The sequence below is a fragment of the Nitratireductor sp. StC3 genome, assembly GCF_003015025.1.
GTDB classification, from domain to species: Bacteria; Pseudomonadota; Alphaproteobacteria; order Rhizobiales; family Rhizobiaceae; genus Mangrovimarina; species Mangrovimarina alexandrii.
Genome location: NZ_PYBP01000001.1, coordinates 559028 through 616513, shown reverse-complemented (window position 1 = coordinate 616513; position 57486 = coordinate 559028). Strand labels below are relative to the sequence as shown.

Below are 57486 nucleotides of genomic sequence, written 5' to 3'. Positions count from 1 at the left end.
CGGCGAAAGGCCGAATGGCTCTCAGTCTGGGCGCGGATTTCTAGAGCGTTTCCAGGCGAACTGGAAGCCGGTTCGCCGTTCAAAAACGCATCAAAACAATAAGTTGGAGCCGGTCTGCGATTCTACGAAAAGCAGAACGGCTCTAGTCGACGATTTGGGCTTTCGAGGCCGCGTCGCGGGTGGGGACCAGATCCTCGGCCGCGATCACCTCGACGTCCTGGTTGCGGCCGGCTACCACCGTGAAGTCGCGCTGGTAGATGCGCTCGCGGTTCTTGGCGATGACGGTATAGTCGCCTTCCGCCAGCACCATCGAGGCGAAGGCGCCGACATTTTCGCGCACCGGATCGCCGGACCCCGTCAGCACCGACCACGACGTGTCGGCGATCGCCTCGCCGCCGGCATCGCGCACCAGCTTCATCGTCAGTTGCGCCGCCCGGTGCTCGACGGTCGCCTCGGTCAGCTTGCCGGCCTCGACCCTTATATCGGAGCGGATGACGGCGTTGACCGCGCCATAGGTCGACACGACGTGATAGGTGCCGGCATTGAGCCGCACCACCGTGTTGGGGCTGACATTGGGAATGATCAGCGCGCGGTCGCCATCGGGATCCTCGGCCGCCTCGTAGATCGAGAACCGCAGCTTCGCCGGCGGGATGCGTACGCCGCCCGAAAGGATCGCGTCGAGCTTCAGCCCGCCCGCGTCCAGCACGAAGGTCTCGCGGCTGGGCGTGGCGCCGACCGTGATGCGTTTGGTGGCGCCGGCGCGCCCGAAGGCGGCATGCACCAGATAGCTGCCCGGCTCGAGCGAAAACGCGCTGGTGCCGCCTTGGCCCTGCGCGACCAGCGGCAATTTGCCGTCGGCGGCCGGTTCCGGCTTGAACACCCGCCACACCAGTCCGCGCGAGAGTTCCGGCGCGTCCTCGGTCAGTTTCGCCTCCAGGGTGACTTCGCCGCTTGCCCCCGTGGCCAGCGGGGTCTCGCCCTGTGTCGGCGCGTAGCCGCTCAGCCCCGGCAAAGAGAGCTTCAGTTCGGGAGCGGGCGCGTCCTGCGCGACGGCCGGCGCCGTGGCGCTCGTCAGCGCGGCCAAAAGGCACAGCCGGGTGAACAGTGCGGAAATCCCCTGTCTCATGGCTTGCCATCAAACCCAGGCGGATGGCAATTTCAAGGCCCGTTTTCCCAAGCCGGCCGCGATCGCGCGCCGCATCCGTTTCCGACAACAGGAACAATATCTTGGCATCTTCGATCATCGACTTTCTTCTGACCCGCAAATCGCCGCCGATTTCCGAACTCGCCGAGCCGGGGCCGAGCGAATCGGAAATCGAGCAGATGATCCGCGCAGCCAGCCGCGTTCCCGACCATGGCCGGCTGGAGCCGTGGCGCTTCATTCTTTACCGCGGCGAGGCGCGCCAACGGGTCGGCGAGGGGCTGGCCGCGCTCGCCGAGGCGCGCGAGGGACCGCTCAACGAGGCGCGCCGCGCGCAGGAATTGACGCGGTTTTCGCGCGCGCCGCTTGTCGTGGGGGTGGTGTCCGTGCCCAGGTCCAATCCGAAAATCCCGCAATGGGAGATGTTTGTGTCCGGCGGCATGGCGGCGATGAACCTGATCCACGCGGCCAGCGCGCTCGGCTACGGCGCCAATGTGATCACCAACTGGTATTCCGACACGCCGCAGGGGCGGGCGCTGCTCGGGCTCGCCCCCGACGAGCGGGTGGTCGGTTTCGTTCATATCGGCAGCCATCCCGGCGGCGCGCCCGACAGGCGGCGCCCGGAGCCTTCGGCGATCATGTCCGACTATGCCGGCCCGTGGGAGAACGGATGATGTTTTACGAACCCGCCAACGGCCATGGCCTGCCGCACGACCCCTTCAAGGCGATCGTCGCGCCGCGCCCGATCGGCTGGATATCGAGCCTCGGCGCCGACGGCGCGCTCAATCTGGCCCCCTATTCCTTCTTCAACGCCTTCTCCACCCATCCGCATCTGGTCTGGTTTTCCTCCGAAGGCCGCAAGGACAGCGCCACTTTCGCCGGCGAAACCGGCGAATTCGTCGCCAATCTCGTCACGCTGGACCTGGCCGAAAAGATGAACGCCAGCGCCGTCGACGCCCCGCGCGGCACCAGCGAGTTCGGCTATGCCGGGCTGACCGCGGCGCCGAGCCGACTCGTTTCGGTACCTCGCGTCGCCGAGGCGCATGCCGCGCTCGAATGCAAGGTGACCGACATTCTCGAACCGAAAGGTCTTTCGGGCGAGCCGGCCGGCGTGCATGTGGTGGTCGGCGAGGTGGTCGGGGTCCATATCGACGAGGCGTTCCTGACCGACGGCCTGTTCGACATCGCGCGCGCCAAAACCGTCTCCCGGCTGGGGTACATGGACTATGCCGCCGTCACCCAGACCTTCGCCATGCGCCGCCCGCGCTGGCAGCGGGATTGAACGCCTCTAACCGGCCGCGGTTTTTTTCCTGCCGCCGGCCTTGGCCTTTGCGGTCCCGGTTCGGGCGTTTTTTTTCGCCGGCGCGCGTTGTTTTTTTGTGTCGCCGCTGGCGGCCGAGCGGGCCTGGACGGTTCTGGTCTTGCCGGCGCGGGCGGCCGGTTTTTTGGTCGCCGGCGGCGCTTGTTGCGGACGCGGACGGTTGTAGATCGCCTGCCGGCTGACGCCGACCCAGAACGCCTCGCTCTCACCCGCCGCTTGCGGTGTGGTTGCGCCGAGTTTTTGCGCCAGTTCCGGCAGGAAACAGTCGAAGGCGGCCTTGACCAGGCTGCCCCAGGCGACGCTGCGCTCGATCGCCAGTTCGTAGGCCAGCCAGGCCGCAGCGGCGGCCGCGATCGCGTAAAGGAGAAACCCGGCCTGCGACCCGGCCAGCATGAACGCCAGATCCGCGGCCATGAAGTCCGCCCATGGCATGCTGACGACGTAACGCGCCAGGGCGAGGGCGCAAAAAACCGTCGCCAGTACGACGATGTTGAGCAGGCTGTTCACATGGGTGCGCGCATCGTTGACGTTTTCCAGGAAGTCCTTGGGAATGACGGTGGTCAGGTGGATCCACAGCGGAATGCTGTCGGCGCCGTAAAGCGCGCGCGAATAATCCTCGAAGGCGCGGATCGTATTGCCGAACCGTGTCGGCAGCACCAGGTCGCGGTCGGACGGGTAGTGCGCGACGAAATCCCGAAGGCTTTCGTCGTGCCGGTCCTGCAGCACCTTCGGATAGGCTTTGCCGGCCTTCTTCCAGGCTGCGGCGAGCGTATCGATTTCGCGTTTGGCCGCGTCGTGCCGCGCCAGGGCGCGCCGCTTGAGAAAGCCGAGCCAGGAGATTGGCGGCCGATACCCTTCCACGACCTGGTAAAGCACGGTGTTGAGCAGCGACAAGACGATCGCGAACAGCCACACGCTGATCGCCGCCTTGGCCAGCACCTCCAGCCCGTCGGCTTCACCGCCGAGCCCGAGCGGCCCCACGAGGTCCGGCCAGTCGGAAAACAGGCTCGCGAACGCTGCCAGAAAAAGCGCGGCCGGCACCAGATAGCCGATCAGAAAGGCGCGGTCGGCAAGCTTCGGCAGGCTTGAAAGCATTGATTGCTCCTTGACGCGCGGCGCCGGCTATTCCCCGCCGGGACCGCCCGAGCCCGTGCCCGGCTTGCCGGGCAGTCCGACCACGGCCAAGAGGTCGGTTTCGCGCATGATCAAGAATTCCTCGCCGCCCAGCGTGACCTCCGTGCCCGACCATTTGCCGAACAGCACCCGGTCGCCGGTCCGCACGTCGAGCGGCAGCACCTCGCCGCTTTCGCTCACGCTGCCGCTGCCGACGGCGACCACTTCGCCCTGTTGCGGTTGCTCCTTGGCGGTGTCGGGAATGATGATCCCGCCGATGCTGGTGTCGTCGGCCTCGATGCGGCGCACGACGACGCGGTCGTGCAGCGGACGGAAGATGGGTTTTTTCATCGAAATCCCCCAAAATTGTTTGCGGCGATAATAACGGCCGAAGAGCCAATGTAAATCGGCCCCGCGGGACAGTATTCGCGTCGAACGTCGGCGGGCTTGGTCCAGTTGCGGTCGGGCTGGGGCTCGTCGCGGCGGTTTGGGTGCGGCCGTCAGGCGGCGGCGTGCCGGGCCGCGCGTGCGCGGGCAAGCAGCCTTTCGGCGCGCCGCAGATGCGGCCGATCGAACATTTTTCCGTCGATGCCGACCACGCCGACATCGCCGGCCCCGGCGAAGGCGGCGACGATCGCCTCTGCTTCCGCGACCGCCTCGGCCGACGGGGTAAAGGCGGCGTTGATGACCGGCACCTGGGCCGGATGGATCGCCAGCTTGCCGGTAAAGCCGTCGCGTTCGGCCTCCTCGCATTCGGTCTTGAGCGCGTCGAGGGCGCGAAAATCGACGAAGACGGTGTCGATCGCCGGCATTTCGGCGGCCGCGGCGGCAAGCAGGGTCATCGAGCGGGCGAGGCGGAACACGTCGGTGAAGCGGCCGTTTTCGTCGCGCGCGCTGCGCGCGCCGATATCGGCGGACAGGTCTTCCGCGCCCCAGGTCAGGCCGCAAAGCCGCGGCAGGTCGGGCGTGTAGCTGCCGGCGGCGAGCAGGCCGGCGCCGGTCTCGGTGATCAGCGGCAAGATCCGGATCGTGCCGTCCTGCAGGCCGGCCTCGGCCTCGTGCACGCGCAATTTGGTGGAAAGCCGCGCGACGTCGCCGCCGCCGGTCGATTTGGGCAGCATGATGCCGTCGGGCCGGCCGGCGACCACGGCCGCAAGATCGTCGTCGGTCAGGCCGGTCGAAAAGTCGTTGACGCGCACATAGATCAGCGGCGCGTCGTTCGCGCGCTCCTCGGCCAGGAACGCGGCCGCCGTGTCGCGCGCGGCTTTCTTGTTGGCCGGCGCAACCGAATCCTCCAGGTCGACGATCAACACGTCGGCGCCCGAGCCCAGGCCTTTTTTGAGTTTTTTGTCCGAATCGCCGGGAACGAAAAGCAGGGAGCGCATGTCAGGTCGCCTTTTTCTTGAGCATCATCGCCTGGCGCACGCAGCGCGCCACCAGCACGTCGTCCTGGTTGAAGGCGCGGTGTTCGAATTCCACGATGCCGCGGTCCGGCTTCGATTTCGAGTCGCGTACCGACAGGATTTCGGTTTCCACGCGCACCGTGTCGCCATGAAACAGCGGGTGCGGAAAGCTGGTCTCGCTCATGCCCAGATTGCCGATCGTGGTGCCGAGCGTGGTGTCGTGCACCGAGATGCCGATCATCAGGCCGAGCGTGAACAGCGAGTTGACCAGCGGCTTGCCCCATTCGCTGCGGGCGGCGAAGTCGAAATCGATGTGCAGCGGTTGCGGATTGAGCGTCATCACCGAAAACAGCATGTTGTCGCTTTCGGTGACCGTCTTGCGCAGCGTGTGTCTTATCACCGCGCCGACCTCGAATTCCTCCAGATGAAGCCCGGCCATGTCGTCCCTCCCGCGTTCTGTGCGCCGTTGATAGGGCGGCGGCGCTGCGCCTGCAAGCGGCTGCCTCCGGTTAAGAAAGATGGTGAACCGTTCGTAAACCAATTCCTTCTACGGTCGGCCCAACGGTGGGGCCAGACGGGCGACATGATTGTTCAGCATTTCTTGAAATGGATCGAGACGGCGCGGGTGGCCGAACGGGCCGCCGCCGCCAACGCGCTGGCGCGCGCCTATATCGTGTCGGACCTCGATTTCGAGGACCGCTGCGCGGCTGAAGCGGCGTTGACCCTGTTGCTCGACGATCCGTCGCCGAAAGTGCGCCAGGCCATGGCCGAGGCGCTCAAGCTCAGCCCGCGCGCGCCTCAGCAGATCGTGGCCGCGCTCGCCGCCGACCAGCCCGAGGTCGCCGCGCCGCTGCTGGCGCTTTCCCCTGTATTGGGCGACAACGATCTGATCGACCTCGTGGCCGCCTCCGGCGCGGCCGCGCAGGGCCTGATCGCGGCCCGCGCGCGCGTGTCGATGGCGCTGGCGGCGGCGGTTGCCGAGGTCGGCGAGCCGGACGCCTGCGTGGCGCTGTTGCGCAATCCGGGCGCCGAAATCGCCTCGGTGAGCTTTCGCCGCATCGCCGAGCGGCTGGGCGGGCTGGCGCCGGTGCGCGAGGCGCTGATCGCCCATCCCGCGCTCCCCTCCGAGACCCGCCATGCGCTCGTGATCTCGCTCGGCGAGGTGCTGACCAGATCGCCGCTCGTCACGGCCTTGATGGGCAAGGCGCGCGCCGAGCGGCTGATGCGCGAGGCCTGCACGCGCGCCTCGCTGACGCTGATCGACGGCACGCGCCCGGCCGAATTCGCCGCGCTGGTGGAGCATCTGCGCATGCGCGGCGACCTGACGACCGGTTTTCTCGTCCGCGTGATCGCACACGGCAAGATCGACTTTTTCGGCGCCGCGCTGGTGGCGTTGTCGGGCCAGCCCGAAAGCCGGGTGCGGGCGCTTTTGTCGGGCGGGCGCGATACGGCCCTTGCGGCCTTGTTTCGCGCCGCCAGGCTGCCGGCCGGAACCCATGCGGCGATGCTGCGCGCGCTCGCCGTCTGGCGCGAGGTCGCCAGGGGCAAGCGCGTCGCCGGCGCGCAGGAGGTCTCCTACATGATGCTGCGCTGTCTGCAGGACGGGCGCGGCGAGGCGGTCGACCCGGTCGATTGCGGCGGGCTTGCCAACCTGGTTAAGTCGATCCACCTTGAGGCGCTGCGCGAAAACGCGCGTGGCCACGCCTTGGCGATCGCCGCGGCGTGAGCCGAAGCCCTACCGGCCGCCAGAAAACACCACGAACGGCGCCCACACCGCCGGATCGGCATGGTCCGGTCTTGCCGGATCGTCGATCATCGCCAGCAAGGCGTGCTGCAGCGCCCGGGCCGGGCTGGCCTGTGGGTTTTTCCGTCGCCAGTTGATCGCCTCCACCGTAATCAGCGGCGCGGCGTCGTCGCGCACCGGCCAGTGCGAGACCAGGATCGCCCGAGCGCCGGCGAACAGGAAGGCGCGCGCCAGGCCGGAATAACCTTGCGAATCGGGATTGCCGTCGGACGCGGCCGTGTTGCAGGCCGACAACAGCAGCCAGTCGGCGTCGAGGGTCAGCGTCGCCGCTTCCGAGGCCGACAGAAACCCGTCGTCGCCGGCTGCGGTCGGGGCCGGCGCGGAAAACGCCAGGCCCGGCTCGCTGTCGCGGCCGAGTTCGCCGGCGACGAGCCCGTGCGTGGCGAAGGCGATCACCTGCTGGCCGGTCAGCGCGGCGCGCCGCACCGCCGTTTCGCTCGCCGCCCGGCCGAGATAGATCGCCCGTTCGGCGGGCTCGAAGATCGCGCCGATCGCCTCGACCTCGCGCCGGGTGCCCGGCAGCGGGGCGAGGTTGGCCAACAGGCCGGGCGTGCGCGCGCTCCCGCCCGGCGAAAAGACCGGGTCGCCGAAACCGACGAAACCGGCGGCGCGGCGCTCGGTTTGCGCGAGTGCGCGCAGCCGCAGCATGGCCAGCGAAGGCAGCACGGAGATCGCGTTGCGCCGGATCAGCCATGGCGTGCGGCCGTCGCCTTGTTCGGGCGGCGCGGTCACCAGCACCGAAAGCGGCAGGGCCGCCAGCGGCCCGTTGACGACCACCAGCAATTCCTTGTCGGCAAGCACGGGTTCGAGGTCCGAAAACAGCGTCAGGTAGAGCGCGTGGGCGGCGGCCCGGTCGAACCCGGTCGTGTCCGTCTTGAGCGCCAGCGGCTGCGCGCTTCTGGCCCCGCCGGTCGGGTCGAGCCCGGCGCGCAGCGCACGCACCTTTTTCGACAGCGCGGCGGCGCCGAGATCGACCCGCCGCCAGTGGAGCCGCTCTCTGTCGACGACGAAAATATCGGTCGCGTCTGCCGAGCTGTGAATCAGAACGGCCGCCTCGCGGGTCGACAGCAGATCGCGCATGTCGTGCCAGCTCACTGGATCGGAGCGGTAACGCGCCTTGAAATCGGGAAAATCGCGGCCGATTTGGGCATGCACGGCGTCGAGTTCGGTCAGATCGGCGTCTATGTCGCCGTCGCGGCCGCCTTTCAGCAGGCTGAGGCGGGCGCGCAGGATCCGCTCCGACAACAGGTCGCGCCGGCGTAACAACGCGCCGAGCCGCGTGTCGCCGGCCGAAAGCCGCTGGGCGACCTGGGTGGCGGTCTTCTCGGCCGCGCCCTCGACCAGCTGCTGGGCGAATTCGAACGCCGTTGCCGCGCCCTGCATGGCCGCGGCCAGCGCGGCGGTGTCGGCGTCGCCCGGCACCTGCCTGCGCGCCTCGGCGCCGGCGGCGCGCGCGGCCTGCCAAAGGCGGGCGCTCAGCGGGCCGTAGAGCCGGTCGCGCAACGGACCGTAGCGGAACAGGTCGCCGGACAGGGTCGGCAAATGCTGCGAGGCCAGCAGCGTCGGAATGCGATAGGGCACGTTGTAGGGCAGGGCGAAATTCAGCGCCATCTCGAACCGGCAGGCTTGCGTTCCTTGCGCCAGCACGCAGGCGTCGAGATAGGCGCGCTGGGCGAAATATTCGAGGCCGGGCAGGGACGGCGGACCCGCCTTCTGCGAGGCCTCCAGCAGGCGGGCGACGGTGGCCTTGTCCGAGGCTGCCGTGGCCGCCAGAAGGTCGCCAAGCGCCCGCAACGAGGCCAGGACGCTTTCCGCGCGCGGCGTGCCGACGGCGAGTTTTTGCGCACCGGCGATCTCGGCCGCGTGGCGGTCGTAAGAGGTCTCGAAGGCCTGCCGCATCGTCTGCGCCTCGGCGAGCCGGCCGGCGTCGATCAGCAGATAGATGCGCCGGAAATCGATCCGGGCGCGCAGGAACCAGTCGCGCGGCCGCTGGGTGCGCGCCAGTTCGGCGGCCTCGTCGAGGCGCGCCAGGCTGTTGTCGTCGTGCCCGGACAGGAAATCGTGCAGCGCCCAGGCGATCAGATGCTCGACCTGGTTGTCGAGATCGCGGAACCCGGTCCGGGCCGCCTCGCTGGCATAATAGGGCGCGGCGCGGCCGAGAAAGCCGAGCTGGGTATTGGCGGCGGCGAGTCGCGCCGCGGCGATCGCCGTGTCGAGCCTGTCCGAACCGGCCTCGGCGCCGTCGCGGGCGAAGTCGACCAGCCTGGCCTGCGCGATCACCGGTGCGCCGGCGGCAAGCGCCAGCCGCGCCAGCATGCTGTTGAGATAGCGTCCCTGTTCGGAGGCAACGGTCTCGGCGCAGTCTTCGACGAATAGCGGTCCCGCCAGCGCGTTTTCGGCCGCGTCGAATTCCGCCGCCGCGATCAGCAGGCCGGCAAGATCGCGGCGCAAGAATTCTTCCTGCGCGCAGCTCAGCCCCACGGGCGTCGTGCCGGCCGCGGTCGTCAGCTTTCGCTCGCTCAGCGCCTGCATCAACAGATGGTTGGCGATTTCGGTGAAGGCCAGCATGCCGTCATAGAGCCCGAGGTGGCGATAGGCTCGCGCCAGCGCGATATTGGCCGAGAGTTCGCGCCGCTTGTCGATTTCCGGATTGTTTTGCAGCGAGGCGGAAAGCCGCTGCAGGCCGGCGACGATCCGCTCTTCGGTGCGCAGTGCGAGCGCCAGCAACAGCCGCGAAGAGGCTGCGTCGACGGCCGTGCCGGTGCGCGTGGTCCCGCTTTCCTCGCGGAGCGCGAAGGCGCGTTCGTATTGGGCGTCGGCCTCGTCCAGGCGCTCCAGCCGCACGAGGTCGGAGGCACGCGCCTCGAGCGTGGCGGCATGGCGGTCGTCCTCGCCTGGCACCTGCTCGATCGCCTCGGCCGCGGTCGCAAACAGCACCTGTGAGCGCTCGAAATCCCCGGCAAGCCGCGCCACCGAGGCGGCCGCGGCCGCCAGCACGTAGCGGTCGGCATGGGCGGACGGCGCAAGCGCGTCCAGCCCGTCCTCCAGCATCCGCCGCGCCGCCGCCAAGTCTGCCGCATCGCCCTTGGTCAGGCGGCTCGCCGCCTCGACGGCTTCGGTCGTCGCCGGCGCCAGCACCTGCGCGGCGGCCGGCAGGGCCGAAAGCAGAAAGAGGACGAACAGGGCGGCTGGAATCAGGGATCGAATGCGCATTGCCTGCACTCTAGCAAGGGATCGCCATTCGCAAAGCCTCGCGAAAGACCATAGGTAGGGCCCGGACCGTGCCCGCTGGCCTTCCTGGACGAACATTGCGGCGCCCGAGGGGCGGGTCAACGTCTCACGCGCGCCAAAACAAGGCCGCCGGCCAAGATCAGCGCCGCGCCGGCATAGGAGGCCGGGCCCGGCACCTCGCCGAAAAAGACAAGTCCCAAAATGCCGGCAAACACCAGCCAGCTATAGTCGACCGGCCCGAGCAGCGCGACATCGGCCAGCCGGTAGCCGCGGATGATGCAGAACTGGGCCGTGATCGCGATCGGACCGAGCATCACAAACGGCCACAACCCGGTAAGGCCGAGCGGTCGCCAGGCCAGCCAGGCCGGGGCGGCCAGGATCGCGATGCCGAACGCGTTGACGTATAAAAGCACGGTCAGGGCCGGCTCGCGCACGCTCAAGGTTTTGATCATGATCGTTTCGCCCGCCACCAGCAGGGCGCCGGCGGCCGCGATCGCGGCCGGCAGCACATAGGCGGCATCGAGGTCTCGAAACGCACCCTTGGAGGCGACGATGGTCGCCGCTCCGGCCGTGCACAGCACGATGCCGCTCCATTGCCGCGACCCGATCCGCTCCCCCAGCAGCCACACGCCCAGGCCGATGGCGAAAACCACCTGCAAAAGCCCGATCGCCGTTGCGTCGACGATCGGCATGCCGGCCGCCGCCTGGATCGCGGCCATGCCGCCGCTGGCGCCGAGCGTGGCGCGCAGCAGATGGGATCGCGGCCGCCGGCTGACTAGGCGTTGCGGCGGCTGTCGGGTGGCCGCCACCACCGCGCCGAGCGTCGCCAGCCCGCCGACATAACGCAACCACAGGATTTGCGGTGCGCTGGCGCTGTCGCCGGCAAACTTGCCCGACGCGAATACCAGGGTGAACAGGGCGGTGCCGGCCGCCGTCCACAGGACGGCCTCGAAATTTCTGGTGCACACGCGGCTTCTCCGGCGGGCTGAGGATGGATTTGCCTTATTTTCTTTCACCCTTCATGCTTCGGATAAAACGAGAAGATTTTTCTCTGAAAGAGATTTTTTGATGCAGGAAACGCCGAAACTCTCTCTCAACGCTGTGCGCGTGTTCGAATGCGCCGCGCGTCTGGGCGGCATGCTGGCGGCAGCCGAGGAACTGGGGGTGACGCCCGGGGCCGTCAGCCATCAGATTCGCGCATTGGAGGAGCGGATCGGCGTAAGCCTTTTCCGTCGGCGCAACAATTCGATCGCGCTCACCGATGCCGGCCGCCAGTTCCAGCGCGACGTCACGCCGGCGCTGGCGATGATCGAGCGGGCCGCGGGCGCGCTCTACCGCGACCGTGACGCGGTCGTCATCCGCGCCTCGGTATCGCTTGCCGTGCGCTGGCTGATACCGGCGCTCGAACGGTTCAAGGCGGGCGCGGCCGAGGCCCGTATCCGGCTGGAGACGACCCATTACGCCCGGGTCGAACTCGGCGGCCGGGCGGATATCGCCATCAGCTATCTGCGCCGTGGCGAGGACGGCCCCGGCGCGCTTCTGTTCAAGGATGTCTGCCGGCCGATGCTGGCGCCGGCCTTGCTGGAGCGCAGCCGCTACGTGCGGCGCGGCGATATCGGCCGTGTGCCGGCCCTGTCGGCCACCGCCGGCGACTGGGACTGGCGGCTGTGGGCCGAACAGGCCGGCCTCGGCTTCGACGCCCTCAAATTCAGCCATGTCTTCGACACCGACGATGCCGCCATCCACGCCGCAACTGCCGGGCTCGGCATGGTGCTGGCGACATCGTTCATGACCGCCAAGGAGATCGCGGCCGGCTCGCTCGTCCATCTGCCCGACGCGCCGGCGGTGGCGACCGGTGAATTGCGCCTGCTCAGCGCCGGGCGAGCGTCGCGGCTGGCGCGCCAGCTTGCCGACTGGCTGCGCGAGGAAGCCCGCCGCGCGGCGTGACGAAGCCCCGGGGTCGGCGCGGCTTATGCTCCGGCGCCTGTTTTATCTGTCGAAACAAGGGGATCGCATGCGACCTTGATTCAAGACGGCAGCATCGCGCGGCGCGGCGGCGGCCTGGTCTCAGATGTCGAGGTCGTGCGCGAATTCCGCCCGGTCCTGGATGAAGCGGAAGCGGCTTTCCGGCTTGGTGCCCATCAGCGCCTTGATCGTGTCGGTGGTCGCCGTGGCGTCGTCCAGCACCTCCACGCGCAACAGCGTGCGCTTGCCGGGCTGCATGGTGGTTTCCTTGAGCTGCGCCGCCATCATCTCGCCAAGGCCCTTGAAGCGGCTGATCTCCACCTTGCCGCGCCCGGTGAACTCGTTGGCCAGCAATTCGTCCTTGTGCGCGTCGTCGCGCGCATAGGCGACCTTGCCGCCCTGGCTGATGCGGTAGAGCGGCGGCACGGCCATGTAGAGATGGCCGCCGCGGATCAGCTCCGGCATCTCCTGGTAGAAGAAGGTGATCAAAAGCGAGGCGATATGCGCGCCGTCGACATCGGCGTCGGTCATGATGATGACCCGGTCGTAGCGCAGATCCTCCTCGCGATATTTCGAGCGGGTGCCGCAGCCGAGCGCCTGGATCAGGTCCGATATCTGCTGGTTGGCGCTCAGCTTCTCGTGGCCGGCGCTGGCCACGTTGAGGATCTTGCCGCGCAGCGGCAGCACCGCCTGCAATTTGCGGTCGCGGGCCTGCTTGGCCGAGCCGCCGGCCGAATCGCCCTCCACGATGAAGATTTCCGCGCCCGCCGCCGCGTTCTGGGTGCAGTCGGCAAGCTTGCCCGGCAGGCGCAGCTTGCGCACCGCCGATTTGCGGCTGACTTCTTTTTCCTGGCGCCGGCGCACGCGTTCGTCGGCGCGCGCGATCACCCAGTCGAGCAGCTTCGTGGCTTCCTGGGGGTTGTCGGCGAGCCAGTGGTCGAAGGCGTCGCGCACCGCCGCGTCAACGATCTTCTGCGCCTCCAGCGTCGCCAGCCGGTCCTTGGTCTGGCCGACGAATTCCGGCTCGCGGATGAACACCGACAACATGCCGGCCGCCGACACCATCACGTCCTCGGCGGTGACGATCGAGGCGCGCTTGTTGCCCACCAGTTCGGCATGGGCGCGCAGGCCGCGCATCAGCGCGCCGCGAAAACCGGCCTCGTGCGTGCCGCCCTCGGCCGTGGGGATGGTGTTGCAGTAGGAATTGACGAAACCGTCGCCGCCATACCAGGTCACCGCCCATTCGACCGAGCCGTGGCCGCCCTGGCGTTCGCTCTTGCCGGCGAAGACTTCGCGCGTGACCTGGAATTCGTCGCCCAGCGAGGCGGTCAGATAGTCGCGCAAGCCGCCGGGAAAGTGGAACACCGCCTTTTCTGGCGTCTCGTCCTTGCCGGTGATCAATTCGGGCGCGCACGACCAGCGGATTTCCACGCCGCCGAACAGATAGGCCTTCGAGCGCGCCATCCGGCACAACCGTGCCGGCTCGAAATGCACGCTCTTGCCGAAAATCTCGGCGTCGGGGTGGAACCGTACGCGCGTGCCGCGCCGGTTGTGAACCTCGCCGAGCTTTTCCAGCGGTCCCAGCGCCAGCCCGCGCGAGAAGCGCTGCCGGTAGAGCTGGCGCCCGCGCGCCACCTCCACCTCGAGCGAATCCGACAGCGCGTTGACCACCGAGATGCCGACGCCGTGCAGGCCGCCCGAAGTCTCGTAGACCTTGGAATCGAATTTGCCGCCGGCATGCAGCGTCGTCATGATCACTTCCAATGCCGATTTCGACTTGAATTTCGGGTGCGGATCGACGGGGATGCCGCGTCCGTTGTCGGTGATGGTCAAAAACCCGTCCGCGTCGAGCTCGACCTCGATGAAGGTCGCGTGGCCGGCGACCGCCTCGTCCATGGAGTTGTCGATCACCTCGGCGAACAGGTGATGCAGCGCCTTTTCGTCGGTGCCGCCAATATACATGCCCGGCCGCCGGCGTACCGGCTCCAGCCCTTCCAGCACCTCGATGTCGGCGGCGCTGTAGGCCTCGCTGCCGTCTTTGGCCGCCGGTGCCGGCTTGGCCGCGCGCGCCGGCGCCGAGGGCGCGCGCTCGGCGGGCGGCGATGCGGGCGTGTCGAGCGCGGCGAAAAGGTCGTTATTATCGTCCATGGGCGATCTGGGTCCAGTCTGCGAATCACTGCCGAGTGTGCCACGGAACGCGGTCGCGGTGATAATGCGGGGCAGGCGCGCTCCGCCGCATATCCGATCGTGATGCGGCGCTCAAGCCGATGAAGCGTGAACCGGGTGCGCGCGCGGCGCGGCGATTTGAAGGCGGGACGCGAAAAAACGGAGTCCGCTCGCCGGCCGATCCCGCGCGCCTGGCGCGCGGGATCTGTTTTGGCGGGTGGGCGTCAGCTTGCCAGCGCCTCGACGGGCGGGCAGGCGCACACCAGATTGCGGTCGCCGCCGACATTGTCGACCCGCGACACCGGCGACCAGTATTTTAAACCGCCGTCGCGCTCGCCGGCCGGGAACGCCGCCTCGCGCCGCGAATAGGGGTGCGCCCAGTCGTCGCCCATTGCCTCGGCCGCTGTGTGCGGGGCGTTGACCAGCGGATTGTCGTCCTTCGGCCATTGGCCCGTGGCGACCTTGTCCGCTTCCCGGGCAATGCCGATCATCGCCTCGCAGAACCGGTCGACCTCCGACAGCGGTTCGGACTCGGTCGGCTCCACCATCAGCGTCCCGGCCACCGGCCAGGACATGGTCGGCGCGTGGAAACCGTAGTCGATCAGCCGCTTGGCGACGTCCTCGACCGTCACGCCGGCCGTATCCTTGAGCACCCGCGTATCGAGGATGCACTCGTGCGCGACCCGTCCGTTGCGGCCGGCGTAAAGCACCGGATAATGCGCCTTCAGCCGTTCAGCGATATAGTTGGCGGCCAGGATGGCGGCCTCGGTCGCGTGCCGGAGCCCCGGCGCGCCCATCATGCGGATATACATCCACGTGATCGGCAGGATCGACGCGCTGCCCAGCGGCGCGGCGGCCACCGCGTGGTCGCTGCCGAGCGCGACATGGCCCGGCAGGAACGCCTTGAGATGCGCCTTGACGCCGATCGGCCCCACGCCCGGCCCGCCGCCGCCATGCGGAATGCAAAAGGTCTTGTGCAGGTTCATGTGGCACACGTCGCCGCCAATGTCGCCGAGCCGGGCGAGCCCGACCATGGCGTTGAGATTGGCGCCGTCGAGATAGACCTGGCCGCCATGCGCGTGCACGGTCTCGCAGATGCCGCGAATGCCCTCCTCGAACACGCCGTGCGTGGAGGGATAGGTGATCATCACCGCCGCCAGCCGCTCGGCGTGCTGTTCGGCCTTGGCGGTCAGATCGTCGACGTCGACATCGCCGGCCTCGGTGCACTTGACCATCACCACCCGCATGCCCGCCATCACCGCGCTGGCCGGATTGGTGCCGTGCGCCGACGTCGGGATCAGGCACACGTCGCGCTGGTCGTCGCTATTGTCCAGGTGATAGCGGCGAATGGCCAAAAGGCCGGCATATTCGCCCTGGCTGCCGGCATTGGGCTGCAGCGACACCGCGTCGAAACCGGTGATCTCGGCCAGCCACGCCTCCAGGTCGTCGGCCATCGCCCGATAGCCCGCGGCGTGTTCTGCCGGCGCGAACGGGTGCAGCCCGCCGACGCTCGCCCAGCTGACCGGCGCCATCTCGGCCGCCGCGTTGAGCTTCATCGTGCACGAGCCGAGCGGGATCATCGCCCGGTCGAGCGCCAGGTCCTTGTCGGCGAGGCGGCGCAGAAAGCGCATCATTTCGGTTTCGGACCGGTTTTCGTGAAACACCGGCTGGGTCAGGAACCCGTCCTGGGCGCGCTCGCCGGGCAGGGCGGGCGCAGCCTTGCGCGGCGCTTCGGCCCCGAACAGGGCGCAAAGCACGCCAAGGTCGTCTTCGCTCGTCGTCTCGTCGAAGCTAACGCCGACATGGTCGTCGTCGATCGCCCGCAACAGCCGGCCGTCGGCGCGCGCCGTGTCGACGATCGCCCGCGCCTTGCCCGGCGCGCTGACCGTCACCGTATCGAAGAATACCGGCCCGGCGATCTTGTATCCGGCCTTTTCGACGCCGGCGGCAAACCGCGTCGCCAGGCCGTGCACCTGGCCGGCGATGGCGCGCAGGCCGTCCGGCCCGTGCCAGATCGCATAGGCCGCCGCCATATTGGCCAGCAGCGCCTGCGCGGTGCAGATATTGGAGGTCGCCTTGTCGCGGCGGATATGCTGCTCGCGCGTCTGCAGGGCGAGCCGGTAGCCCGGCCTGCCGTGCCGGTCGCTGGACTGGCCGACCAGCCGGCCCGGCATCAGCCGGGTCAGCGCGTCGGAGACGGCGAGATAGGCCGCGTGCGGCCCGCCATAGCCCATCGGCACGCCGAAGCGCTGCATGGAGCCGGCGGCGATGTCGGCGCCCAGCTCCGCGGGCGCCTGGGTCAGCGCCAGCGCCAGCGGGTCGGCGACCGCGATCACCAGCGCACCGGCCGCCTTCGCGGCGGCGATCGCCTCGCTGTGGTCGCGATAGACGCCGAACGTATCGGGCCACGGCACGATCAGCGCAGCGGTCTGGTCGTCGACCGCGCCATCGGCAATCTCGACGCCGAGCGGCGCCATGCGCGTCTCCAGCACGTCGCGCACCTGGGGATGCGGCGTGCCGGCCAGTACCACGCGATGGCGCTTGTCGCGATGATGCCTGAGCGCGATACCGGCCGCCTCGGCGACCGCCGTTGCCTCGTCGAGCAGCGAGGCCGAGGCCACCGGCAGCCCGGTCAGTTCCGTCACCAGGGTCTGGAAATGGAACAGCATTTCCAGCCGCCCCTGGCTGATCTCGGATTGGTAGGGCGTGTAGGCGGTGTACCAGGCCGGGTTCTCGAACAGGTTGCGCTGGATCACCGCCGGCACCACAGTGCCGTGATAGCCTTGGCCGATGAAGGACTTGGCGACGACGTTCTTGTCCATCTTCGCCTTCAGCTCGGCCAGCGCGGCGGCCTCGTCGGCTGCCGGCGGCAGATCGAGTTCGCGCTCGAGCCGGATCGATTTCGGGATCGCCTGGGCAATCAGTGTCTCGCGCGAGGTCAGCCCGAGCGCCTTCAGCATGGTGCGCTCGTCGGCGGCACCGAGGCCGATATGGCGCCGCGCGAAGGTGGCGGTTGTGGCGGTGGAAGGCATGGAGAATCCTTATCCGATCATCGCGTTATAGGCGGTTTCGTCCATCAGGCCGTCGAGTTGGCCGGCATCGGCGAGTTTCATCTTCCACAGCCAGCCGTCGCCGCTGGCGGCGGTGTTGATCAGGCCGGGTTCGGTCGAAAGCGTGTCGTTGACGCCGGTCACCTCGCCGTCGGCGGGCGCGTAGACGTCCGATGCCGCCTTGACCGATTCGACCACCACGGCGGTGTCGCCCTTGGCCAGCGTCGCGCCGACGTCCGGCAGGTCGACGAACACCAGGTCGCCCAACTGCTCCTGGGCGTAGTCGGTAATGCCGACCGTGGCGATGTCGCCCTCGACCCGGATCCATTCGTGATCGTCGGTGAAATAGGTTTTGGTCATTTGATTATCCTTTGAGATAGCGATGTGGCGTGAAGGGAAGGGCGTGCACGGCAACGGGTATGCGCGTGCCGCGCACTTCCACGGTGAGCTGGGTTCCGGCTCGCGCGAGGTCGGCCGTGACGTAGCCCATGGCGACGGGATGGCCGGCGGAAGGTCCGAATCCGCCCGAGGTGACGCGTCCGGCGACGCTGCCGTCCTCGGCCAGGAGCGTCGCGCCGGCGCGCACCGGCTGGCGGCCTTCCGGCTTCAGCCCGACGCGCTTTTGCGTTGGCCCCGCCGCGATCGCCGCGCGCAGCGCCTGCGCCCCGACGAAATCGCCGGTCTCGCGCACCGGTTTGGGGATCGCCCACAACAGCGCCGCCTCGACCGGGGTCGTTTCGGTGGAAATGTCCTGGCCGTGCAGGCACAGCCCCGCCTCCAGCCGCAGGCTGTCGCGCGCGGCAAGCCCGATCCACTCCACGTCGTCGTCGGCGGCAAGCCGCGCGACCAGCGCGCGCGCGTTCGCTTCCGGCAGCGCGATCTCGAATCCGTCCTCGCCGGTATAACCCGAACGCGACAGGAACCAGTCCGGCTTGGGCTCGCGCCCGTGCATGAAATAAAGCCCGTCCGTGGCCACGCCGGCGCGGTTGAGCGCGGCCTCGGCCTGCGGTCCCTGCAGCGCCAGGAAGATCCGCTCCAGAGGCTCGATTTCGGCATCGAAATCCGCCGCCAGCGCGCGCAGATGCGCCTCGTCGGCGGCCGCGTTGCCGGCGTTCGCCACGATCGTGAAGCGCGTGTCGCCGAGCCGGGTGACGATCAAATCGTCGCGAATGCCGGCCTTGTCGTTCAGGAAAAAGCTCAGCCGTGCCTGGGAGAGCGCCAGCCCGCCCGGCTCGAACGGACAGGCGCGCGCGATCAACTCGGCCGCCTGCGGTCCCGACACGACGAACAGTTTCATGTGCGAAATGTCGAACAGTCCGGCCTTCTCGCGGACGTGAAGATGCTCCTTCATCACCCCGAGCGGATAGGTGATCGGCATCGACCAGCCGGCGAACGGGCCGAACCGGGCGCCGGCCTGTTCATGGATGTCGTGCAGGGGGAGCTTTTGTGCCGTTTCGGTCGTCGTCATTGCTTCTCCAAAGAAACGCGTTGCCGTCCGTCTTGTGACGGACGAATCGCGCCCCTCTGTCGGAAGCCTGAGAGACTCGCACTGCCGGAACCCTGTCGGCGGCGCTTACACCTTCGGCGCGGGGATCACCCCCCGACTTTCCAGAGCGTCTTGACCTGCTGCGGTTCTTTTGCCTGAGAGATTTCGGGCGATTTCCCCTTCGGCGGCCGTAAACGGCTCTCTCCCGCAAGCAGGCCGGGCTTTCGGCCCGAGACGAGGCGGACCATATCCTAGTGCCTACGCCTTGTCACGAGGCCAAAAACGGCTTGAACAGGAAAGCAGGGGAGGCGGGCGCCGTCGTCATCTCGCCATGCCGCCACCGGCAAAGGCCGGCCGTCTCGACCGCGCCGACGCTAAGACGGCGGGGACGACACGGCACCCAAAGCTTGGTATCGGTGTGGCGTCTTCAGCTTGGAAATCCGGCCCGGCGGGCTGAACGTGACGGGGAATGGACAGACGTTGATACACCGCTTTGTCGACATCGTGCGGGGGGTCGTTTTGGGTGCCCGCGAAACCATGTCGGTCGTTGGCGTCCTCCTGGGAACGCTGTTTTTCGCCGCGTCGTTGACGCCGACCCTGTTGCCGCGCACGGCGTTCATGCAAGGCGCGCTGTCGGGCGTGTCGTTCGCCGCCGGCTACGGCATCGGCGTGTTTTGCGCCTGGTTGTGGTCCTATCTGGGGATCCGCACGCTCGAGGGACGTCCGGCCCGATATGTGCTGCGCGCTGCCGCGCTTGTCTGTCTCGCGGTGGTGGCGGTGTTTTTGTGGCGCGCTGCCGGCTGGCAGAATTCGATCCGGCTGCTGATGGAGTTGGAGCCGCTCGATACCGCCCAGCCGTTGCGCATCGGCATGATCGCCTTCGCCACGGCGGCCGTGACCATCCTGCTCGGCAAGCTGTTCCGGCTGGCGCTCCTGGCCGTTGCCGGCCGGTTGAAGCCCGTCGTGCCGCGGCGCGTTGCCAATGTGGCGGGGGCCGTCGCCGCGCTGGTCCTGTTTTGGGCGGCCACCGAGGGGCTGGTGCTGCGTTACGGGTTGCGCGCCGTCGACGCGTCGTTTCGCGAGCTCGACCGCACGTTCGAAAGCGGCGTCGAAAAACCTCCCGAGGCTTGGCGCACCGGCAGCGCGGCGTCGCTGGTGCGCTGGTCCGATCTCGGTCGCGCCGGACGTGGTTTCGTCGACACCGCGCCGTCCCGCGCCGACATCGCCGCATTGGCCGGCGGCGCGGCGATCGACCCGCTCAGGGTCTATGTCGGGTTGAACTCGGCCGCCACGATCGAAGAGCGCGCCGCCCTTGCGCTCGCCGAACTCAGGCGCGTGGGGGCTTTCGAGCGCTCGGCGCTGGTGGTCGTCACCCCGACCGGCACGGGCTGGATCGATCCAGCCGCCATGGACACGCTCGAAATCCTGCATCGCGGCGACGTCGCGTCCGTGGCCTTGCAATATTCCTACCTGACGAGCTGGCTGTCGCTGCTGGTCGAGCCGGGCTACGGCAAGGAGGCGGCGCGGGCGCTGTTTCGCAAGGTCTACGACTATTGGCGGCAAATGCCGCGCGATGCGCGTCCCGCGCTTTATCTCTACGGCCTCAGCCTCGGCGCGCTGAACTCGGACCTGTCCTTCGACATGTTCGACATTGTCGGCGATCCGTTCCAGGGCATCTTGTGGAGCGGCCCGCCCTTTCAAAGCCGCACCTGGCGCGCGGCGACGGCCGAGCGCGAGCCCGGTTCGCCGGCCTGGCTGCCGCGGTTCCGCGACGGGTCGGTCATTCGCTTCACCAGCCAGAAGGACGCGCTCGACATCCCCGGAGCCGCCTGGGGTCCGATCCGCATCGTCTATTTGCAATATGCCAGCGACCCGGTGACGTTCTTCGACTTTTCGGCGCTTTTCCGCAGGCCGCCATGGATGGTGGGGCCGCGCGGGCCCGACGTGTCGCCGATGCTGCAATGGTATCCGGTCGTGACCCTGCTGCAGCTTGCGCTCGATATGGCCGCCGCCACCACCGCGCCGATCGGCTACGGCCATCTTTACGCGCCCGAGCACCACGTGGACCCCTGGGTCGCGGTGACAAGGCCGCCGGGCTGGGACGCGCCGGCCCTCGAGCGGCTTAAGCGGGAACTGGCCGAGCGGCGCGACTGAGCGGCCCGGCGTCGGGGGCGTCGAAAAGGCGGGCCGGATCCTGCCGGCCTCGATGCGTCCCGCGCCTCAGCGCTCGTCTTCGAGCCGGCCGAGCTCGCGCTGGATGCGCTCGATGATGCGGCCGGTATCTTCGTGCATGCGCTTGAGGCGCTCGAGCTGGGCCGTGATCGCGGCATAGGGGTCGGGGCCGATATCGTCCTCCGGCGCGTCGCCGACGCCGTGCAGTAGCCAGATCATGTTGACGTCCAGCACGCCGGCAAGCAGCGACAGCCGTTCCACGCCCGGTTCCGACCGGTCGCTTTCCCATTGCTCGATCGTTTTTTGCTTGACGCCGACGCGGCGGGCAAGCTGGCCCGTGCTCAGGCCGAGCGAGTCGCGGGTGCGCGACAGCCGCCCGCCGAACGTGTCGGTGTCGGGCGCGCGGCGGTGGATCGATGTGACAACGGCCATGAAATCTTCTGCCTCCTGGGCTTCGGTTTCGGTTTTATCCTAGTTGCGCCGGCCGGGGCGGGAAGCACGCCGTGCGTCATTGCAGGTCGCGATTGACCCTAGGCAAGACGCTGCGCGTGCCAGCGCAGATGGTCCTCCATGAAGGTGGAAATGAAGAAATAGGAATGGTCGTAGCCCTCCTGCATGCGCAGGGTGAGCGAGATGCCGGCCTTCTTGCAGGCCTCTTCCAGCAGCCACGGCTTCAGCCCCTCCTCGAGGAAACCGTCGGCGGTGCCCTGGTCGACCAGGACCTCGCCGAAGCGCTGGCCGTCTTCGATCAGCAGGCAGGCGTCGTAGGCGCGCCAGGCCTCCTCCTCCGCGCCCAGATAGCGCTCGAAGGCCTTTTTCGACCAGTCCGAGGTCGACGGGCTGACGATCGGCGCGAAGGCCGAGCAGCTCTTGAAGCGTTTCGGGTTTTTCAGCGCCACGGTCAGCGCGCCGTGCCCGCCCATGGAGTGGCCGAAAATCGCCTGGCGGCTCATATCGGCGGGAAAATTTTGTGCAATCAGCGCCGGCAGTTCCTCGGCGACATAGGAATACATGCGATAATTCGCGTCGTAGGGCGCCTGGGTGGCGTCGACATAAAATCCGGCCCCGGAGCCGAACTGCCAGTCCTGCGCGTCGTCGGGCACGGTTTCGCCGCGCGGGCTGGTGTCGGGACACACCACGATCAGGCCGAGCTCGGCCGCCAGACGGCGATACTCGCCCTTGTCCATCACGTTCTGGTGCGTGCAGGTCAGGCCTGACAGGTACCAAACCACCGGACAGGGCGCCTCGGCCGCCTGTGGCGGCACGAACACGGCGAAAGTCATGTCGCAGGCGCAGCTTTCGGACGCGTGCGTGTAGACGCCCTGAACGCCGCCGTGGGATTTTGCCGTCGAAACTGTTTTCATGCTCATCAAGTCTCTGCCGGCGCAGGCGGCCGGTCGTCTGGTGGGAAAGGGGGCGTGCTTCTCCGAGCGTGCGGCGGCGGGAAGGGCTTGGTCCTAACATGGCCGGGCGCGATTCCAAACCCCTGTCGGATGCGCGGCCGCGCCGGCGCGGCTTTTCCGCCGCCGCGACCCGTTCTCGGCGCGAGCGCCGTCGCCTCAGGCCGGCGCGGTCGGAGAAGGGGGGGCCTGGCGCGCGGCGTTGAGCGCCTGGCGCACGCTTCTGTCGAGCGCACCCAGGAAGGCGGAGCGGTCGCGGGCCGAAAAACCGCGATTATACCCTTTGATCTCGCCGGTCTCGCGCAGATGCTGCTTCAGGTCGCGCATGGCGAGCGCCATGCCGATCGAGGCTTCGCTGAACGGTTTGCCGGTCGGGCCCAGAACGTGAACCCCCTTCGCCACCAGCCTGGCGGCAAGCGGAATGTCGGCGGTCACCGCGATGTCGTTTTGGGCCGCGTGGTCCACGATCCAGTCATCGGCCGCGTCCGCGCCCTTGGCCACCACCACGTGGCGCACCATCGGATCGCGCGACGGCCGCAAGCCGCCATTGGCCACCAAGGTGACGACGAGCCCGTGGCGCTCGGCCACCCGCATCACCTCGTCCTTCACGGGGCAGGCATCGGCGTCGACCAGGATCGCCGGGGTCGTGTTCGTGGGCACTGAATTTCCTATTGTTCGAGAAGAATGCTGTTTTCGTCCGGAAGCACCGCGCGCGACAGCAGGATCAGGTTTTCCAACTCGCTTTCACTTGGTGATTCCGCGCGGATGGCGGTTGCGAGCCGGTCGAGATTGTCCTCCGACGGCGTGTCGCGATAGGCAAGCATCGCCGCGAAGGTGCGACGGTGCTCGATCCGGGCGACCTCGGTGAAACGCGCCGCAAGGCCGGGAATGTCCGGCCGGCCGGAACTCATGAACTGCAGCGAAAGCAAGAGCGCGTTCAATTCCTCCGTCTTGGCGAGCCCGGCTTCGCCGCCTGTACTGTAAAAGATGCGAACGACATTCTCCTTCTTGCCGCATTGGCCGCCAAGCCAACTATAAAGGCTGACTGCCGCGTATTTCAGTTGGCGTTCGGGCTGGCCGACGCCGTCGGCGGCCATGGCGTCGCGGAACATCCCGTGCACCTCGGAGGTCGGCGCGGTCTTGATCGCGCAGAAATGGTCGTGAACCACCGACGCGCGTCGATAATTGCCGACGAAGGGCGAGCCGGAAAAGGACCACAACGATGGCGGGATCGACGCGCCGTCGATCCGGGTTCCGGCCGGTACCTGCCAGACCCGACCCGCCGGGTCCACGAAGCTGACATCGGACAAAAGCACCATTTCCCGATGGCGGTCGTCCGGCTCTCGTGTCCAGCGAAACGCGAACGAACCGTGAAACGCCGCCTCCGCCGCGATCGCCGCGCCCGAAAAAGTCAGCACCGCCAGCATGGCCGCGAAGCGCGCCGCCTTGCGCTTTCCTTTGCGTGCCGCGCGATGCTGCAAGCGTTCCTCCCCGGCTCAGAACACGACGACGCTTCGGATGCTTTCGCCCTTGTGCATGAGATCGAAGCCTGTGTTGATCTCGTCGAGGGTGAGCGTGTGGGTGATCATCGGGTCGATGGAGATTTTGCCGTCCATGTACCAGTCGACGATCTTCGGCACGTCGGTGCGGCCCCTGGCGCCGCCGAAGGCGGTGCCCTTCCAGGTGCGGCCGGTGACGAGCTGGAACGGCCGGGTCGAAATCTCCTGGCCGGCGCCGGCCACCCCGATGACGATGCTCTCGCCCCAGCCGCGATGGGCGCTTTCCAGCGCCTGGCGCATCACCTTGACATTGCCGGTGCAGTCGAACGTGTAGTCGGCCCCGCCGATCTGGTCGGCGCCGCGCTTGGTCAGATTGACGATCTCGGCCACCACGTCGTCCACCTGCGTCGGGTTGACGAAATGGGTCATGCCGAATTTCTCGCCCCACGCCTTCTTGTCGTCGTTGATGTCGACGCCGATGATCCGGTCGGCGCCGGCCAGCCGCAGGCCCTGGATGACGTTCAAGCCGATGCCGCCGAGCCCGAACACGGCCGCCGTGGCGCCGATCTCGACCTTGGCCGTGTTGAGGACGGCGCCGATGCCGGTGGTGACCCCGCAGCCAATATAGCAGATCTTGTCGAACGGGGCCTCGGGATGAACCTTGGCCAGCGCGATCTCCGGCAGCACGGTGAAGTTCGAAAAGGTCGAGCAGCCCATATAGTGATGGATCTTGTCCTTGCCGATCGAGAACCGGCTGGTGCCGTCCGGCATCAGGCCCTGGCCTTGCGTGGCGCGGATCGCCGTGCACAGATTGGTCTTCTGCGACAGGCAGGACGGGCACTGGCGGCATTCGGGCGTATAGAGCGGGATGACGTGGTCGCCCTTTTTCAGGCTTTCCACGCCCGGACCGACATCGACCACCACGCCGGCGCCCTCATGGCCCAGGATCGCCGGAAAAATCCCTTCCGGATCGGCGCCCGACAGCGTGAACTCGTCGGTGTGGCAGATGCCCGTCGCCTTGATCTCGACCAGAACCTCGCCGGCGCGCGGCCCCTCAAGATCGACCTCCATAACCTCGAGCGGCTGGCCCGCCCCAACCGCAACAGCCGCACGTGTCTTCATGGCCTTGCTCCTTCGCGATCCGTCGGGCGCAGGGTTTCAGGAATTCGCGCCCTCTTCAAGCCGTCCGCCGCCGGGCAGCGCGACGCCGGTTTTTACGCGCCCGTTCTCACGCGCCCGTTCTCACGCGTTTGCCGTTGCCGTCGAACAGGCACAGATAGGCCGGATCGAAGCGCATGGGGCAGGCCGCGCCGGCTTCCGGCACCTCGGCGATGCCTTCCTGGCGCACGGTGATCTGGGTGTCGTCGCCGAGCGCGACATGAACGAGGGTCTCCGCCCCGAGCGGCTCGACATAGCGCATCGTGCCCTCAAGCATCGCCTCGTCGGCCGCGCACAGCGCCATGTGCTCGGGCCGCAGCCCGATCAGCATATCCTCGCCGTCCGACCCGACCGCGCGCGTGAGCGCGGCGGGCAGGGCGGTGCCGTTGCCGGCAAAGATGCGCGGCGCGATAAAATTCATCGGCGGTGAGCCGATGAAGCCGCCGACGAATACCGTTTCAGGGTCCTGATAGACGTCGAGCGGCGCGCCGATCTGCTCGGCCACGCCCGCATTCATCACGATCATCCGGTCCGCGAGCGTCATCGCCTCCACCTGGTCGTGGGTGACATAGAGCGACGTCACGCCAAGATCGCGCTGCAGGCCCTTGATTTCGAGGCGCATTTGCACGCGCAGCTTGGCGTCGAGATTGGACAGCGGCTCGTCGAACAGAAACGCCGCCGGCTTGCGCACGATCGCCCTGCCCATCGCCACGCGCTGGCGCTGGCCGCCCGACAATTCGCGCGGCTTGCGCTGCAGGAACTCTTCCAGCTGCAGCATCTGGGCGGCTTTCGCCACGCGCTCGGCGATCTCCGCCTTCGGCCTGCCGGCGATCTTCAGCCCGTAGGCCATGTTGTCGAACACGCTCATATGCGGGTAGAGCGCGTAGCTCTGGAACACCATGGCGATGTTGCGGTCCATCGGCTCGAGCTCGTTGACCCGCTTGCCGTCGATGGCGATCTCGCCGCTGGTGACGGTTTCCAGCCCGGCGACCATGCGCAAAAGCGTTGATTTTCCGCAGCCCGACGGGCCGACGATGACGATCAGCTCGCCGTCGGCGATCTCGGCGTCGATACCGTGGATGACCTCGGTCTTGCCGTAGGATTTGCGGATCGATTTCAGGCTGATCGTCGACATGGGCGCCCTATTTCTCGGTCTCGACCAGACCCTTGATGAACAGGTTCTGCATGAAGATCACCACCGCCACCGGCGGGATCATCGCCAGGATCGCGGTCGCCATGATCACCGGCCAGTTGGCGAGATCGTCGCCGGAGGGAAACATCTGCTTGATGCCCATGACGATGGTGTTCATCGAGGGATCGGTGGTGACCAGAAGCGGCCACAAATACTGGTTCCAGCCATAGATGAACAAGATCACGAACAGCGCCGCGATGTTGGTGCGCGACATCGGCAACAGGATGTCGATGAAAAATCGCATCGGCTTGGCGCCGTCGACCCGCGCGGCTTCGGCGAGCTCGTCCGGCACGGTCATGAAGAACTGGCGAAACAGGAAGGTCGCCGTCGCCGAGGCGATCAGAGGCAGGATCAGGCCGGAATAGCTGTTCAGCATGCCGAAATTCGCCGCCACCTCGTAGGTCGGCACGATGCGCACCTCGACCGGCAGCATCAGCGTCAGGAAGATCAGCCAGAAGAACAGTTTGCGGGCGGGAAAGCGGAAATAGACGATGGCGAAGGCCGACAGCAGCGAAATCACGATCTTGCCGAGCGCGATGCCGAGCGCCATTACCGTGGAGTTGACCAGCATGCGCCAGACCGGGGCGTTGACGCCCGAGACCAGCGCGTCGCGGTAGTTTTCGTAAAACTTGTCGCCGGGCAGCAGCGGCATGGGCGGGCGCACGATATCCTGCTGCTCCACCGTCGAGGCGACGAAGGCCAGATAGATCGGAAAGCAGATGAAGGCCAGCCCGACGATCAGCCCCAGATGGGTGAGCCAAAGGCCGCGGCCGGTCTTTTCCACCATGCCCGACATCAATAATGCACCCGTCTTTCGATGTAGCGGAACTGGATGATGGTCAGCGCCCCGACCACCACCAGCAGGATCACCGACTGCGCGGCCGAGGAGCCGAGATCCTGGCCGACGAACCCGTCGGCATAGACCTTGTAGACCAGAATGGTGGTGTCCTGGCGCGGGCCGCCGGCGGTAATCGTGTGGATGACGCCGAAGGTCTCGAAGAAGGCGTAGACCACGTTGACCACCAGCAGGAAGAAGGTGGTCGGCGACAAGAGCGGGAACACGATCGTCCAGAACCGTTTCCAGAACCGGGCGCCGTCGATCGCGGCGGCCTCGATCACGCTTTTGGGGATCGCCTGCAGCCCGGCCAGGAAGAACAGGAAATTGTAGCTGATGCGGCCCCAGGCCGAGGCCAGCACCACCAGCGCCATCGCCTCGTTGCCGTTGAGCACGTGGTTCCAGTTGTAGCCCAGCACGTCGAGATACCAGCTCACCAGCCCGACATTCGGGTTGAACATGAACAGCCAAAGCACGCCGGCCACCGCCGGCGCGACCGCGTAGGGCCAGATCAAAAGCGTGCGATAGGTGCCAGACCCCTTGATGATCCGGTCGGCCATCACCGCCAGCCACAGCGCGGTCGCCATCGAAACCACCGTCACCAGGATGGAAAACACCGCCGTGGTGCGGAACGAGGCCAGATAATAGGGGTCGGTGAGAAGGAAGATGAAATTGCCGAAACCGACGAATTGCGTGCGCAGGCCGAACGGATCGGGAATGAAGGCCGACTGGTAGATCGCCTGGCCGGCCGGCCAGAAGAAGAACACCGCCGTCACCGCCACCTGCGGCATGACCAGCAGCAGCGGCAGGGTCCATCCCTTGAAGGTGACGCGTTTTTCCATGATGCGATGCGGCCGCGGCGGGCGCGGGGGCGGCGTCATGCCGTCCCCGCGCGCAGGCGGGATTGGATCAGCGGTTGGCCTGTTCGAAGCGGCGCAGAAGCTGGTTGCCGCGTTCCGCCGCGTTGTCGAGCGCGTCCTGGGCCGACTTGTCGCCGGTCCACACCGCCTCCAGCTCCTCGTCGATGATGGTGCGGATTTGGTCGAAGCTGCCGAGCCTGAGGCCCTTCGAATTGCCGGTCGGCGCCTTGCCGGTCATCTGGATGATGGCGATGTCGGTGCCGGGATTGGCGTCGTAGAACCCGTCCGCCTTGGTCTTTTCGTAGGCTGCGGTGGTGATTGGCAGATAGCCGGTGTCCTGATGCCATTTGGCCTGGATATCGGCGCTCGACAGGAAGCTCAGGAACGCCGCCACGCCCTTGTAGTCTTCCGCCTCGTGGCCGGACAGCACCCACAGCGACGAGCCGCCGATAATGGTGTTTTGCGGCGCGCCGTCGACGTCGGACCAGTAGGGCAGGGGACGGATCTCGAAATCGAACTCCGCTTCCGCCTTCACGCCCGCGTAGCCGGCCGAGGATTCGGTGAAGAGCGCGCATTCGCCGCCGCGGAAATTGGCGCCGCCTTCGTTGCGCCGCCCGGCATAGATGAACTTGCCGTCCTTGGCCCATTGCCCCATCGTGTCGATATGCTTGACCTGTACCGGCCCGTTGAAGGCCAGTTCGGTGTCGAGGCCGGTAAAACCGTTTTCCTTCGTGGCGAACGCCACGTTGTGATAGGCGGACAGGTTTTCCAGGTGCACCCAGCTCTGCCAGGCCGTGGTCAGCGGGCAACCGTGCCCGGACGCCTTCAGCGCATCCAGCGCCTCGCCGACCTTGTCCCAGGTCGACAGGTCCATGTCCGGATCGAGCCCGGCGCCCTCCAGCGCGTCGCGGTTGACGTAGAGCACCGGCGTCGACGAATTGTAGGGCAGCGACAGCATCTGACCGTCGGGCGTGGTGTAATAGCCCTTGACCGCGCCCAGATAACCGTCGGCGTCGAACGGCGCGCCGCCCTCGGCCATCACCTCGTAGACCGGCTTGATCGCGCCCTCGGCCGCCATCATCGTGGCCGTTCCCACTTCGAACACCATCAGCACGTGCGGCTGCTCGCCGGCCCGGAAGGCGGCGATGCCGGCATTCAGCGTCTCGGAATAATTGCCCTTGTGGGACGCGACCACGGTGTAATCGGACTGGGAGGCGTTGAATTTCTCCACCTGCTCGGCCAGCAACTCGCCGAGCCGGCCGGTAAAGGCATGCCACCACTGAATTTCCGTCGCCGCCGAGGCCGCGCCGGGCAGCGCCGCCGTTGCAAACGCGGCGCCGGCCAGTACGAGGGTCTTGAACGTCATGAGCTTTCCTCCCGCATTATGGTGCCTCGGTCGGATCGATCAGTCATCCGCTACCGCGGCCTTTGGTCGGGGTATCCCCGCCGGAAGAGCGAAGGTTTCACCTTTCTCCGATACGAGTCAATTGAAGATCGACGCCGCCTGGATACGCCGAATTGGCGCCTTGCGCGCGCGGCGCCATCTCAGCCGCTCTCGTGGGCCGGCGGTGCCGGTGCCGGGGGACGGCGCCACGCCGGTCTGCGGCGCGGTGCGATGCGGTTCTTTTTCGACGAATCGCGCTAACTTGGCGCGATGTTCGTCAATCTCCTGCTCGGCACAGCGGTCATTTCCGCGACCGTCGTCATCCATACGCTCGGCCTGATCGCGCTCACACACGCCATCGGGCGCCTGACCGGGCTCGTGCGCATGGACGGACGCCGCAGCCGCATCCTGGCCATGGTCTCGATCGTCATCGGCCTGTTCGCGGTCATGACGGTGGAAGTGTGGCTGTGGGCCATCGCCCATTACGCGCTGGGCGTGGTCGAGGGGTTCGAAACCGCGCTCTATTTCTCGGTCGTGTCGTTTTCCACGCTCGGTTACGGCGACGTCGTGCCGGCCCATCACTGGCGGCTGTTTGCCGGCCTGGAGGGTGTCAACGGCTTCCTGCTGATCGGCTGGTCGACCGCCTATCTGATCGCCGCCGGCATCAGGATCGGGCCGTTTCGCCGCGGCGTGCATTTTTAGCCGCCGCCCGCCCGTTGCCCCTGCTTGAGGCCGGCTGCTCTATTCCCTAAAACAACAGTCCATGCGGAGGGGTGCCTGTTTGATGTTCGAAAAGATTTTGATCGCCAATCGCGGCGAGATCGCCTGCCGGGTCATCAAGACGGCGCGGAAGATGGGCATCGCCACCGTCGCCGTTTATTCCGACGCCGACCGTGACGCCGTTCACGTCGAGATGGCCGACGAGGCGGTGCATATCGGCCCGCCCGCCGCCGCCGAGAGCTATCTGGTGGCCGACAAAATCGTCGCCGCCTGCAAGAAGACCGGCGCCCAGGCGGTGCATCCCGGCTACGGGTTCTTGTCGGAGCGCGCCTCGTTCTGCGAGGCGCTGGAGGCCGAGGGGATCGTCTTCATCGGCCCCAAGCCGAAGGCGATCCGCGCCATGGGCGACAAGATCGAATCGAAGAAATTCGCCAGCGAGGCCAAGGTCAGCACCGTTCCTGGCTTCCTGGGCGAGATCGAGGACGCCGACCATGCCGAACGCATCTCCGACGAGATCGGCTATCCGGTGATGATCAAGGCCTCGGCCGGCGGCGGCGGCAAGGGCATGCGCATCGCCTGGACCAGAAACGAGGTCCGCGACGGGTTCGACCGCGCCCGCTCGGAGGCCAGGAGCTCGTTCGGCGACGACCGCATCTTTATCGAGAAGTTCATCGTCGAGCCGCGCCATATCGAGATCCAGGTTCTGGCCGACGGCCATGGCAACGCCATCCATCTCGGCGAGCGCGAATGCTCCATCCAGCGCCGCAACCAGAAAGTGGTCGAGGAGGCGCCGTCGCCATTTCTCGACGCCGAAACGCGCGCGGCGATGGGCGCGCAGGCCGTCGCGCTCGCAAGGGCCGTCGACTATCAGAGCGCCGGCACGGTCGAGTTCATCGTCGACAAGGACCGCAATTTCTATTTCCTGGAGATGAACACGCGCCTCCAGGTCGAGCATCCGGTGACCGAGCTCGTCACCGGCATCGATCTGGTCGAACAGATGATCCGCGTCGCCGCCGGCGAAAAGCTCGCGCTTTCCCAGGACGATGTCCGGCTGAACGGCTGGGCGGTCGAAAGCCGGCTCTACGCCGAGGATCCCTACCGCAACTTCCTGCCCTCGATCGGCCGGCTGACGCGCTACCGCCCGCCGTCCGAGGGCCGCCATGGCGACGTCGTCGTGCGCAACGACACCGGCGTGACCGAGGGCGCGGAAATCTCGATGTTTTACGACCCGATGATCGCCAAGCTGTGCACCTGGGCGCCCGATAGGGCGACGGCGATCGAGGCGATGTCGGACGCGCTCGACGAATTCGTCGTCGACGGCATCGAGCACAACATACCCTTCCTGTCGGCGCTGATGCGCCATCCGCGTTGGCGCGAGGGGCGGCTGTCGACCGGCTTCATCGCCGAGGAATATCCAGACGGTTTTGCCCCTGCGATGCCCAATGACGAGGAGAGGGCGGTTCTGGCGGCGGTTTCGCTGGCCGTCGAACTGCTGCGCAAGGACCGTCTCGACAGGCTGTGCGGACGGCTCGCGCCGCATTCGGGCGCGACCAAGCCGGACTGGGTGGTCAGGCTCGACGACGACTATATCGCGCTCTCCATCGGCGAAGGCATGGTCTCGCTGCCGCTGGAGGTCGACATGCGGGTGGAGGGCGGCGAACCGGTGACGGTGTCTTCGTCCTGGCGGCCGGGCGAGATCGTGTGGAAAGGCCGGGTCGGCGGGCGGGCGGTGATCGCCCAGTTGCGCCCGGTCTTGAACGGTATGCGCATCGCCTGGCAGGGCCTGTCGGTCAACGCCCGGGCCATGTTGCCGCGCACTGCCGAACTCGACCGGCTGATGCCGAAGAAGCTGCCGCCCGACACCTCCAACATGCTGTTGTGCCCGATGCCGGGTCTGGTTGTGTCGGTCGCGGTTGCGGAAGGCCAGGAGGTCAAGACCGGCGAGACCTTGGCCGTGGTCGAGGCGATGAAGATGGAAAACGTGCTGCGCGCCGAACGCGACCTGACCGTGCTCAAGATTCATGCCGTCGCCGGCGACAGCCTGTCCGTCGACGCCGTCATCATGGAATTCGAATAGGGCTCGCGACCGCCGCGCCCCGCACCCGCAATAACCCTGGCTGCGACCGGACTGTGTCGGACCCGGTCCGGTCGCGGCCGGCAACGCCCGTGTCACGAAGCTTGGGACAAACCGCGTCCTGCCTCTCGACCGCCGCCGCGCGATCGGAAACAATCCGCTCCGACGGCCTGAGTCCGGCCACAGCGAACGGAAGACCGACCGATGGCATCACCACGTCCCCCGCGCGATCCGCTTTTGCGCGCCGCCATGCAGGCGGCGGCGTCTCCAGCGCCGGCGGCGCGGCCGTTTATCCATTTGCGCGTCCATTCGGCCTATTCGCTGCTGGAGGGCGCACTGCCGCTCGGCAAGATCGTCGGCCACGCGGTCAAGGACGGGGCTCCGGCGATCGCGGTCGCCGACACCAACAATCTGTTCGGCGCGCTCGAATTCGCCCAAAAGGCGGTCAAGGACGGCGTCCAGCCGATCATGGCCTGCCAGCTCGACACGCTTTTCGAGGGCGAGGACGCGTCCAGTCAACGCGCCGCGCGCGACGCCCGTCCCGACCTTGCCGGCCTGGTGCTGATAGCCGCCGACGAGACCGGTTACGCCAACCTCGTGCGATTGGTCAGCCGCGCCTATCTCGAAACGCCGGCCGGCGCGCCCGTGCATATCACCAGCGGCTGGTTGGCCGAGAGCGCGCCCGGGCTCATCTGCCTGACCGGCGGCGCGGCCGGGCCGATCGGCCGCGCGCTTGCCGCCGACCACGCGCCGCTGGCCGAAGCCCGGCTCTTGCATCTGCGCGACCTGTTCGGCGACCGGCTCTATGTCGAGCTGCAGCGCCACGAGGGCTACGACCGCGCCGTCGAGGCGGCCCAGATCGATCTCGCCTACCGCCACGACCTGCCGCTGGTGGCCACCAACGAGGCGTTTTTCCCCGCCCGCGAGGATTACGAGGCGCACGACGCGCTGATCGCCATCGCCGAGGGCACGGTGATCGCCGTCGACGAGCGCCGCAAGCTCACCCCCGACCACTATCTCAAGAGCCAGGCCGAGATGGCGGCCCTGTTTGCCGATCTGCCCGAGGCGATCGACAACACGGTGGAGATCGCGCTGCGCTGTTCCTATTATCCTGAAAACCGCGCCCCCATCCTGCCGCGCTTCACCGCCGGCTCGACCGACGACCCGGAGGCGGCCGAAAAGGCGGAGGCCGACGAGCTCAGGCGCCAGGCGCACGAGGGGCTGGAGCGCCGGATCGCCGACCAGGGCCTGTCCGAGGGCTATACGCGCGAGGATTACGCCAAGCGTCTGGACTACGAGCTCGGCGTCATCGAGCGGATGAAGTTTCCCGGCTACTTCCTGATCGTCGCCGACTTCATCAAATGGGCCAAGGCACACGACATTCCCGTCGGTCCCGGCCGCGGCTCCGGCGCCGGCTCGCTGGTCGCCTACGCGCTCACCATCACCGATGTCGACCCGCTGCGCTTTTCGCTGCTGTTCGAGCGCTTCCTCAATCCCGACCGCGTGTCGATGCCCGACTTCGACATCGATTTCTGCCAGGATCGGCGCGACGAGGTCATCCGCTACGTCCAGGAAAAATACGGCCGCGACCAGGTTGCCCAGATCATCACCTTCGGCACCTTGCAGGCGCGCGCGGTGCTGCGCGACGTCGGCCGTGTGCTGCAAATGCCTTACGGGCTGGTCGACCGGCTGACCAAGATGGTGCCGGCCAACCCCGCCAATCCGGTCAAACTCGCCGACGCCATCGCCGCCGAGCCGCGTTTCCAGGAGGAGCAGGAAAAGGAGCCGATCGTCGAGCAGCTCCTGGAGATGGCGCAGAAGCTGGAGGGGCTCTACCGCCACGCCTCCACCCATGCCGCCGGCATCGTGATCGGCGACCGGCCGCTGTCGGAACTGGTGCCGATGTACCGTGATCCGCGCTCCGACATGCCCGTCACCCAGTTCAACATGAAGAAGGTCGAGGATGCCGGCCTGGTCAAGTTCGACTTTCTCGGCCTGAAGACGCTGACCGTGCTGGAAACGGCGGTCAAGCTGATCCGCCGCAAGGGCGTCGAGATCGATCTGTCGAAGATTCCGCTCGACGACGCCGACACCTACGCCATGCTGGCGCGCGGCGAGACGGTCGGCATCTTCCAGGTGGAATCGGCCGGCATGCGCAAGGCGCTGATCGGCATGAAGCCCGACCGCATCGAGGACATCATCGCCCTGGTCGCGCTCTACCGCCCCGGCCCGATGGAGAACATTCCCACCTACAACGCCCGCAAGCACGGCGAGGAGGAGATCGCCTCGATCCATCCCAAGATCGACCATCTGGTCCAGGAGACCCAGGGCGTCATCGTCTACCAGGAACAGGTGATGCAGATCGCCCAGGAACTGGCCGGCTACACGCTCGGACAGGCCGATCTTCTGCGCCGCGCCATGGGCAAGAAGATCCGCGCCGAGATGGAAAAGCAGCGCGCGATCTTCGTCGACGGCGCCACCGAGCGCGGCGTTTCCAAACAGCAGGCCGACTTCATCTTCGACCTCTTGGCCAAGTTCGCCGATTACGGCTTCAACAAGTCGCACGCCGCCGCCTATGCGATCGTGTCCTACCAGACCGCCTATTTGAAGGCGCATCATCCGGTCGAGTTCCTGGCCGCCTCGATGACGCTCGACATGGGCAACACCGACAAGCTGGCCGATTTCCGTCAGGACGCCATCCGCCTCGGCATCGAGGTCGTGCCGCCCTCGGTGCAGACCTCGCACCGCGATTTCGAGGTCGGCGACAATCGCATCTTCTATTCGCTGGCCGCCATCAAGGGCGTCGGCGACGCCGCGGTCGAGCACATCGTGGAAAAACGCCGCGAAAAGCCGTTTTCAAGCCTGGAGGAGTTTTGCGGCCGGGTCGATCCGCGCATCGTCGGCAAGCGCGTCTTCGAAAGTCTGGTCCAGGCCGGCGCGCTAGACTGTTTCGGGCGCGAGCGCGCGGCGCTGTTTGCCGGCGTCGAGCTGATGATGGGGCTTGCCCAGCGCGCGGCCGAAAACGCGCTCTCGGGCCAGTCCGACATTTTCGGTGCCGCGCTCGCCGGCGAGCCGGAACGGCTGCGCCTGCCCGACACCGCGCCCTGGCTGCCGGCCGAAAGGCTGCATCGCGAGTTCCAGGTGGTCGGCTTTTATCTCTCCGCCCACCCGCTCGACGAATACAAGGACGCGCTCAAGAAGATGCGCGTGCAGAACTGGACCGAGTTTTCCGCCGCCGTCAAGCGCGGCGCGTCGGCCGGACGGCTGGCCGGCACTGTCACCTCGAAACAGGAGCGCAAGACCCGTACCGGCAACAAGATGGGCGTGGTCAATTTCTCCGATGTCAGCGGCCAGTTCGAGGCGGTGCTGTTTTCCGAGGCGCTGGGCCAGTTCCGCGACCTTTTGGAGGCCGGCCGCTCGGTGGTCATCACGGTCGCGGCCGAGGACCGGCCGGAAGGCGTCAATCTGCGCATCCAGACCGTGCAGTCGCTAGAGGACGAGGCGAGCCGGCTGCAAAAGGCGCTCAGGATCTTCCTGCGCGACGCCGGTCCGGCCGCCGCGCTCGCCGGCCATCTCGGCCAGCGCGGCGAGGGCGAGGTGTCGCTGGTGCTGATCAAGCAGGACGGCGCCGGCGAGGTCGAGATCGCGTTGCCCGAGCGCTACCGCATCTCGCCGCAGATCGCCTCGGCGCTGCGCGCCGTGCCCGGCGTGGTCGACGTCGAACTGGTTTAGGGTGCGCCTCAGGACGGCCGCGCGGGTTTTCCCCTCTTGCGACGTCTATAGCGTTTCCAGGCGGAGTGGAAGCCGGTTCGCCGTTCAAAAGCGCGTTAAAACAATAAGTTAGAGCCGGTCTGCGAATCCGTGAGAAGCAGAACGGCTCTAAGGCCTGGCTGCGCAAGCACCAGCACGTCGCTGGTTCCCTTATGCGGGGGAGAAAATCTTTTCCTGCGCTTGCGCGGGCGCAGCCAGGCAAGGCTTGGAAAAGACAACAAGGGGGATCGTCCTAGGGATCGACCCGTCAGGAGGCGACCGGCTTCTTGCGCGGCGCGCGCTTGGCGCGCGTCGGCGCGGCCTTGACCTCGCTGGCCGTTTTTTCGGCCATCGCCAGGCGCATTTCGCGCAGCCGGGCTGTCTTCTTGTCGCGGGCCGACACTTCCTCCTGGATGATCGATTGCGCGACCGCCGTGGTCTGTTCGGCCTTGGTCGTGGCCGAGCGTGAACGGGGAGCGACGGTGAAATCGGAAATCGAGCGCATCGGTGGAACCCTTCATCTGGTTTTGTGTAATCGGCCGCGCCCCGCAAGAAGGGGCGCGAACCCGTGTTCGTGTCGGCCTGTCGCAGCCGTCGCGGGCGCGGCGGTTATTTCTTCTTCGGGCGCGTGCCGGTCGCGTTGCCGTCCGTGGCCAGCCTGACCGCGGATCCGAACGGGGCTGGCGCCACCGGCGGTTTCTTGTCTTTTTTCGGTTTCCGGACTTCCCGGTTGCTGCGTTGCTGGCCCTTGGCCATCGCGGTCGCTCCTCATGGGCGGGGTGATGCTGGGGCGGATCGCAAGTCTCGCGTTTCGCGTCGCGCTTCCGCCTTTGATCGTGGGCATGTCTTGATTCCGACGCCGACTGGCGCTGTCGCGGGACATGGTCCGGCCAACAAAAAAGCGGGGAATTACTCCCCGCTTCCTGGTGCCGGCGTGAGCCGGCGCGCGATCCGAAAGGGAGGCTGCCAGTACATCCGTGGTCAGCTCTCCCGTATCCGGTGCGTGTTTTATACGACCTTCAGGTTCGCCGCGGACTGGCGCCCCTTGCCGTCGTCCTCGAGGTCGAATTCGAGCTTCTGGCCTTCAACCAGACCGCCGAGGCCGGCGCGGTCGAGCGCGCTGATATGGACGAACACGTCCTTTTCGCCATCTTCGCGGGTGATGAAGCCAAAACCCTTCTGGCCATTGTAGAATTTTACGGTACCGGTATGCATGGACTCATTCCTTGGAAACGATGCGCCGCGATCGTGCCGCGCCGCGCGAGAAAATATATCGATTTCTGGAATGAGATTGGCGGGTCGAAAGCCTCTGACGCCGCGAAAAGCCAAGCCTGGCCCAAATAACGATAACCGGTAGATAGACACTAATTGCGACTTATTCAAGGGCGTGGCCGAAATCCGCTCTCACACCGCCGCCCGGCCGCGTCGCAAACCGGCTCCACGGCGCCTGGTCACGCCCGGGCTTCTCCTGAGAGCCGAGCGCGTTCCCCTTTTGCAAGGGGGGATTAAGCCGGCATCTACCCGGCCGCAAGTCTCCAACGCTGGCGATTGGCGCAAGCTCAGGCAGCGCCCCTGCCTCCCCCCTTGCCGGGGGGGGGACGTCTTTTCCTGCGCTTGCGCGGGCAAAGCCTGGCGAGGGCCTGGAAAAGACAGGAGAGGGATCGCGTGGCAGGATCGCTTTCGAAATACCGGCCGCGGCCGAAGGCCGGTGCCGCTAAAGCCGTTCCTCTCCAAATGGGAAGCGTTTGACCGGCGATATCAAACCCATAGCCGTTCCTCGGCTCGGACGGCTTTAGGCCGCGCGGCGCGCGGCGTAGGTGCCGTCGGGCAGCGCGGTGACGTGGCCATAGGCGGCCAGCGTGCGCAGATGCTGCTCCACCCGGCCCTCGATGCGCTTGCCGCCGCGCTTGAACTGGCGGGCGATCTCGGCGGCTGCCATCGGGCGGGCCTCGACGGCAAGAATGCGCTCCACCGCGAGCGGCTGCTCGTAGGCATCGGTGGGGAAGGAGGGTCTGTCCCTGTCGATGGCGACCACCGGCGCATCGAGCGCCAGCTCGCCGCTTTTTGCGGCGGCGCCCTTGGCGAAACGGGGGATCTGATACTCCGGCCGCAGCCAGCGCACATGGCCTGCCGCCTCCTCCTTCGCGCGCTCGGCATTGAGCGCGACCAGGCGTTCGAGGATGTCCTCGTCGGAGAGATCGTGCGGCCAGCCATAGGCCTCGGCGGTGAGCCGGTCGATGGTTTCGTGCAGCTCTTTCAGGATCAGCACGAGGCCGCGCGTCTTCACATCCTCGTCCTTGTCCGAAAGCGCCTCGCCGGATTTGAGCTTTTCCAGCACGTTGTAAAGCCCGGTCATGGTGAGATCGGGATGCTCGGCCAGAACCTTTTTGCGCGTGGCATCGAGCTCTTCTCCGGCAGCGCGGAGCTTTCCGCGCAGGGCCTCGGAGGGATCGGGGAACGGGAAGGGATCGAAGGTTCGCGTCTTTGTGTAGACGGAATCGTTTCCTTGACCGAGCCAACCGCCGGTTCGAAGCGACCATTGAATATGTATTTTAGAAGAAACTACCGCCAAAACATCAGCATTCTGGTCAGCAATTACAACAGATTTATCATCCAAAATATAATGGCAATCAAAGAACTGAAAAACCCGATGCCGTGACGTATCTACGGTTGCAATCATTCTGTCGATGGAGTTTATAGCTGGGCGCATGTCTCGACGAGGCTCACCAAATATCCACCATCTATTTCTATAACTATCTCTTTTGTTCTTCTCCCTTTCCGGCTTAACGTGCTCCAGTATATGTTGATAAATTTTTGGGTATTTCTCTCTTACTTCTGAGGATTCCAGACCAAAAAGGTCGATTGCGAACAAATCTCTCGATCTGTGCGCAATATCTCTACCGTTTCGATAGGGACGTAGGAGGCGTACCAAATCTTCGCTTTGCCCCAAGCCTAGCAGTGTTGCTTCAGCGCGTGAAACGAGAAACCCTTTTCCATGCAATTTCACACCATCATGTGCGATGCCAGCATTTGCCAAGAGCGGCGTGATCTTGGTAACATCCACCCCCACACTCAAATCCGAATTGATCTTCCCCACCCGGTTTTCAAACACGATCCTCGGCTCGTCCGTGTCCAGCGCCGCCTCGCGCACCACATCGCGCAGAAGGCCTTCATGGCTGCCGGCTGCACCCGCGGTCATGGCGATGCGCACCGCCGCGCTATCGCGGGTGGCCTTGGTCCAGGGGTGGTCGGGCACGGCATAGATGAGGCTTATGGGCTTTTTGGCATTGAGGTGGCGCTCCATGACACGGCGCTGGAAGACCTGGCTGATGGAATTGGTGGTGACGAAGCCGAAACGGCGCAGCGGGGTTTTCTTTCGCGTCAGAAGCTCGGCGGCGCGGTCCCACCAATACATGACGAAATCCGCGCTCTCATTCATGTGTTTGTGGGCGGCCCACAGCGCCTCGGCATAGAGCGAGCCCATGCGGGAGCGAATTGTTCCGCCGCCGACAAAGGGCGGATTGCCGACGATGAACTCCGCCTCCGGCCAGTCGGGCCGGCGTGGATTGGGGCAGGTTTCCACGCGCTCGCCATCCTTATCCACGATGGCAGGCACGGGATGGCCATCCCATGTCAAAACCGCGTCATAGCCGTCGCGCCGGCCAAAATTGATGTTCTTGAACGCCTTGAGGATCGGCTCGGCCGGGTGGCCGTCGCGGTTTTTATAGTGCTGTTGCAGATAGCCGATCCACACGACAAGCTCGGCGATGGCCGCGGCGCGCGGGTTGATCTCCAGCCCCAGAAACTGGTACGGATCGACGGTTTCGCCCTCCAGCCCCAGCGCCTCGGTCTCGCCAAGGCGGGCCAGCGTTTCCAGCACCTCGCCTTCGAGCTTTTTCATCAGCTCCAGACTGACATAGAGGAAGTTGCCCGTGCCGCAGGCGGGGTCGAGCACGCGGGTTTCGCAAAGCTGGTGGTGGAACGCCTTGACCAGCCGGACGGCATCCTTTTCCTTGCCGCTCTCCTTGGCGGTTTCGGCGCGGGTGAGCACCTTGCGCCAGTCATCACGCAGGGGCTCCATGACGGTGACTTCCACCAGACGCTGCACGTAGCTGCGCGGGGTGTAATGCGCGCCGAGCTTGCGCCGCTCGGTGGGCTCCAGCGCCTGTTCGAGCAGCGTGCCGAAAATGGCGGGGTCGACCTCGGTCCATTTTGCTTTTGCCGCCTGCCATAGCTCGCCGATCTCCTCCCGCCCCAGCGGAAAGGCGTTGGCATTCTTGAACAGGTTGCCGTTGAAATGGCGCAGATGGGTGCGGAAGGCGGAGAAGAAGCGGTCGTCGCGCCTTGGCGCGTCCATCTTTTTCCAGAGCTCCTCCACCAGCGGGACGAAGGCATCGGGCGATTTGGTGCAGTCTTCCAGCAGGCCGGTGAAGGAGGCCTCCGGCAGGAGCGCCACATCCTCGGCGAACATGGTGAAAATGCAGCGCATGAGGAAATGCGCCACCTCTTCCGCCGGGTGCTTTTTCTCCAGCGCCTTGCTGACGGCGGCGAGCCTTTCGGCGATCTCGCGGGTGACGCGGGCGGATTCGCGCGTCGGGTCGAGCGCTTCGGGATCGGTCCAGATCTTGCGCAGGCGCTCGCGGATCGCCTCGTCGCGCAGGTCTTCCATATAGATGCGGAAGCCACGGCGATCCGGGAACAGGTCGTAGGCGCGACCCGTGCCGGTGAAATCGGCGAAGATCTCGATGGCGTGGCCGACATCGCATACGAGAATGAAGGGCGGCGCGGGATGGCTCGTATCAAGGCGGAAGACATAATCCTCAGCCTGGCGGCGCGCCTCCAGCATCATGCGGTCCCAGCCGCGGGCGACCGTGCGTTTGCCGCGCGGGGCGGGTTCTTCGGCAAAGAGCGCGGGCTGCTCCGCGCCGCGCGCTTCCTTCATGCGCGACTGCTTGGCCTCCAGGATGAAGGCGCCCTTCTTGTAGAGGTCGATGCGCTTGGGGGCGGTAGTGCCTTCGCTCTTGCGCGGCTTGACGGCGCGTTCGAACACATAGTCGTTGAGCGCCGTTTCGGCGCCGGCGACATCAGGGTGGGGAAGGCCGAGCACATCGCACAGTTCGGTGATGAACATGGCGTAATTGGCGCGTTCCGCCCCGCCCTCGCGCGCGGTCCAGCGCTGAATGAATTGTTCGACGTCCACCGCGGGCAGCCCTCCTTTTGCCAAACAACCAGAAACCGACGGGGCCGGCAACGGCCTCGTTGCGTGGTATAGCGGGTAAGCCCCGTGGCTCAATCAAATCCGCCCCGCCCGCGTCGCAAACCGGCTTCCTTTTCCCTTTTTAGGGTGGACGCAGGATCGACATCTTGGCTCAGCCAAGTGTCGGATCATGCAAGCGGGGGGAGGGTAGCATCGGAGATCGTTTTGACGGCGCGCGCCCTGCCGCGCCCGCGCTCAGCTCTCGCGCTGCGGGCGGCCGCGATTGCCCTTGCCGAACGTGTAGCCGGTTTCCACCGCCTTGTTGCCGAACTTGTCCCGCAGCGCGTCGATCGCGCCCTCGGCGAGTGCGCGCTTGCGCGCGGCCGTGTCGACCAGGTCGGCCGGGTCGGCGCGGTCGTCGGGCGCGAGATCGGCCACGCCGATGCCGATCAGCCGGTAGCGCGTGCCGTCGGTCTCCTTTTCCAGAAGCGCCAGACCGGTCGAAAAGATCCGGTCGGCGAGTCGCGTCGGGTCGGAAAGCCGCCGGTTGCGGGTGCGGGTCTTGAAATCGTGCGTCTTCAGTTTCAGCGTCACCGTGTGGCCGGCGATGCCGGCCTTCTTCAGCCGCGCCGACACGGTTTCCGACAGCGCCCGCAGCACCGGCACCAGCTCGCCGGGCGCGGCCAGGTCGGTGTCGAAGGTGGTTTCGGCCGACACGCTCTTGGCGTCGTGGTCGGCATGCACCGCGCGCGTGTCCTGGCCGCGCGCCAGATGGTAGAGCCGCTCGCCCATCGTGCCGTAGCGCTTCATCAGCGTGGCGCGTTCCATCGTCTGCAGTTGCGCGATCCGCGTGATGCCGTCGCGCGCCAGCGTTGCGGCGAACGCCTTGCCGACGCCCCAGATCAGCGTCACCGGCTGGTCGGCCAGGAAATTGAGCGCCTCGGCGCGGCCGATGACGGAAAAGCCGCGCGGCTTGTTGAAGTCGGAGGCGACCTTGGCCAAAAACTTGCAGTAGGACAGCCCGACCGAGACGGTGATGCCGATCTCGCGCTCGACCTGGCGCGCGAACCGCGCCAGAACGATCGCCGGCGCCGTGCCGTGCAGCTTTTGCGTGCCGGTGAGGTCCAAAAACGCCTCGTCGATCGACAGCGGCTCGACCAGCGGCGTCAGCGCCTGCATCATCTGGCGCACCTCGCGCCCGACCCGGGCGTATTTTTCCATGTCGGGTTTCAGCACCACGGCCTCCGGACAGGCCTCCAGCGCCTTGAACATCGGCATCGCCGAGCGCACGCCGTTGATGCGGGCGATATAGCAGGCCGTCGACACCACGCCGCGCTTGCCGCCGCCGATGATCAGCGGCCGGTCGCGCAGTTCGGGCCGGTCGCGTTTTTCCACCGCGGCGTAGAACGCGTCGCAGTCGATATGCGCGATCGACAGGTCGTAGAGTTCGCCGTGGCGCACGAGCCGTGGGCTGCCGCAGGCCGCGCAGCGCCGTGCCGCCGCCTCCGCCTGCGGGCGCAGGCAGTCGCGGCAAAAACCGGCCTCGGGATCGTTGACAGCAAACGTCATGGCTGCGAACATAAACGGAACAAACAAAATATTAGTCGAGACGGGCCGGCGAGACAAGCGGCCGGGAAGGGGATCGCATGGCCGCACGGATCGAACCGCTGACCGCCGATCTGTGGCCGGCGCTGGAGGATTTGTTTGGCCGCCAGGGCGCCTGTTACGGCTGCTGGTGCACGCATTTTCGCCTGCCGCCGGCGACCCGGCGGCACAACAACCGCGAAAGCAACCGCGCCCATTTCAAGACCCGGGTCGAGACCGGGCCGCCGCCCGGCCTGATCGCGCTCGAGGACGGCGTCGGCATGGGCTGGATGCAGATCGGCCCGCGCGCCGACGTGCCGGAATGGAACAATCAGGGCCGCGTCTCGGCGCCGCTGTCGCCCGACGAACGCGACGATGCCGGCGTGTGGGCGGTGTCGTGCTTTTTTGTTCGCGGCAAGGCGCGCGGCCGGGGCCTGACCCATCGTCTGGTGGCCGCCGGCATCGATCACGCGCGGGCCGGCGGCGCGCGGCTGATCGATGCCTGCCCGATAACCGAATCCAAAAGCACGCGCCCGGTCGGCCTGTTCGTCGGCTCGGCCCGGGTGTTCGAAAAGGCCGGCTTCGAGCGCGTCGCCGAGCGAAAGGCCGGCCGGCCGCTGATGCGTCTGGTGTTGTAGCGCCGCGGCTGCGGGCAGGGCCGCCGCCCGAAGGTCAAAGCCGCAGCGCGCCGGCGATCTTCGGCGTCGCGTCCGGCCAGTCCTCGACCGCGGCGATGCCCTCGGCCGGCGGCGGCAGGAGCCGGCGCAGCGAATTGTCGGCCATCAGGTGGAACAGATGCGCGTCGGCGACGCTGGCGCGGGCCGAGATCAAATTGTGCGGCAGGTCGTCGACGAAGGCGACCGGGCGTCGGCCGTCGCCCCTGAGCGCGGCGATCGCCGGGCCCTTGGCCATTTCGGTGGTCAGCAGCGGATAGGTCAGCCCCAGCGTCTCGAGATGGGCGCGCCGGACCGCGCGATGGCGGTGCGGCATGGCGGTCAACAGCACGATCTCGGCGCCGGCCGACAGCGTTTCCAGCGCCTCGGCCGCGCCCGCCGCCATTGTCTGCCACTCGGCCTGGGCAGCGAAGAAGGCGCTGAGCAGGCCCGAAACGGTCTCCCGGTCAACCACGGCGCCGGTGTCGATCTCGGTGACGTTGCCGTGCAGGCGGAACGTTTCCAGCCCCAGCGCGTAGCCCTTTGCGGCGAGGAAGCGCGGAAACGGCCGGATGAACTCCAAAATCACGTCGTCGACGTCGAGCACCACAAGCGGGCGCTTGTCGCGCGCCAGTTCGGCGATCTGGCGGGCGGTTTCGGGATCGTCGCTCATGTCGAGGCCAGAAAATCGTCGTTGCCGCCGGGCAGGGCGCGTTGGGCCTGGCCGACCGCCGCCGGGTCGATGTCGTGCGCCTGGCAAAATGCCGTCAGCGTCGGCTCGTGGGCGAGCAGGAAATTCAGCACGCCCGCCAAAAAACCCGGCTCGGCCGCCGCGCGCCTGATCGCGTCCGCCTCGATGCCGGTCAGCGCCAGGAAGCGCGGCAAAAGCACCGGATCGGCGGCGATGAAACCGAGCGCCTGGATGGCGAGCGCTTCGGCGGCTGGGGAACTGGCGCTGGCGGGCATGGGCAGGATCCGGATCGCTGGACGCGGCCAGACCTAGCCGCTCGTCGGCCGGCAGGCAAGCCGGTCGCGGCCTGGCAAGGGGTTTGCCTTTCGTCAATCAAATCGCGATAGGCTGTCTTTAGGGAGAATCGCGCTTTTCCGGCCCGAACGCCGGCAACGCGGCCCGAAGAACCTGTCGTCAGGGTGGGGCGAGCATGTCGAAGACTGTGATGATCGTCGAGGATAACGAGCTCAACATGAAGCTCTTCCGCGACCTGATCGAGGCCAGTGGCTACGCCACGGTGCGCACGCGCAACGGGCTCGAGGCGCTCGATCTCGCGCGCCGGCATCGGCCGGACCTGATCTTGATGGACATCCAGTTGCCGGAAGTGTCGGGCCTGGAGGTGACGAAATGGCTGAAGGAGGATGACGATCTGCACGCCATTCCCGTCATCGCCGTGACGGCGTTCGCCATGAAGGGCGACGAGGAGCGCATCCGCCAGGGCGGCTGCGAGGCCTATATTTCCAAGCCGATCTCGGTCGGCAAGTTCATCGAGACGATCAGATCCTATCTGGGCGACGCCTGACGGGCTCATTTTCACGCCGAGCGAACGGAACCGGACCATGACCGCACGCATCCTCGTCGTTGACGACATCCCGGCGACCCTGAAACTGCTGGAGGCTCGGCTTCTGGCGGAATATTTCGAGGTGCTGACGGCGACCTCCGGCCCCGAGGCGCTGGAACTGTGTCGGGGCGGCAAGGTCGACGTGGTGCTGCTCGACATCCTGATGCCGGACATGGACGGTTTCGAAGTCTGCCACCGGCTCAAGCAGAACCCGGCGACCGCCCATATTCCCGTCGTCATCGTTACCGCGCTCGACCGGGTCGCCGACCGCATCCGCGGTCTGGAGGCCGGTGCCGACGATTTTTTGACCAAGCCGGTCAACGACCTCCAGCTCCTGACCCGGGTCAAGAGTCTGGTGCGGCTGAAGATGCTGTCCGACGAGCTGCGCCTGCGCGCGGCGACCACGCGCATGATCGGCATCGAGCCGCTGCTTGCCGACATCGTGCCGGCCGACGAGGAAAGCCCGCGCGTGCTGGTGGTGGACGACGACGCCGAAGCGGCGGCGGCCGTCACCGGCCTGCTGGCCTCCTATGTCACGCCGATGGTCCAGCCCGACCCGCAGGCGGCCTGTTTCCAGATCGCCGAGGGCAATTTCGACTGCGTTCTGGTGTCGACCGGTTTTGCCCGCTTCGACCCGCTGCGGCTGTGCTCGCAACTGCGCTCGCTCGACCGCACCCGGTTCGTGCCCATCATCCTGATCGCCGACAAGGACGAGCAGCAGCGCGTCACCCGCGCGCTCGAGCTCGGCGTCAACGACTATATCGTGCGGCCGCTCGATCGTCAGGAACTGATCGCCCGGCTGCGCACCCAGGTCCGGCGCAAGCGCTACAATGACCGCTTGCGCGCCAATGTCACCGAAACCATCGCCATGGCCGTCACCGACGGGCTGACCGGCCTGCACAACCGCCGCTATCTCGACAGTCATCTCGACACGCTGGTCGAGCGCGCCAGGGCGGGCGGGCGCCCCCTGTCGGTGATGATCACCGATCTCGACTGCTTCAAGACCGTCAACGACACCTACGGCCACGACGGCGGCGACGAGGTGCTGCGCGAATTCGCCGAGCGGCTGCGCCGAAACGTGCGCGGCATCGACCTTGCCTGCCGTTATGGCGGCGAGGAGTTCGTCGTCGTCATGCCCGACACCGACGCGCGGGCAGCGGCCAGGATCGGCGAGCGCGTGCGCGCCGAGATCGAGGCCGCGCCCTTCGCCGTGGGGCCGGACCAGGTCGCTGTGGGGTTGACGGTCAGCGCCGGCATCGCTGCCCTCGACGGCGCGGGCGATACCGCCGCCGGATTGCTCAAGCGGGCGGATCTCGCCCTTTACGAGGCCAAGCACGGCGGCCGCAACAGGGTCGTTTCGGCGGCGGCCTGAGTCCCGTTCTCTGGGCCGCCGGGTCGGGCCATGGCCGGCTTGTTTACGTTAACGTAAGCAAGCTGTCGCATATCCTTAATAAATAGTTGATTTCTTCCTCGCATTGCGCGAGAAATCCTCGGAACAAGAGTGTTCGGTGACGGTTTTCACGCGGACCTCTCGTCATACCCCATGATGCTCAGGTCCGCCGCATCTCCTGGGTTCCGTGGGGTTGGCCGGTCGGCTCTGACTCTCAGTGGCCTCCTCGTACCGCTGTCAGATTGCCGGCCGGCCCCCTTTTCCTCTCATTGCGAGCATCAGGGCAGGGCGCCTGTGTCCCGCGCGCGGCAGCGCGCGAAACGAGGCCCGTCTCATGCCGTTGCCGTCGCTCTGCCGGGGCGCGGGGTGAGCGGCTCCGAACAACAAAAAACGCCGCCCTTGCAGGCGGCGTCATCCAGGTGCCGGCGTTGCGGCGGCCTATTTGATCTTCGTTTCCTTGAACTCGACATGCTTCTTCGCAATCGGATCGTATTTGCGGAACGACATCTTTTCCGTCTTCGTCCGGCTGTTCTTGCTGGTGACGTAGAAAAAGCCGGTATCGGCGGTCGACAGGAGCTTGATCTTCAGGTTTGCGGCTTTGGCCATGACGTTCGTCCGTTGTTCTCGCGAAATTCAGCCGGCTTGGAACCCACCCTCGGGGACGCGACTTACGTCGACAGGCCGTGCAGAGTTGGCGGAGACATATACAAGCGCCCCCGAAAGTCAAGGCCGCCGTGCCCGGGCGGCTCCGGTGTCGCGCTTTTTTTTCGCGCCGTCACGGAAATGACGGCAGCGCGGACGGTGACGCGCCCGAAAACGCGCGGAACTCGCGCACCAGGTGGGCCTGGTCGGCATATCCGCAATCGGCCGCGATCTGGGCCCAGTCGGCCGTCTCGGCGCGCCGGGCGATCGTCAGCGCGCGGTTGAAGCGCACCATGCGCGCGGTGGCTTTCGGCCCGATGCCGATCTCCTCGCCGAAGTGCTGGTTGAGATGTTTGCGCGAGCAGTCGAGCGAGCGGGCCAGGGCGCCGATGCGCACCGTGCCGTGGCTGGCAAGGATGCGTTGATAGGCCCAGGCGGTCGCGCCGTGCCGTGGTGCCGCCGCCGCCAGCCGGCGGCGCAGCAGCGTCTCCACCGCCGCGAACCGGTGCCGCCAGTCGCCATGTTCGCCGAGGCGGTCGCGCAGGTCGGTGATGTCGGGGTCGCCGAGCTCGTCGAGCTGCACCATGCGCCGCGCGATCTCGCACATCGGAATGCCGAAGAACCGCCGTGCTCCGAGCGGGGTGAAGTCGATCTGGATGCATTCGGCGCGCCCGGTCGAGTCGATCAGCACGAAACCGGGATAAAGCCCCGAGGTGAAGCTGTTGTAGCGCTCGTCGGCGGTTGGCGCGCGGCCGAGCGCGATCCGGAACGGCTCGCCGAATCCCACGATCAGCGGCACCGCCAGCGGCGCCATCTCCACGGCATGGGCGAGCGCGTGGCCGTTTTCGCGATAGCCGACGATCCTGATCACCTCGCCGCCGAGATCGGCCGGCACCCGATGCTGCACCAGCACCGTGGTGGCGTCCGGCTGCGGGGCGCGGGACGGGGCGTGTCGGGGATCTTCTGCCATATCGTGCCTTTTCGCCAGCGCGCATGGTAGGCCAAGCCGCCGTCGCGCAAAAGCCCGGCATTGCGGCTGGCCGCGGCTTCGGGCTTGCACACGGCGCAAACCGCAATAGTGTGATGCTGCTGCTGGGGAGGGTGGTCGATGGCCGAAGGGTTTTTAGCCAAGCTGCGTGTTTTGCTGGAGGGCGATCCGGCCGTGCGCCGTGTTGCCGACGATCCGGTGCTGTCGGCCGAGCTTTTGTTGCTGTTTCGCATGATCCTGGCCGATGGCGAGGTCGACGAGAAGGAGCTGGAGACGTTCCGGCGCATCTGCCGCGAGGCGTTCGGCATCGGCGAGGACAGCCTGAAAAGCGTGATTCGCTACCTGCACGATTTCGGCTACGAGACGACCGGCTCGCAGGCGCTGGCGCTTTTTCGCACGCTCGACCGGCAGCGCCGCGTCGACCTTGCCCGCCATATGGCCGAGATCGCCAAATCCGATTCGGATCTGAGCGAGCATGAAGTCAGGCTTTTGCGCCGCACGCTCGACGTGCTCGACCTCGACCCGTCGGATGTTGTCGGCGGCGACGTGCACGGCGAGGCAGACGCGGATCCCGCGCAGTAGCCCGCGCCAGTCTTATCCCTGTTCTGCCAGGCGCCGCCGGATCGCGCGTTTCAGGTCCGGCGCGGCGGCCACCAGCGCCTTGGCCGCGTCCGAGCGCGGATCGTCGAGCACCGCGTCGGTCTTGCCTTCCTCCACGATCTTGCCGTCATGCATCACCATCACCTCGTCGGTGATCGCGCGCGCCACCGTCAGGTCGTGGGTGATGAACAGATAGGCGACGCCCAGGCGCTGGTTCAAATCGGCGAACAGGTCGAGCACCTGGGCGCGGATCGACACGTCGAGCGCCGACACCGGCTCGTCGGCCACGATCAGCTTCGGCCGCGTGATCAGCGCGCGCGCGATCGAGATGCGCTGGCGCTGGCCGCCGGAAAACTCGTGCGGATATTTTTGCATGTCGTCCGGCCTGAGCCCGACCTCGTGCAGGGCGTGCGCCACCATCTCGCGGCGCGTTGTCGGCGTGGGCGCCTCGTCGAGCAGGTGCAGCGGTTCGGCGACCAGGCGTTCGACCTTGTGGCGCGGGTTGAACGAGCCGTACGGGTCCTGGAACACGACCTGCATGTTGCGCCGCGCCGGTTTCAGCGCCGCCTCGCTCTTGCCCGTCAGCGTCTCGCCGAGGAAGCGGATTTCGCCGGCGCTCGGCCGGTCGAGGGCCAGGATCATCCGCGCCAGCGTCGATTTCCCGCAGCCCGAGCGGCCGACCAGCGCCACGGACTGGCCGGGCTTGAGTGCGAACGAGACGCCGTCGACGGCGCGGAACGGGACCGGGCGCGAAAACGGCGAGCGTCGCCGCCCGGCATAGTCGCGCACCACCGTGTCGACCTCCAGCAGGTTGGGCCCGGACGCATCCGCCGCGGCGCGGTGCGGCCGGGCCGGCACGTGCATCGACGCCTCGGCGAGCTGGCGCGTATAGGGGTGGACCTGGGCGGCGAGCGTCGGCGCGGTCTCGCCGTCCTCCATCACCGTGCCGTGGCGCATGATGGTCACCCGGTCGGCCATGTCGGTGACGACCGCCAAATCGTGGCTGATCAGAAGCAGCCCCATGTGGTTTTCCGCCACCAGGTCTCGCAGAAGGTCGAGGATCTGCGCCTGCAGCACCACGTCGAGCGCGGTGGTGGGTTCGTCGGCGATCAGCAGTTTTGGCTTCAGCGCGCAGGCGATCGCGATCACCACGCGCTGGCGCTGGCCGCCGGAAAGCTGGTGCGGATAGCGCGACAGCGGAAACTGCGCCTCCGGCAGGCCGACCCGGTCGAGGATCCGGCGCGCCGAGGCCTCGGCGTCGGCCCGGTTGGCGCCGGTGTGCCAGCGTATGCCTTCGGCCACCTGTTCGCCGATCGTCTTGACCGGGTTGAGTGCCGTCATCGGCTCCTGGAACACCATGCCGATATCGTCGCCGCGCAGCCGGCACATCGCCGCCTCCGGCGCCGCCAGAATGTCGATGCCGTCGAAGGTGACGCGGCCGCTGGCCTCGGCCGCGTGCGGCAGCAGCCGCATGACGGTGAGCGCCGTCATCGACTTGCCCGACCCCGATTCGCCGACCAGGCCCATGGTCTGGCCGGCTTCGATGGCAAGGTCGACGGCATTCAGGATCGGCGCGTCGCCGATCTTCAGCGTCAGCTTTTCGATCTCCAGAAGCGCCATCAGCGTTGACGTCTCAGTTTCGGGTCGAGCACGTCGCGCAGCCCGTCGCCGAGCAGGTTCAGGCCCAGCACGGTGACCACGATCGCCAGGCCGGGAAACAGCGCCAGGTGCGGGGCCACGATCATGCGCGTCTGGGCGTCGAACAGCATGCGGCCCCAGGACGGCATCGGCGGCTGCGCGCCGAGGCCGACATAAGAAAGCCCCGCTTCGGCCAGGATGCCGAGCGCGAACTGGATCGTGCCCTGGACCAGCAGGATCGAGGCGATGTTGGGCAGGATGTGCTCGATGGTGATCAGCACTTTGTTCTTGCCGGCCGCGCGCGCGGCCAGGATGAATTCGCGCGGCCACAGGGCGAGCGCGCCGGCGCGCGCCACGCGTGCGAAGACGGGGATGTAGAAAATGCCGATCGCGATGATGGCGTTGATCGCGCCGGGTCCGAAAATCGCGGTGATCAGCACGGCCGACAGCAGCGCGGGGAAGGCGAAGACGAGATCGTTGAACCGCATCAGCGCCTCGTCGATCAGCCCGCCGCGCGCCGCCGCCCAGCAGCCGAGCGGCACGCCGATGCCCATGCCCATGCACACGGCCACCACCGCGACCGCGATCGAGTTGCGCGAGCCGACCATGATCATCGACAGGATGTCGCGGCCGAAATGGTCGGTGCCGAACGGATGCGTCCACGACAGGCCCTGCATGCGGTCGGCCGGCACCAGCCTTGTCACGTCGAACGGCGTCCACACCAGCGACACCACGGCCATGGCCGTGATCAGGGTGGTGATCGCGAAGCCGGCGACGAAGGAGCGGTTGGAAAACGCCGCCGCCAGGAGCCCCTGTTCGGGTTGCGGCAGGTCGAGCGGTTCGGCGGCCATCAGCGCGTCCTCAGCCGCGGATCGACGAGCGCGTAGCAGATATCGACCAGAATGTTGACGATGACCACGCTCGCCACCAGAAGCATCACCACGCCCTCGACGACGATCAGGTCGCGCTGGGTGATGGCCTGGAACACCAGACGTCCCAGCCCCGGCAGGTAGAACACGTTCTCGATGATGATCGTGCCGGCGAGCAGGAAGGCGAATTGCAGGCCCAGAATGGTCAGCACCGGGATCATGGCGTTGCGCAGCGCGTGGCGCCACAACACCGCTTCGCGCGGCATGCCCTTGGCGCGGGCGGTGCGGATATAGTCCTCGCCCAGCACCTCCAGCAGCGCCGAGCGCGTCACCCTGGCCAGGATCGCCGCTTGCGGCAGGGCAAGCGCGATCGCCGGCAGGAGCAGCGCCCGCAAGCCGCTGAGAAGCCCGTTCTCCCAGCCCGAGAACCCGCCGGCCGGCACCAGCCGCAGCCAGACCGCGAACACGTAGATCAGGATCAACGCGAACCAGAAATTCGGCACCGCGACGCCGAACTGCGCCGCGCCCATGGCGAGCGTGTCGGCCGCCTTGCCGCGTCTGGCGGCCGCGAACAGCCCGACGGGAATGGCGATCGCGGTCGATAGAATAAGCGCCATCAGCGCCAGCGGCAGCGACACGACGGCCCGCTCCGCGACGAGTTCGATCACCGGGCTGGAATAGGTGAAGGAACGGCCGAAATCGCCGACCACGAGCCCGCTCACCCAGGCGAGATAGCGCGTCACCACCGGCTGGTTGAGGCCCATCTGCTCGCGCAGCGCGGCCAGCGCCTCCTCGGTGGCGTTCATGCCCAGCATGAGCTGTGCCGGATCGCCCGGCACGATCTCCAGCACGGCGAAAACCACGATCGAGGCCACGACCAGTGTCAGAAGCCCGACGGCGATGCGCTTGGCGAGAAATGCGATCATTGGGCCTTGCGTCTCCCTCCCCGCGAGGGGGAGGGAGAGACATCCGTTATTCGGCCCACTTCACGCCGGTCAGGTCGGTTGCCTGCACCGGCGAGTTCTCCCACATGCCTTCGAGCTTGGCGTCCCACACGCCGATCTTGGGCAGCTGGAACAGGTAGCCGTTGACGGCGTCCTCGGCGATGATCGTCTGCGCCTTGGCGTAGAGTTCGTTGCGCTTGGCCTGGTCGGAGGTGACGTCCAGCTCGGCGATCACGGCGTCGAATTCGGGATTGTCGTACTGGAAATAATAGTCGTCGCGCGCATAGATGCCGATATCGTTCGGCTCGGTATGCGACACGATCGTCAGGTCGTAATCCTTGGCCTTGAACACCTGGTCGAGCCATTGCGCCCATTCCACCGGAATGATCTCGAGCTCGATGCCGACCTCGCGCAATTGCGAGGCCACGATCTGGCCGCCGTCGCGCGCATAGGACGGCGGCGGCAGCTTCAGCGTCGCCTTGAAGCCGTCTTCGAAACCGGCTTCCTTCAGCAGCGCCTTGGCCTTTTCCACATCGTGCGGATAGGTGCCGGTCAGGTCGACATAGGCCTCGTTGCCGGGCGAGAAATGCGAGCCGATCGGCGTGCCGAAGCCGGAGCCGTTGCCGGCGATGATCGCCTCGCGGTCGAGCGCGTGGGCGATCGCCTGCCGCACCTTGAGATTGTCGAACGGCGCCTTCTTGTTGTTGGTCGAAAGAATGGTCTCGCCCTCGGTCGAGCCGACCACCACGACAAAGCGCGGGTCGGCCTCGATCTGGGGCAGGGCGTCGCCGGCCGGCATGTTGGGGAAGGCGTGTACGTCGCCGGTCAAAAGCGCCGGCACGGCGGCGGCCGCGTCGGGGATGATGCGGAATTCGACCGTGTCGAGCGCGACCGGCTCGCCCCAGTAGCCCTCGGCCTTCGACAGGGTGATCGAGGAGCCCTTGGCCCAGTTGTCGAACTTGAACGGCCCGGTGCCGACCGGGTTTTCCTTGTTGCCCTCGGCCGATTCGGACGCCACGATCACCGCGTCGCCCCAGCCCAGATTGTACAAAAACGAGCCCTGCGGCTGTTTCAGCGTCACCTTGACCGTGGTCGGATCGACGATTTCGACCGTGTCGATGGCCGCGAAAAGCCCTTTTTGGGCGTTGGTGGAGTCTTCCGCCATCGCGCGCTCGAGCGAGAACTTGACGTCCTCGGCGTCGAAAGCGCTGCCGTCGTGATAGGTCGCGCCGGCGCGAAGCTTGAAGGTGTAGACCTTGCCGTCGTCGGAAATCTCCCAGCTCTCGGCCAGGGCCGGCGCGACCTCGCCGCCGCGGCCGATCCGCGTCAGGCCCTCGAACACGTTGGCGTAGACGATCTCGTCGATCGCCGCGGCCGCGCCCGCCGTCGGGTCGAGATGCGGCGGTTCCAGCACCACGCCGACAACCAGGTCGGTCTTCGCGGCGAACACCGACGTGCTCGAGGCCAGCGCAAGGGCCGTCGCGGCCAGGACGGATTTCCACATTGTCATCGGTCTTGCTCCCATAGCGGTTCGGATTGGATCAAAGCGCGAAATCGCGCGTGAGTAAATCGCGTTTGTGGCCGCAAGGCTTGCCATGCCCTCAGCCGCGGCCGCGCAGCCGCGTCGCCACCAGCGCCAGATAGCACACGAAGAACAGCGCCAGCGACCACGCGAAGCCGTGCGCGCCCAGAATATCCATGCCGATGCCGGTCACCTGCGGCCCGACCAGCATGCCGAGCCCGTAGCAGAACACGAAGGCGGCGTTGGCCGAGGCGAGGTCACGCCCTGTCAGGCGCGCCCCGAGATGGGCAAGCCCCACCGTGTAGAGCCCGGCCACCACGCCGCCCCACACGAACAGAACCGCGGCCACCACATACCAGTCGAGCGACACCATCGGCAAAACGATCATGCCGGCGAGCCCGATCGCCGCGCACACCGCCAACAGGGTGCGCCGGTCGGCCATGCGGTCGCTGATCATGCCGATCGGAATCTGCAGCAGCACGTTTCCAAGCCCGATCATCGTCAACAGCAGCGCGGCGTCGGCCTCCGAATAGCCGATCCGGTTGCCGTAGACGGGAAAAAGCGCGAACCCGCCGGTCTCCACCGCGCCGAACACCAGCACCGCCGCGGTCGCGGTCGGAACCAGGAAGACATAGCTCAAGAAGCTGCCGCGACGGGCCGCGCCGCCGATGGCCGGGCTTTCGCGCCAGGCCGCGACCACCGGCACCGCCGATGCCAGCGTGATGGTGAAGCCGACCACGAACGGCAGGATGCCGTCGCTGCCCAGGCGCGAAAACAGCCACGGTCCGAAGGCGAAGCCCAGCGACAGCACGGTGGCGTAGATGCCCAGCACCAGGCCGCGCTTGTGCGGCGGGGCCGAGGCGCTGATCCAGAATTCCGACAGGATGAACAGCGCGGTGATCGCCGCATGCAGCACGACGCGCAGCGGAAACCACATCCAGAAATCCGTCGCGAAGTAAAACCCGATAAAGGAAAAGGCGCCGGCCACGATCGCCACCAGCATGGTCGCCACGACGCCGAACCGCGCCGCGATCGGGATCGCCAGCGGCGCCATGGCGATCGAGGCGAGACCGGCTACGCCGGTGTTGAGCCCGATCGCGGTGGCCGAGAAGCCGCGATTTTCCAGGATCACGCTCAGCAGCGGCACGCCCAGGCCGATCGCCATGCCCACGGCGCTGATCGAGGCGATGGCCGCGCCGAGCGCCAGCCAGCGCACCGTTTCGATTTCCTCGTCCGCCGCAGCGCCCCCCGCCATCGTGCTGATTTTTCCGCCGGTCAGATCATGGCCCGCACGAAGCGGTTGTGAAGCATGCGGTAAAACGGCACCTCGCGGCCCGGCTCGAGCTCGGGGTCGTCTTTCAGCCGGGCCTGCAATTCGTCGAGCACGGTGCGCGTGATGGCGGGAATATCGGCCTCTCTGGCCTGCGACAGCGGCAGCCAGACCAGCTCCTCGAGCTCGTTGGTCGGCCCGCCATCGTCGAGCTCGCAGGCGACGTCGGAGCGCCAGGCGGCCAGGAAGCGGGTGTCGAAGCGCCGCACCCTTCCGGGCGGGGTGATGGCGCGGGCGACGAAGCGCAGCCGGTCGAGCGCCGGTTGCACGCCGTGCTCGGCAAAACCCTGCCAGCCGGAATGCCGGGTCTGGAAGGCTTCGCGCCGCCCGATCAGCAGGCCGGCCTCCTCGTAGGCCTCGCGGATCGCCGACAGCGCGATGGCGCGTGCCCGGGCCGGGGTGGCGCGTGCGCCGGTGCCGGCGATGCGCTGCTCCTCGTCCGGATGCAGCGGCGCGGCGATCGCCACGCGGCTGTCGGTCGGGTCTGTGCGGCCGCCCGGAAACACGAATTTGCCCGGCATGAAGGCGTGCGCCCGGTGCCGCCGGCCGAGCAGGACGCGGGTTTCGGCGCCGTCGCGGTCGAGCAGGATCAGCGTTGCGGCGTCGCGCGGGCGCATCGGCCTGCCGCCGAGGGCGAAATCCTTCGATTCGACCCGGTCCACGTCGGCCCGGCTCATGCCGTCCTTCACGTTCCGGCTCTCCCGCTTGCGCCCGCTCATAATTCCGGATGGGTCTCGAGTTCTTCGGCGGGCCCGCCGAAACCGTGCATGCGCAGCGCCCATTGCAGCCCCACGACCGCGCCCTTGGTCGGTTGCAGCAGCGCCAGCGCCGACAGGATCGTGATCGGCACCCAGATCGCCAGATGCTGCCAGGTCGACAATGTCGTCGTCGCTTCCACGCCCATGAAGGCGCCCACGATCACGTGGCCGACGACGACCACGACCAGATAGGCCGGCAGGTCGTCGGCGCGGTGATGGTGGAATTCCTCGCCGCAGGCATCGCAGCGTTCGGCGGTGCGCAGGAAGCGGGCGAACATGCGGCCTTCGCCGCATTTGGGGCAGCGCCCCAGAAAGCCGCGCTTCATCGCCTGCCACAGCGGCCGGTCGGTTGTCTTTGTCGCGGCCGCGCCGCCGAATTTCCGTGCGTCCATCTATGTTCTCCTGTCGCGGGCCCGGCTGGTGCGCCGCGATGATCGTGTGTGTGCCCGGTTTTTCGCCTTGTGGAAGGAGCGTGTGGCCGGTGGCAGGGGGCGCGCGTCGCTGAGCATCTCGAAGCGCAGGGCGCCCGCCAGCGGCGCGACCTCGACCAGCCTGACATCGACCCGGTCGCCCAGGCGGAAACCTTTCGAACTCCTGTCGCCGACGAGCGAATGCGCCGTTTCATCGTATATATAGTAGTCGCCACCGAGCGACGACACCGGTATGAAGCCATCCGCGCCGTATGCCGGCAATTGGACAAATAGTCCCGCCTTGGTCACGCCCGACACGCGCGCCTCGAACGTGTCGCCGCGGCGGGTGGCCAGATGGCCGGCGATCAGCCGGTCGATCGTGTCGCGCTCGGCCGCCATGGCGCGGCGTTCGGCCGCCGAGATCAGGGCGGCGATGTCGTCCAGCCGCGCTTCTTCGCCCGGCGTCAGCCCGTCCTTGCCCAGCCCCAGCGCGGCGATCAGCGCCCGGTGGACGATCAGGTCGGCGTAGCGGCGGATCGGCGAGGTGAAATGGGCGTAGCGTTTCAGATTGAGGCCGAAATGGCCGATATTGTCGGGCGCGTATTCGGCCTGGCTTTGCGAGCGCAGCACCACCTCGTTGACCAGTTGTTCGTGGTCCTCGCCGCGCACGCGCTCCAGAATGGTGTTGAACTGCGCCGGGCGCAGTTGCGCGCCGCGCGCCAGCGACAGGCCGAGCGTTTTCAAAAACTCGCGCAGCGATTCCTGCTTGGCCAGCGAGGGCGCGTCGTGGGTGCGGTAGACCAGGGCCTGGCGCTTGGCCTCCAGCGTCTCGGCGGCCGCGACATTGGCCTGGATCATGAACTCCTCGACCAGCTTGTGCGCCTCGAGCCGCTCCGGCACCACGACGCGATCGACCTTGCCCTCGTCGTCGAGCAGGATCTTGCGTTCCGGCAGGTCGAGTTCCAGCGGCTTGCGGGCCGTGCGTCCGCGTTTGAGCACCGCATAGGTCTCCCACAGCGGTTTCAGCACGGTGTCGAGCAGCGGCGCCGTCTTGTCGTCCGGGGCGCCGTCTATGGCGGCCTGCGCCTGCGGATAGGCGAGCCTGGCCGCCGAGCGCATCATGACGCGGTGGAAGGAATGTCTGAGCTTGCGCCCGTCGGCGGCAAACACCATGCGCACCGCCAGCGCCGGGCGGTCCTCGCCCTCGCGCAGCGAGCACAGATCGTTGGAGATGCGCTCGGGCAGCATCGGCACCACCCGGTCCGGAAAATAGACCGAATTGCCCCGTTTCTGCGCCTCGCGGTCGAGGGCCGAGCCGGTGCGCACATAGGCCGCGACATCGGCGATCGCCACCGTGGCGACCACGCCGCCCGGATTGGCCGGATCGTCGTCGGCATGGCCGCAGACGGCGTCGTCGTGGTCTTTCGCATCGGCCGGGTCGATGGTCACCAGCGCCGCGTCGCGCCAGTCCTCCCGGCCGGCCATGCCCGCCGGTTCGGCGGCCTCGGCCTCGCCCAGTACCTCGGCGGGAAACACATGCGGAATGTCGTGCGCGTGCAGCGCGATCATCGACACCGCCTTTTCGCTGGTCAGCGACCCGATCACGGCGAGCACCTTGCCGCGCGCCGGGCCGTAGCGGTTCGGGCGGCGGGTTTCCAGTTCGACC

The 57486-nt window shown here is 67.0% G+C and carries 49 protein-coding genes and 1 riboswitch (1 of these 50 running past the window's edge); of the genes, 12 read left to right on the top strand and 37 right to left on the bottom strand.

Annotated elements, in window-relative coordinates; all coding sequences use genetic code 11:
- Positions 1-142: 142 nt before the first annotated feature.
- Complete coding sequence (locus C7T96_RS03065; protein WP_106569667.1) at positions 143-1126, bottom strand: hypothetical protein; 984 nt, start codon at positions 1124-1126, stop codon at positions 143-145.
- 101 nt (positions 1127-1227) lie between these two features.
- Between C7T96_RS03065 and C7T96_RS03060 the strand changes: the two genes are divergently transcribed.
- A complete protein-coding gene (locus C7T96_RS03060; RefSeq protein WP_106569666.1) occupies positions 1228-1815 on the top strand; it encodes a nitroreductase in 588 nt (195 codons plus the stop codon).
- Entirely contained in the window at positions 1815-2423 is a 609-nt protein-coding gene (locus C7T96_RS03055) for a flavin reductase family protein (protein WP_106569981.1), read from the top strand. Before C7T96_RS03060 ends, C7T96_RS03055 begins: the two co-directional genes overlap by 1 nt.
- Before the next feature lie 6 nt (positions 2424-2429).
- On the opposite strand, the gene C7T96_RS03050 is transcribed toward C7T96_RS03055, so the two are convergent.
- The 4 genes from C7T96_RS03050 to C7T96_RS03035 all read right to left on the bottom strand — a co-directional run bounded on the left by C7T96_RS03050 (position 2430) and on the right by C7T96_RS03035 (position 5417).
- A complete protein-coding gene (locus C7T96_RS03050) occupies positions 2430-3557 on the bottom strand; it encodes a hypothetical protein (RefSeq protein ID WP_106569665.1) in 1128 nt (375 codons plus the stop codon).
- A 27-nt stretch (positions 3558-3584) separates the two neighbouring features.
- Positions 3585-3926, bottom strand: coding sequence for a co-chaperone GroES (groES, locus tag C7T96_RS03045; RefSeq protein WP_106569664.1), 342 nt, complete (start codon positions 3924-3926; stop codon positions 3585-3587).
- A 149-nt stretch (positions 3927-4075) separates the two neighbouring features.
- Positions 4076-4960 (bottom strand): CoA ester lyase, encoded by an 885-nt coding sequence (locus C7T96_RS03040; RefSeq protein WP_106569663.1) that lies wholly within the window; start codon positions 4958-4960, stop codon positions 4076-4078.
- Between the two features lies 1 nt (position 4961).
- Positions 4962-5417, bottom strand: a complete 456-nt coding sequence (locus C7T96_RS03035) for a MaoC family dehydratase (RefSeq protein WP_106569662.1) — start codon at positions 5415-5417, stop codon at positions 4962-4964.
- Positions 5418-5561: 144 nt separating this feature from the next.
- On the opposite strand from C7T96_RS03035, the gene C7T96_RS03030 reads away from it, so the two are divergent.
- A complete protein-coding gene (locus tag C7T96_RS03030) occupies positions 5562-6704 on the top strand; it encodes a DUF2336 domain-containing protein (RefSeq protein ID WP_106569661.1) in 1143 nt (380 codons plus the stop codon).
- A gap of 9 nt (positions 6705-6713) precedes the next feature.
- Here C7T96_RS03030 and C7T96_RS03025 read toward each other — a convergent pair whose 3' ends face one another.
- Together C7T96_RS03025 and C7T96_RS03020 are read right to left on the bottom strand one after the other, a co-directional pair.
- On the bottom strand, positions 6714-9995 hold the full coding sequence (locus C7T96_RS03025; protein ID WP_106569660.1) for a CHAT domain-containing protein: 3282 nt from the start codon (positions 9993-9995) through the stop codon (positions 6714-6716).
- Positions 9996-10111: 116 nt separating this feature from the next.
- On the bottom strand, positions 10112-10981 hold the full coding sequence (locus C7T96_RS03020) for a DMT family transporter (RefSeq protein ID WP_158264292.1): 870 nt from the start codon (positions 10979-10981) through the stop codon (positions 10112-10114).
- Positions 10982-11081: 100 nt separating this feature from the next.
- On the opposite strand from C7T96_RS03020, the gene C7T96_RS03015 reads away from it, so the two are divergent.
- On the top strand, positions 11082-11960 hold the full coding sequence (locus C7T96_RS03015) for a LysR family transcriptional regulator (protein ID WP_106569658.1): 879 nt from the start codon (positions 11082-11084) through the stop codon (positions 11958-11960).
- Positions 11961-12080: 120 nt separating this feature from the next.
- Here C7T96_RS03015 and parE read toward each other — a convergent pair whose 3' ends face one another.
- The 4 genes from parE to gcvT form a co-directional block, all read right to left on the bottom strand.
- Positions 12081-14126 carry a DNA topoisomerase IV subunit B gene (gene parE / locus C7T96_RS03010; protein ID WP_106569657.1) on the bottom strand — a complete coding sequence of 682 codons (2046 nt, stop codon included), beginning with the start codon at positions 14124-14126 and terminating at the stop codon, positions 12081-12083.
- A gap of 242 nt (positions 14127-14368) precedes the next feature.
- A complete protein-coding gene (gcvP, locus tag C7T96_RS03005) occupies positions 14369-17176 on the bottom strand; it encodes an aminomethyl-transferring glycine dehydrogenase (RefSeq protein ID WP_106569656.1) in 2808 nt (935 codons plus the stop codon).
- A 9-nt stretch (positions 17177-17185) separates the two neighbouring features.
- Positions 17186-17554: a glycine cleavage system protein GcvH gene (gcvH, locus tag C7T96_RS03000; protein WP_106569655.1), complete on the bottom strand. Its 369-nt coding sequence runs from the start codon at positions 17552-17554 to the stop codon at positions 17186-17188.
- A 4-nt stretch (positions 17555-17558) separates the two neighbouring features.
- A complete protein-coding gene (gcvT, locus tag C7T96_RS02995; protein ID WP_106569654.1) occupies positions 17559-18662 on the bottom strand; it encodes a glycine cleavage system aminomethyltransferase GcvT in 1104 nt (367 codons plus the stop codon).
- Between the two features lie 151 nt (positions 18663-18813).
- A riboswitch (glycine riboswitch) is annotated at positions 18814-18899 on the bottom strand.
- 261 nt (positions 18900-19160) lie between these two features.
- Here gcvT and C7T96_RS02990 point away from each other — a divergent pair.
- Entirely contained in the window at positions 19161-20834 is a 1674-nt protein-coding gene (locus C7T96_RS02990) for an alpha/beta-hydrolase family protein (protein ID WP_348627220.1), read from the top strand.
- Between the two features lie 66 nt (positions 20835-20900).
- Here the strand turns inward: C7T96_RS02990 and C7T96_RS02985 are convergent, their stop codons facing one another.
- The 9 genes from C7T96_RS02985 to ugpB all read right to left on the bottom strand — a co-directional run bounded on the left by C7T96_RS02985 (position 20901) and on the right by ugpB (position 29162).
- Positions 20901-21284, bottom strand: coding sequence for a helix-turn-helix domain-containing protein (locus C7T96_RS02985; protein WP_106569653.1), 384 nt, complete (start codon positions 21282-21284; stop codon positions 20901-20903).
- A 98-nt stretch (positions 21285-21382) separates the two neighbouring features.
- On the bottom strand, positions 21383-22216 hold the full coding sequence (gene fghA, locus C7T96_RS02980; RefSeq protein WP_199190410.1) for an S-formylglutathione hydrolase: 834 nt from the start codon (positions 22214-22216) through the stop codon (positions 21383-21385).
- A gap of 195 nt (positions 22217-22411) precedes the next feature.
- Positions 22412-22912 carry a YaiI/YqxD family protein gene (locus tag C7T96_RS02975; protein WP_280951710.1) on the bottom strand — a complete coding sequence of 167 codons (501 nt, stop codon included), beginning with the start codon at positions 22910-22912 and terminating at the stop codon, positions 22412-22414.
- A gap of 8 nt (positions 22913-22920) precedes the next feature.
- Positions 22921-23733 (bottom strand): DUF1353 domain-containing protein, encoded by an 813-nt coding sequence (locus C7T96_RS02970; RefSeq protein WP_106569651.1) that lies wholly within the window; start codon positions 23731-23733, stop codon positions 22921-22923.
- Between the two features lie 15 nt (positions 23734-23748).
- The gene (locus C7T96_RS02965) at positions 23749-24873 is read right to left on the bottom strand and encodes an S-(hydroxymethyl)glutathione dehydrogenase/class III alcohol dehydrogenase (protein WP_106569650.1); all 1125 of its coding nucleotides are present in this window, start codon (positions 24871-24873) and stop codon (positions 23749-23751) included.
- Between the two features lie 106 nt (positions 24874-24979).
- Positions 24980-26044 (bottom strand): sn-glycerol-3-phosphate ABC transporter ATP-binding protein UgpC, encoded by a 1065-nt coding sequence (ugpC, locus tag C7T96_RS02960; protein ID WP_106569649.1) that lies wholly within the window; start codon positions 26042-26044, stop codon positions 24980-24982.
- Between the two features lie 7 nt (positions 26045-26051).
- Positions 26052-26888, bottom strand: a complete 837-nt coding sequence (ugpE, locus tag C7T96_RS02955; protein ID WP_106569978.1) for a sn-glycerol-3-phosphate ABC transporter permease UgpE — start codon at positions 26886-26888, stop codon at positions 26052-26054.
- 8 nt (positions 26889-26896) lie between these two features.
- On the bottom strand, positions 26897-27778 hold the full coding sequence (gene ugpA / locus C7T96_RS02950) for a sn-glycerol-3-phosphate ABC transporter permease UgpA (protein ID WP_106569977.1): 882 nt from the start codon (positions 27776-27778) through the stop codon (positions 26897-26899).
- A 67-nt stretch (positions 27779-27845) separates the two neighbouring features.
- Complete coding sequence (gene ugpB / locus C7T96_RS02945) at positions 27846-29162, bottom strand: sn-glycerol-3-phosphate ABC transporter substrate-binding protein UgpB (protein ID WP_106569648.1); 1317 nt, start codon at positions 29160-29162, stop codon at positions 27846-27848.
- Between the two features lie 288 nt (positions 29163-29450).
- On the opposite strand from ugpB, the gene C7T96_RS02940 reads away from it, so the two are divergent.
- From C7T96_RS02940 to dnaE, 3 genes are all read left to right on the top strand, one after another.
- On the top strand, positions 29451-29882 hold the full coding sequence (locus tag C7T96_RS02940; RefSeq protein ID WP_106569647.1) for a potassium channel family protein: 432 nt from the start codon (positions 29451-29453) through the stop codon (positions 29880-29882).
- A gap of 82 nt (positions 29883-29964) precedes the next feature.
- Complete coding sequence (locus C7T96_RS02935; RefSeq protein ID WP_106569646.1) at positions 29965-31977, top strand: acetyl/propionyl/methylcrotonyl-CoA carboxylase subunit alpha; 2013 nt, start codon at positions 29965-29967, stop codon at positions 31975-31977.
- A gap of 246 nt (positions 31978-32223) precedes the next feature.
- Complete coding sequence (dnaE, locus tag C7T96_RS02930; protein ID WP_245414057.1) at positions 32224-35706, top strand: DNA polymerase III subunit alpha; 3483 nt, start codon at positions 32224-32226, stop codon at positions 35704-35706.
- 286 nt (positions 35707-35992) lie between these two features.
- Here dnaE and C7T96_RS02925 read toward each other — a convergent pair whose 3' ends face one another.
- From C7T96_RS02925 to C7T96_RS02910, 5 genes are all read right to left on the bottom strand, one after another.
- Positions 35993-36229 carry a hypothetical protein gene (locus C7T96_RS02925; protein WP_106569644.1) on the bottom strand — a complete coding sequence of 79 codons (237 nt, stop codon included), beginning with the start codon at positions 36227-36229 and terminating at the stop codon, positions 35993-35995.
- A gap of 104 nt (positions 36230-36333) precedes the next feature.
- The gene (locus C7T96_RS24135; RefSeq protein ID WP_199190394.1) at positions 36334-36480 is read right to left on the bottom strand and encodes a hypothetical protein; all 147 of its coding nucleotides are present in this window, start codon (positions 36478-36480) and stop codon (positions 36334-36336) included.
- A gap of 252 nt (positions 36481-36732) precedes the next feature.
- On the bottom strand, positions 36733-36939 hold the full coding sequence (locus C7T96_RS02920) for a cold-shock protein (protein WP_106569643.1): 207 nt from the start codon (positions 36937-36939) through the stop codon (positions 36733-36735).
- Between the two features lie 577 nt (positions 36940-37516).
- On the bottom strand, positions 37517-40924 hold the full coding sequence (locus tag C7T96_RS02915; protein WP_106569642.1) for a DNA methyltransferase: 3408 nt from the start codon (positions 40922-40924) through the stop codon (positions 37517-37519).
- Between the two features lie 252 nt (positions 40925-41176).
- Positions 41177-42502 carry a DNA polymerase IV gene (locus C7T96_RS02910; RefSeq protein ID WP_106569641.1) on the bottom strand — a complete coding sequence of 442 codons (1326 nt, stop codon included), beginning with the start codon at positions 42500-42502 and terminating at the stop codon, positions 41177-41179.
- Positions 42503-42567: 65 nt separating this feature from the next.
- Here C7T96_RS02910 and C7T96_RS02905 point away from each other — a divergent pair, with 65 nt between their 5' ends.
- A complete protein-coding gene (locus C7T96_RS02905; RefSeq protein WP_106569640.1) occupies positions 42568-43143 on the top strand; it encodes a GNAT family N-acetyltransferase in 576 nt (191 codons plus the stop codon).
- A gap of 34 nt (positions 43144-43177) precedes the next feature.
- Here the strand turns inward: C7T96_RS02905 and C7T96_RS02900 are convergent, their stop codons facing one another.
- Positions 43178-43831 carry a hypothetical protein gene (locus tag C7T96_RS02900; protein WP_106569639.1) on the bottom strand — a complete coding sequence of 218 codons (654 nt, stop codon included), beginning with the start codon at positions 43829-43831 and terminating at the stop codon, positions 43178-43180.
- Complete coding sequence (locus tag C7T96_RS02895) at positions 43828-44124, bottom strand: DUF3572 domain-containing protein (RefSeq protein ID WP_106569638.1); 297 nt, start codon at positions 44122-44124, stop codon at positions 43828-43830. Before C7T96_RS02895 ends, C7T96_RS02900 begins: the two co-directional genes overlap by 4 nt.
- A gap of 194 nt (positions 44125-44318) precedes the next feature.
- On the opposite strand from C7T96_RS02895, the gene C7T96_RS02890 reads away from it, so the two are divergent.
- Positions 44319-44690 (top strand): response regulator, encoded by a 372-nt coding sequence (locus C7T96_RS02890; protein WP_106569637.1) that lies wholly within the window; start codon positions 44319-44321, stop codon positions 44688-44690.
- 37 nt (positions 44691-44727) lie between these two features.
- Positions 44728-46101: a PleD family two-component system response regulator gene (locus tag C7T96_RS02885; protein ID WP_106569636.1), complete on the top strand. Its 1374-nt coding sequence runs from the start codon at positions 44728-44730 to the stop codon at positions 46099-46101.
- Positions 46102-46557: 456 nt separating this feature from the next.
- Here C7T96_RS02885 and rpmG read toward each other — a convergent pair whose 3' ends face one another.
- Together rpmG and C7T96_RS02875 are read right to left on the bottom strand one after the other, a co-directional pair.
- The gene (gene rpmG, locus C7T96_RS02880) at positions 46558-46725 is read right to left on the bottom strand and encodes a 50S ribosomal protein L33 (protein WP_106569635.1); all 168 of its coding nucleotides are present in this window, start codon (positions 46723-46725) and stop codon (positions 46558-46560) included.
- 169 nt (positions 46726-46894) lie between these two features.
- Complete coding sequence (locus C7T96_RS02875; RefSeq protein WP_106569634.1) at positions 46895-47731, bottom strand: helix-turn-helix domain-containing protein; 837 nt, start codon at positions 47729-47731, stop codon at positions 46895-46897.
- Positions 47732-47869: 138 nt separating this feature from the next.
- Here C7T96_RS02875 and C7T96_RS02870 point away from each other — a divergent pair, with 138 nt between their 5' ends.
- On the top strand, positions 47870-48331 hold the full coding sequence (locus tag C7T96_RS02870; protein ID WP_106569633.1) for a TerB family tellurite resistance protein: 462 nt from the start codon (positions 47870-47872) through the stop codon (positions 48329-48331).
- 12 nt (positions 48332-48343) lie between these two features.
- On the opposite strand, the gene C7T96_RS02865 is transcribed toward C7T96_RS02870, so the two are convergent.
- From C7T96_RS02865 to rnr, 8 genes are all read right to left on the bottom strand, one after another.
- Positions 48344-49969: a dipeptide ABC transporter ATP-binding protein gene (locus C7T96_RS02865; protein ID WP_106569632.1), complete on the bottom strand. Its 1626-nt coding sequence runs from the start codon at positions 49967-49969 to the stop codon at positions 48344-48346.
- Positions 49969-50838, bottom strand: coding sequence for an ABC transporter permease (locus tag C7T96_RS02860; RefSeq protein ID WP_106569631.1), 870 nt, complete (start codon positions 50836-50838; stop codon positions 49969-49971). The genes C7T96_RS02865 and C7T96_RS02860 overlap by 1 nt, the downstream gene beginning before the upstream one ends.
- The gene (locus C7T96_RS02855) at positions 50838-51782 is read right to left on the bottom strand and encodes an ABC transporter permease (RefSeq protein WP_106569630.1); all 945 of its coding nucleotides are present in this window, start codon (positions 51780-51782) and stop codon (positions 50838-50840) included. The genes C7T96_RS02860 and C7T96_RS02855 overlap by 1 nt, the downstream gene beginning before the upstream one ends.
- A gap of 46 nt (positions 51783-51828) precedes the next feature.
- On the bottom strand, positions 51829-53310 hold the full coding sequence (locus C7T96_RS02850; protein WP_106569629.1) for an ABC transporter substrate-binding protein: 1482 nt from the start codon (positions 53308-53310) through the stop codon (positions 51829-51831).
- A 91-nt stretch (positions 53311-53401) separates the two neighbouring features.
- A complete protein-coding gene (locus C7T96_RS02845) occupies positions 53402-54538 on the bottom strand; it encodes an MFS transporter (protein ID WP_199190409.1) in 1137 nt (378 codons plus the stop codon).
- Between the two features lie 59 nt (positions 54539-54597).
- Positions 54598-55371 carry an NUDIX hydrolase gene (locus tag C7T96_RS02840; protein ID WP_106569627.1) on the bottom strand — a complete coding sequence of 258 codons (774 nt, stop codon included), beginning with the start codon at positions 55369-55371 and terminating at the stop codon, positions 54598-54600.
- Positions 55368-55802, bottom strand: coding sequence for a DUF983 domain-containing protein (locus C7T96_RS02835; protein ID WP_106569626.1), 435 nt, complete (start codon positions 55800-55802; stop codon positions 55368-55370). The genes C7T96_RS02840 and C7T96_RS02835 overlap by 4 nt, the downstream gene beginning before the upstream one ends.
- Positions 55803-57486, bottom strand: partial view of a ribonuclease R gene (gene rnr, locus C7T96_RS02830; RefSeq protein ID WP_106569625.1) — the 3' portion only. The gene runs 605 nt beyond the window's last position; 1684 of the gene's 2289 nt are visible here — the last part of the coding sequence; the start codon falls outside the window, past its right edge; the stop codon is at positions 55803-55805. It lies immediately after the preceding gene.

Bases quoted from the DNA above. Each gene is read 5' to 3' on its own strand.
- C7T96_RS02890 (WP_106569637.1), top strand. From the start codon at position 44,319: ATGTCGAAGACTGTGATGATCGTCGAGGATAACGAGCTCAACATGAAG.
- C7T96_RS03025 (WP_106569660.1), bottom strand. From the start codon at position 9,995: ATGCGCATTCGATCCCTGATTCCAGCCGCCCTGTTCGTCCTCTTTCTG.
- C7T96_RS02905 (WP_106569640.1), top strand. From the start codon at position 42,568: ATGGCCGCACGGATCGAACCGCTGACCGCCGATCTGTGGCCGGCGCTG.
- C7T96_RS02875 (WP_106569634.1), bottom strand. From the start codon at position 47,731: ATGGCAGAAGATCCCCGACACGCCCCGTCCCGCGCCCCGCAGCCGGAC.
- gcvH (WP_106569655.1), bottom strand. From the start codon at position 17,554: ATGACCAAAACCTATTTCACCGACGATCACGAATGGATCCGGGTCGAG.
- C7T96_RS03050 (WP_106569665.1), bottom strand. From the start codon at position 3,557: ATGCTTTCAAGCCTGCCGAAGCTTGCCGACCGCGCCTTTCTGATCGGC.
- C7T96_RS02910 (WP_106569641.1), bottom strand. From the start codon at position 42,502: ATGTTCGCAGCCATGACGTTTGCTGTCAACGATCCCGAGGCCGGTTTT.
- C7T96_RS02865 (WP_106569632.1), bottom strand. From the start codon at position 49,969: ATGGCGCTTCTGGAGATCGAAAAGCTGACGCTGAAGATCGGCGACGCG.
- C7T96_RS02940 (WP_106569647.1), top strand. From the start codon at position 29,451: ATGTTCGTCAATCTCCTGCTCGGCACAGCGGTCATTTCCGCGACCGTC.
- gcvT (WP_106569654.1), bottom strand. From the start codon at position 18,662: ATGACGACGACCGAAACGGCACAAAAGCTCCCCCTGCACGACATCCAT.
- C7T96_RS02900 (WP_106569639.1), bottom strand. From the start codon at position 43,831: ATGAGCGACGATCCCGAAACCGCCCGCCAGATCGCCGAACTGGCGCGC.
- C7T96_RS02925 (WP_106569644.1), bottom strand. From the start codon at position 36,229: ATGCGCTCGATTTCCGATTTCACCGTCGCTCCCCGTTCACGCTCGGCC.
- C7T96_RS03015 (WP_106569658.1), top strand. From the start codon at position 11,082: ATGCAGGAAACGCCGAAACTCTCTCTCAACGCTGTGCGCGTGTTCGAA.
- C7T96_RS24135 (WP_199190394.1), bottom strand. From the start codon at position 36,480: ATGGCCAAGGGCCAGCAACGCAGCAACCGGGAAGTCCGGAAACCGAAA.
- gcvP (WP_106569656.1), bottom strand. From the start codon at position 17,176: ATGCCTTCCACCGCCACAACCGCCACCTTCGCGCGGCGCCATATCGGC.
- C7T96_RS02935 (WP_106569646.1), top strand. From the start codon at position 29,965: ATGTTCGAAAAGATTTTGATCGCCAATCGCGGCGAGATCGCCTGCCGG.
- C7T96_RS03065 (WP_106569667.1), bottom strand. From the start codon at position 1,126: ATGAGACAGGGGATTTCCGCACTGTTCACCCGGCTGTGCCTTTTGGCC.
- C7T96_RS02985 (WP_106569653.1), bottom strand. From the start codon at position 21,284: ATGGCCGTTGTCACATCGATCCACCGCCGCGCGCCCGACACCGACACG.
- fghA (WP_199190410.1), bottom strand. From the start codon at position 22,216: ATGAAAACAGTTTCGACGGCAAAATCCCACGGCGGCGTTCAGGGCGTC.
- C7T96_RS02855 (WP_106569630.1), bottom strand. From the start codon at position 51,782: ATGATCGCATTTCTCGCCAAGCGCATCGCCGTCGGGCTTCTGACACTG.
- C7T96_RS03030 (WP_106569661.1), top strand. From the start codon at position 5,562: ATGATTGTTCAGCATTTCTTGAAATGGATCGAGACGGCGCGGGTGGCC.
- C7T96_RS02850 (WP_106569629.1), bottom strand. From the start codon at position 53,310: ATGACAATGTGGAAATCCGTCCTGGCCGCGACGGCCCTTGCGCTGGCC.
- C7T96_RS03055 (WP_106569981.1), top strand. From the start codon at position 1,815: ATGTTTTACGAACCCGCCAACGGCCATGGCCTGCCGCACGACCCCTTC.
- ugpE (WP_106569978.1), bottom strand. From the start codon at position 26,888: ATGGTGGAAAAGACCGGCCGCGGCCTTTGGCTCACCCATCTGGGGCTG.
- ugpB (WP_106569648.1), bottom strand. From the start codon at position 29,162: ATGACGTTCAAGACCCTCGTACTGGCCGGCGCCGCGTTTGCAACGGCG.
- C7T96_RS02895 (WP_106569638.1), bottom strand. From the start codon at position 44,124: ATGCCCGCCAGCGCCAGTTCCCCAGCCGCCGAAGCGCTCGCCATCCAG.
- dnaE (WP_245414057.1), top strand. From the start codon at position 32,224: ATGCAGGCGGCGGCGTCTCCAGCGCCGGCGGCGCGGCCGTTTATCCAT.
- C7T96_RS03035 (WP_106569662.1), bottom strand. From the start codon at position 5,417: ATGGCCGGGCTTCATCTGGAGGAATTCGAGGTCGGCGCGGTGATAAGA.
- C7T96_RS02840 (WP_106569627.1), bottom strand. From the start codon at position 55,371: ATGAGCGGGCGCAAGCGGGAGAGCCGGAACGTGAAGGACGGCATGAGC.
- ugpC (WP_106569649.1), bottom strand. From the start codon at position 26,044: ATGTCGACGATCAGCCTGAAATCGATCCGCAAATCCTACGGCAAGACC.
- C7T96_RS02870 (WP_106569633.1), top strand. From the start codon at position 47,870: ATGGCCGAAGGGTTTTTAGCCAAGCTGCGTGTTTTGCTGGAGGGCGAT.
- C7T96_RS02965 (WP_106569650.1), bottom strand. From the start codon at position 24,873: ATGAAGACACGTGCGGCTGTTGCGGTTGGGGCGGGCCAGCCGCTCGAG.
- ugpA (WP_106569977.1), bottom strand. From the start codon at position 27,778: ATGGAAAAACGCGTCACCTTCAAGGGATGGACCCTGCCGCTGCTGCTG.
- C7T96_RS02835 (WP_106569626.1), bottom strand. From the start codon at position 55,802: ATGGACGCACGGAAATTCGGCGGCGCGGCCGCGACAAAGACAACCGAC.
- C7T96_RS02885 (WP_106569636.1), top strand. From the start codon at position 44,728: ATGACCGCACGCATCCTCGTCGTTGACGACATCCCGGCGACCCTGAAA.
- parE (WP_106569657.1), bottom strand. From the start codon at position 14,126: ATGGACGATAATAACGACCTTTTCGCCGCGCTCGACACGCCCGCATCG.
- C7T96_RS02860 (WP_106569631.1), bottom strand. From the start codon at position 50,838: ATGGCCGCCGAACCGCTCGACCTGCCGCAACCCGAACAGGGGCTCCTG.
- C7T96_RS03040 (WP_106569663.1), bottom strand. From the start codon at position 4,960: ATGCGCTCCCTGCTTTTCGTTCCCGGCGATTCGGACAAAAAACTCAAA.
- C7T96_RS02920 (WP_106569643.1), bottom strand. From the start codon at position 36,939: ATGCATACCGGTACCGTAAAATTCTACAATGGCCAGAAGGGTTTTGGC.
- rpmG (WP_106569635.1), bottom strand. From the start codon at position 46,725: ATGGCCAAAGCCGCAAACCTGAAGATCAAGCTCCTGTCGACCGCCGAT.
- groES (WP_106569664.1), bottom strand. From the start codon at position 3,926: ATGAAAAAACCCATCTTCCGTCCGCTGCACGACCGCGTCGTCGTGCGC.